Annotated in this window: 55 protein-coding genes, 1 other RNA gene and 1 riboswitch (2 of these 57 only partly in view); of the genes, 5 read left to right on the forward strand and 51 right to left on the reverse strand. The window is 46.9% G+C overall.

Annotated features, from left to right (window positions below; translation table 11 throughout):
- A protein-coding gene (locus ACKX2L_RS02685) for a prephenate dehydrogenase/arogenate dehydrogenase family protein (RefSeq protein ID WP_497550040.1) crosses the window boundary here: on the forward strand, positions 1-1,065 show its 3' portion. 60 nt of this gene lie to the left of the window's left edge; 1,065 of the gene's 1,125 nt are visible here — the last part of the coding sequence; its start codon lies beyond the left edge, outside the window; it ends in the stop codon at positions 1,063-1,065.
- 125 nt (positions 1,066-1,190) lie between these two features.
- On the forward strand, positions 1,191-2,456 hold the full coding sequence (gene aroA, locus ACKX2L_RS02690) for a 3-phosphoshikimate 1-carboxyvinyltransferase (RefSeq protein WP_497550039.1): 1,266 nt from the start codon (positions 1,191-1,193) through the stop codon (positions 2,454-2,456).
- A gap of 4 nt (positions 2,457-2,460) precedes the next feature.
- On the opposite strand, the gene ACKX2L_RS02695 is transcribed toward aroA, so the two are convergent.
- Positions 2,461-3,003, reverse strand: coding sequence for an SEC-C metal-binding domain-containing protein (locus tag ACKX2L_RS02695; RefSeq protein WP_497550038.1), 543 nt, complete (start codon positions 3,001-3,003; stop codon positions 2,461-2,463).
- Between the two features lie 93 nt (positions 3,004-3,096).
- Between ACKX2L_RS02695 and ACKX2L_RS02700 the strand changes: the two genes are divergently transcribed.
- The gene (locus tag ACKX2L_RS02700) at positions 3,097-3,291 is read left to right on the forward strand and encodes a hypothetical protein (protein WP_497550037.1); all 195 of its coding nucleotides are present in this window, start codon (positions 3,097-3,099) and stop codon (positions 3,289-3,291) included.
- An 11-nt stretch (positions 3,292-3,302) separates the two neighbouring features.
- Here the strand turns inward: ACKX2L_RS02700 and ACKX2L_RS02705 are convergent, their stop codons facing one another.
- The 36 genes from ACKX2L_RS02705 to ACKX2L_RS02880 all read right to left on the reverse strand — a co-directional run bounded on the left by ACKX2L_RS02705 (position 3,303) and on the right by ACKX2L_RS02880 (position 39,628).
- Complete coding sequence (locus ACKX2L_RS02705; RefSeq protein ID WP_497552572.1) at positions 3,303-5,468, reverse strand: Gldg family protein; 2,166 nt, start codon at positions 5,466-5,468, stop codon at positions 3,303-3,305.
- Positions 5,465-6,514, reverse strand: a complete 1,050-nt coding sequence (locus tag ACKX2L_RS02710) for an ABC transporter ATP-binding protein (protein WP_497550180.1) — start codon at positions 6,512-6,514, stop codon at positions 5,465-5,467. Before ACKX2L_RS02710 ends, ACKX2L_RS02705 begins: the two co-directional genes overlap by 4 nt.
- Positions 6,515-6,691: 177 nt before the next feature.
- Entirely contained in the window at positions 6,692-7,987 is a 1,296-nt protein-coding gene (locus ACKX2L_RS02715; protein WP_497550035.1) for an adenylosuccinate synthase, read from the reverse strand.
- A gap of 81 nt (positions 7,988-8,068) precedes the next feature.
- A complete protein-coding gene (locus ACKX2L_RS02720) occupies positions 8,069-8,944 on the reverse strand; it encodes a DegV family protein (RefSeq protein WP_497550034.1) in 876 nt (291 codons plus the stop codon).
- A 199-nt stretch (positions 8,945-9,143) separates the two neighbouring features.
- Positions 9,144-10,763, reverse strand: coding sequence for a chaperonin GroEL (gene groL / locus ACKX2L_RS02725; protein WP_497550033.1), 1,620 nt, complete (start codon positions 10,761-10,763; stop codon positions 9,144-9,146).
- A 111-nt stretch (positions 10,764-10,874) separates the two neighbouring features.
- On the reverse strand, positions 10,875-11,159 hold the full coding sequence (locus tag ACKX2L_RS02730; RefSeq protein WP_497550032.1) for a co-chaperone GroES: 285 nt from the start codon (positions 11,157-11,159) through the stop codon (positions 10,875-10,877).
- A gap of 197 nt (positions 11,160-11,356) precedes the next feature.
- Positions 11,357-12,490, reverse strand: coding sequence for an Mbeg1-like protein (locus ACKX2L_RS02735; protein WP_497550031.1), 1,134 nt, complete (start codon positions 12,488-12,490; stop codon positions 11,357-11,359).
- A 15-nt stretch (positions 12,491-12,505) separates the two neighbouring features.
- A complete protein-coding gene (locus ACKX2L_RS02740) occupies positions 12,506-13,366 on the reverse strand; it encodes a DUF308 domain-containing protein (protein WP_497550030.1) in 861 nt (286 codons plus the stop codon).
- Between the two features lie 34 nt (positions 13,367-13,400).
- Positions 13,401-14,063, reverse strand: coding sequence for a CPBP family intramembrane glutamic endopeptidase (locus ACKX2L_RS02745; RefSeq protein ID WP_497550029.1), 663 nt, complete (start codon positions 14,061-14,063; stop codon positions 13,401-13,403).
- Between the two features lie 11 nt (positions 14,064-14,074).
- Positions 14,075-16,318 (reverse strand): DNA gyrase/topoisomerase IV subunit A, encoded by a 2,244-nt coding sequence (locus ACKX2L_RS02750; protein WP_497550028.1) that lies wholly within the window; start codon positions 16,316-16,318, stop codon positions 14,075-14,077.
- Positions 16,319-16,356: 38 nt separating this feature from the next.
- Positions 16,357-18,279 (reverse strand): DNA gyrase/topoisomerase IV subunit B, encoded by a 1,923-nt coding sequence (locus tag ACKX2L_RS02755; protein WP_497550027.1) that lies wholly within the window; start codon positions 18,277-18,279, stop codon positions 16,357-16,359.
- A 225-nt stretch (positions 18,280-18,504) separates the two neighbouring features.
- On the reverse strand, positions 18,505-19,161 hold the full coding sequence (locus tag ACKX2L_RS02760; protein WP_497550026.1) for a phosphoribosyltransferase family protein: 657 nt from the start codon (positions 19,159-19,161) through the stop codon (positions 18,505-18,507).
- Positions 19,162-19,241: 80 nt separating this feature from the next.
- Positions 19,242-19,682 carry a dUTP diphosphatase gene (locus tag ACKX2L_RS02765; protein WP_497550025.1) on the reverse strand — a complete coding sequence of 147 codons (441 nt, stop codon included), beginning with the start codon at positions 19,680-19,682 and terminating at the stop codon, positions 19,242-19,244.
- Between the two features lie 46 nt (positions 19,683-19,728).
- Entirely contained in the window at positions 19,729-20,739 is a 1,011-nt protein-coding gene (locus ACKX2L_RS02770) for an NAD(P)H-dependent glycerol-3-phosphate dehydrogenase (protein ID WP_497550024.1), read from the reverse strand.
- 24 nt (positions 20,740-20,763) lie between these two features.
- Positions 20,764-21,426, reverse strand: a complete 663-nt coding sequence (gene plsY, locus ACKX2L_RS02775) for a glycerol-3-phosphate 1-O-acyltransferase PlsY (protein WP_497550023.1) — start codon at positions 21,424-21,426, stop codon at positions 20,764-20,766.
- The gene (gene der, locus ACKX2L_RS02780) at positions 21,423-22,751 is read right to left on the reverse strand and encodes a ribosome biogenesis GTPase Der (protein WP_497550022.1); all 1,329 of its coding nucleotides are present in this window, start codon (positions 22,749-22,751) and stop codon (positions 21,423-21,425) included. Before der ends, plsY begins: the two co-directional genes overlap by 4 nt.
- A gap of 67 nt (positions 22,752-22,818) precedes the next feature.
- On the reverse strand, positions 22,819-23,220 hold the full coding sequence (locus ACKX2L_RS02785) for a YraN family protein (protein ID WP_497550021.1): 402 nt from the start codon (positions 23,218-23,220) through the stop codon (positions 22,819-22,821).
- Complete coding sequence (rnhB, locus tag ACKX2L_RS02790; protein WP_497550020.1) at positions 23,217-24,005, reverse strand: ribonuclease HII; 789 nt, start codon at positions 24,003-24,005, stop codon at positions 23,217-23,219. The genes ACKX2L_RS02785 and rnhB overlap by 4 nt, the downstream gene beginning before the upstream one ends.
- On the reverse strand, positions 23,998-24,513 hold the full coding sequence (gene lepB, locus ACKX2L_RS02795) for a signal peptidase I (protein ID WP_497550179.1): 516 nt from the start codon (positions 24,511-24,513) through the stop codon (positions 23,998-24,000). The genes rnhB and lepB (ACKX2L_RS02795) overlap by 8 nt, the downstream gene beginning before the upstream one ends.
- A 157-nt stretch (positions 24,514-24,670) precedes the next feature.
- Positions 24,671-25,537, reverse strand: a complete 867-nt coding sequence (ylqF, locus tag ACKX2L_RS02800; RefSeq protein WP_497550019.1) for a ribosome biogenesis GTPase YlqF — start codon at positions 25,535-25,537, stop codon at positions 24,671-24,673.
- A 4-nt stretch (positions 25,538-25,541) separates the two neighbouring features.
- Positions 25,542-26,156 (reverse strand): signal peptidase I, encoded by a 615-nt coding sequence (gene lepB / locus ACKX2L_RS02805; protein WP_497550018.1) that lies wholly within the window; start codon positions 26,154-26,156, stop codon positions 25,542-25,544.
- Positions 26,157-26,255: 99 nt separating this feature from the next.
- Entirely contained in the window at positions 26,256-26,603 is a 348-nt protein-coding gene (gene rplS, locus ACKX2L_RS02810; RefSeq protein WP_497550017.1) for a 50S ribosomal protein L19, read from the reverse strand.
- A gap of 63 nt (positions 26,604-26,666) precedes the next feature.
- Positions 26,667-27,548: a tRNA (guanosine(37)-N1)-methyltransferase TrmD gene (gene trmD / locus ACKX2L_RS02815; RefSeq protein WP_497550016.1), complete on the reverse strand. Its 882-nt coding sequence runs from the start codon at positions 27,546-27,548 to the stop codon at positions 26,667-26,669.
- A gap of 3 nt (positions 27,549-27,551) precedes the next feature.
- Positions 27,552-28,064: a ribosome maturation factor RimM gene (gene rimM, locus ACKX2L_RS02820; RefSeq protein WP_497550015.1), complete on the reverse strand. Its 513-nt coding sequence runs from the start codon at positions 28,062-28,064 to the stop codon at positions 27,552-27,554.
- Between the two features lie 50 nt (positions 28,065-28,114).
- Positions 28,115-28,345, reverse strand: coding sequence for a KH domain-containing protein (locus ACKX2L_RS02825; RefSeq protein WP_497550178.1), 231 nt, complete (start codon positions 28,343-28,345; stop codon positions 28,115-28,117).
- A 27-nt stretch (positions 28,346-28,372) separates the two neighbouring features.
- The gene (rpsP, locus tag ACKX2L_RS02830; protein WP_497550014.1) at positions 28,373-28,618 is read right to left on the reverse strand and encodes a 30S ribosomal protein S16; all 246 of its coding nucleotides are present in this window, start codon (positions 28,616-28,618) and stop codon (positions 28,373-28,375) included.
- Positions 28,619-28,650: 32 nt separating this feature from the next.
- Complete coding sequence (gene ffh / locus ACKX2L_RS02835) at positions 28,651-30,006, reverse strand: signal recognition particle protein (protein WP_497550013.1); 1,356 nt, start codon at positions 30,004-30,006, stop codon at positions 28,651-28,653.
- Positions 30,007-30,017: 11 nt separating this feature from the next.
- The gene (gene ylxM, locus ACKX2L_RS02840; protein WP_497550012.1) at positions 30,018-30,359 is read right to left on the reverse strand and encodes a YlxM family DNA-binding protein; all 342 of its coding nucleotides are present in this window, start codon (positions 30,357-30,359) and stop codon (positions 30,018-30,020) included.
- 133 nt (positions 30,360-30,492) lie between these two features.
- A complete protein-coding gene (gene ftsY / locus ACKX2L_RS02845; protein ID WP_497550177.1) occupies positions 30,493-31,464 on the reverse strand; it encodes a signal recognition particle-docking protein FtsY in 972 nt (323 codons plus the stop codon).
- Positions 31,465-31,715: 251 nt separating this feature from the next.
- Complete coding sequence (gene smc, locus ACKX2L_RS02850; protein ID WP_497550011.1) at positions 31,716-35,276, reverse strand: chromosome segregation protein SMC; 3,561 nt, start codon at positions 35,274-35,276, stop codon at positions 31,716-31,718.
- A gap of 12 nt (positions 35,277-35,288) precedes the next feature.
- Positions 35,289-35,990, reverse strand: coding sequence for a ribonuclease III (rnc, locus tag ACKX2L_RS02855; protein WP_497550010.1), 702 nt, complete (start codon positions 35,988-35,990; stop codon positions 35,289-35,291).
- 117 nt (positions 35,991-36,107) lie between these two features.
- Positions 36,108-36,338 carry an acyl carrier protein gene (locus ACKX2L_RS02860; protein ID WP_497550009.1) on the reverse strand — a complete coding sequence of 77 codons (231 nt, stop codon included), beginning with the start codon at positions 36,336-36,338 and terminating at the stop codon, positions 36,108-36,110.
- A 78-nt stretch (positions 36,339-36,416) separates the two neighbouring features.
- Positions 36,417-37,430 carry a phosphate acyltransferase PlsX gene (gene plsX / locus ACKX2L_RS02865; protein WP_497550008.1) on the reverse strand — a complete coding sequence of 338 codons (1,014 nt, stop codon included), beginning with the start codon at positions 37,428-37,430 and terminating at the stop codon, positions 36,417-36,419.
- A gap of 203 nt (positions 37,431-37,633) precedes the next feature.
- On the reverse strand, positions 37,634-37,813 hold the full coding sequence (gene rpmF, locus ACKX2L_RS02870; protein WP_497550007.1) for a 50S ribosomal protein L32: 180 nt from the start codon (positions 37,811-37,813) through the stop codon (positions 37,634-37,636).
- A gap of 3 nt (positions 37,814-37,816) precedes the next feature.
- The gene (locus ACKX2L_RS02875; protein ID WP_497550006.1) at positions 37,817-38,341 is read right to left on the reverse strand and encodes a YceD family protein; all 525 of its coding nucleotides are present in this window, start codon (positions 38,339-38,341) and stop codon (positions 37,817-37,819) included.
- Between the two features lie 81 nt (positions 38,342-38,422).
- Positions 38,423-39,628: an acetate kinase gene (locus ACKX2L_RS02880; protein ID WP_497550005.1), complete on the reverse strand. Its 1,206-nt coding sequence runs from the start codon at positions 39,626-39,628 to the stop codon at positions 38,423-38,425.
- A gap of 345 nt (positions 39,629-39,973) precedes the next feature.
- Between ACKX2L_RS02880 and ACKX2L_RS02885 the strand changes: the two genes are divergently transcribed.
- A complete protein-coding gene (locus ACKX2L_RS02885) occupies positions 39,974-41,230 on the forward strand; it encodes a tRNA(Met) cytidine acetate ligase (protein ID WP_497550004.1) in 1,257 nt (418 codons plus the stop codon).
- A gap of 3 nt (positions 41,231-41,233) precedes the next feature.
- On the opposite strand, the gene ACKX2L_RS02890 is transcribed toward ACKX2L_RS02885, so the two are convergent.
- From ACKX2L_RS02890 to ACKX2L_RS02910, 5 genes are all read right to left on the reverse strand, one after another.
- The gene (locus ACKX2L_RS02890; RefSeq protein ID WP_497550003.1) at positions 41,234-42,415 is read right to left on the reverse strand and encodes a phosphoribosylaminoimidazolecarboxamide formyltransferase; all 1,182 of its coding nucleotides are present in this window, start codon (positions 42,413-42,415) and stop codon (positions 41,234-41,236) included.
- A 45-nt stretch (positions 42,416-42,460) separates the two neighbouring features.
- A complete protein-coding gene (locus tag ACKX2L_RS02895) occupies positions 42,461-43,171 on the reverse strand; it encodes an IMP cyclohydrolase (RefSeq protein WP_497550002.1) in 711 nt (236 codons plus the stop codon).
- 52 nt (positions 43,172-43,223) lie between these two features.
- A riboswitch (ZMP/ZTP riboswitch) is annotated at positions 43,224-43,304 on the reverse strand.
- Positions 43,305-43,352: 48 nt separating this feature from the next.
- The gene (gene ung / locus ACKX2L_RS02900) at positions 43,353-44,030 is read right to left on the reverse strand and encodes a uracil-DNA glycosylase (RefSeq protein ID WP_497550001.1); all 678 of its coding nucleotides are present in this window, start codon (positions 44,028-44,030) and stop codon (positions 43,353-43,355) included.
- A 22-nt stretch (positions 44,031-44,052) separates the two neighbouring features.
- Positions 44,053-45,567 carry a HAMP domain-containing sensor histidine kinase gene (locus ACKX2L_RS02905; RefSeq protein ID WP_497550000.1) on the reverse strand — a complete coding sequence of 505 codons (1,515 nt, stop codon included), beginning with the start codon at positions 45,565-45,567 and terminating at the stop codon, positions 44,053-44,055.
- A 37-nt stretch (positions 45,568-45,604) separates the two neighbouring features.
- Positions 45,605-46,288, reverse strand: coding sequence for a response regulator transcription factor (locus ACKX2L_RS02910; protein ID WP_497549999.1), 684 nt, complete (start codon positions 46,286-46,288; stop codon positions 45,605-45,607).
- 184 nt (positions 46,289-46,472) lie between these two features.
- Here ACKX2L_RS02910 and ssrA point away from each other — a divergent pair.
- Positions 46,473-46,816, forward strand: a transfer-messenger RNA (tmRNA) gene (ssrA, locus tag ACKX2L_RS02915).
- A 65-nt stretch (positions 46,817-46,881) separates the two neighbouring features.
- Here ssrA and smpB read toward each other — a convergent pair.
- The 9 genes from smpB to tpiA form a co-directional block, all read right to left on the reverse strand.
- Positions 46,882-47,355 (reverse strand): SsrA-binding protein SmpB, encoded by a 474-nt coding sequence (gene smpB, locus ACKX2L_RS02920; protein ID WP_497549998.1) that lies wholly within the window; start codon positions 47,353-47,355, stop codon positions 46,882-46,884.
- A gap of 83 nt (positions 47,356-47,438) precedes the next feature.
- Positions 47,439-50,030, reverse strand: a complete 2,592-nt coding sequence (gene rnr / locus ACKX2L_RS02925) for a ribonuclease R (RefSeq protein WP_497549997.1) — start codon at positions 50,028-50,030, stop codon at positions 47,439-47,441.
- 139 nt (positions 50,031-50,169) lie between these two features.
- The gene (gene secG / locus ACKX2L_RS02930; protein ID WP_497549996.1) at positions 50,170-50,406 is read right to left on the reverse strand and encodes a preprotein translocase subunit SecG; all 237 of its coding nucleotides are present in this window, start codon (positions 50,404-50,406) and stop codon (positions 50,170-50,172) included.
- Between the two features lie 160 nt (positions 50,407-50,566).
- Entirely contained in the window at positions 50,567-51,922 is a 1,356-nt protein-coding gene (gdhA, locus tag ACKX2L_RS02935) for an NADP-specific glutamate dehydrogenase (protein ID WP_497549995.1), read from the reverse strand.
- A gap of 194 nt (positions 51,923-52,116) precedes the next feature.
- Positions 52,117-53,571 (reverse strand): adenylosuccinate lyase, encoded by a 1,455-nt coding sequence (gene purB, locus ACKX2L_RS02940; protein WP_497549994.1) that lies wholly within the window; start codon positions 53,569-53,571, stop codon positions 52,117-52,119.
- Between the two features lie 62 nt (positions 53,572-53,633).
- On the reverse strand, positions 53,634-55,079 hold the full coding sequence (gene purF / locus ACKX2L_RS02945) for an amidophosphoribosyltransferase (protein ID WP_497549993.1): 1,446 nt from the start codon (positions 55,077-55,079) through the stop codon (positions 53,634-53,636).
- A gap of 3 nt (positions 55,080-55,082) precedes the next feature.
- A complete protein-coding gene (locus ACKX2L_RS02950) occupies positions 55,083-55,952 on the reverse strand; it encodes a phosphoribosylaminoimidazolesuccinocarboxamide synthase (RefSeq protein ID WP_497549992.1) in 870 nt (289 codons plus the stop codon).
- 165 nt (positions 55,953-56,117) lie between these two features.
- Positions 56,118-57,380, reverse strand: coding sequence for an SEL1-like repeat protein (locus ACKX2L_RS02955; RefSeq protein WP_497549991.1), 1,263 nt, complete (start codon positions 57,378-57,380; stop codon positions 56,118-56,120).
- Between the two features lie 170 nt (positions 57,381-57,550).
- Positions 57,551-57,671, reverse strand: the end of a protein-coding gene (tpiA, locus tag ACKX2L_RS02960; protein ID WP_497549990.1) for a triose-phosphate isomerase. The gene runs 632 nt beyond the window's last position; only the last 121 of its 753 coding nucleotides appear in the window; its start codon lies off the right edge, out of view — the gene reads right to left on this strand; its stop codon occupies positions 57,551-57,553.

Genomic DNA, 57,671 nt, shown 5'->3' on the forward strand with positions numbered 1-57,671 from the left:
TTGATCGGAGGATCAATTGCAAAGGCGATCCGACTGGAATATCCTAAGATCAAGCTCATCGGTCATGCTTCAAGACGGTCTACATTAGAGAAGGCAGAGGCCGAAGGCGTGATTTTGAACAAAGATTTTTTGCCCCTGGAGGAGTTTGCAACTTGTGATGTCCTCTTTCTCTGCAGCCCGGTCCGGGTCAATTGTGACTATCTAGATCAGTTAAAACCGCTTCTTTCCAAGAAGACCCTGATCACGGATGTCGGGTCGGTCAAGGGAGATATTCATGAGAAAATTCGGGAGCTTGGTCTTTCTGCCCAATTTATCGGCGGTCATCCTATGGCAGGTTCCGAAGCGATCGGTTTTGAAAATTCTTCCCGCCTTCTCTTACAGAATGCTTTTTATATCCTGACGCATGATCCGGAAATGAATGCAGAGGAATTAAATCTCTTCTCGGAATTTGTTCATTCCCTGGGAGCCATTCCGATTCAATTGACACCGGATCGGCATGATTTTGCGACTGCTTCGATCAGTCATCTGCCTCATATCATTTCCGCTTCTCTTGTGGATCTGGTTCGTAAGGAAGATACCAAAGATTCCATCCTGAAAACCATTGCCGCAGGAGGTTTTCGGGATATCACGCGGATCTCCTCTTCTTCTCCGGTCATGTGGCAGAATATCTGTCTGGCCAACCGGGATGAGATCTTAAAATTACTGGATCTTTATGAGGATTCTCTGGATGAGTTCCGGAAGGCCATTTTGGCCGGCGATTCCGAGAGCCTGATCCGGCTCTTTTCCAATGCAAAGGAATACCGGGATTCGCTTGCCATCACAGATCGGGGCATCCTTCCGGTTGCAAATGAGATCTATCTCTTCATCGAGGATAAGGTCGGCGGAATTGCTGCCGTATCAAAGCTTCTGGCTGATCATGATATCAATATCCAGAATATCGGCATCATCCATAACCGTGAATTTGAAGATGGAGTCCTTCGTATTGAAACCTATCGAAGTGATGACAGGGACCGGGCAGTACAACTCTTAAAAGAAGCCGGATATCAGATCAGAAAGAGAAAATAAGGGATCCTTAAATAAGGAATCCTTTTAGAAAAGGACTGAGAGTTTTTTCGGCAACTGAAAAAGGAATTGGAAACGGAGATATGATGTACCAGGCAAATAAAATATTTTCAGAAGATATCAAATCGATGCATGGCGAATTGAGAGTCCCCGGAGATAAGTCGATCTCTCACCGATCCGTCATGTTAGGATCTCTGGCAGAGGGGCAGACAGAAGTCACCGGTTTCTTAAACAGCGCAGACTGCCGTTCCACAATCTCCTGCTTTCGAAAAATGGGTATTTTGATCAAAACAGAGGAAGAGAATAACAAGGTCTACATTTCCGGCAGAGGCCTGGATGGATTAAGACCGGCGGATGGAGTCCTGGATACCGGAAATTCGGGAACGACGACCCGGATGATCAGCGGTATTCTGGCGGGACAGACCTTCACCAGCCATCTGAATGGGGATGATTCGATACAGAAGCGTCCAATGAAGCGGATCCTGGAACCTTTACAGGAAATGGGAGCCCGGATCCGCTCGGATCGCGGGAATGATTGTGCTCCTCTGACCATAGAACCATCTCCTCTTCGGGGAATCACCTATCATACCAAGGTCGCATCTGCCCAGGTCAAGTCCTGTATCCTTCTGGCCGGTCTCTACGCTGAGGGGGAAACCTGTGTCTATGAGCCTGCTCTGTCCCGTGATCATACGGAACGTATGCTTCGGGCGTTCGGGGCGAAAATGGATCTTGATCCCGAGAATAAAATGGCCCTGATCTATAGCCGGCCCAAGCTTCTGGGACAGAAAATATTCGTCCCGGCTGACATTTCCAGTGCGGCTTATTTCCTGGCCGCAGGTCTGATCCTTCCGAATTCGGAGATCACTCTGAAGGATGTCAATATCAATCCGACTCGGGCAGGGATCCTTTCTGTCATTCAAAAGATGGGTGGTCATCTAGTCATCGAAAATCAAAGACTTTTGTCCGGAGAAGAAGTCGCAGATCTTACGGTTTCTTCTTCCTCTTTACATGGCTGTACCATCGAAGGAGACCTGATCCCCCGTCTCATCGATGAGATCCCCGTGATTGCCTGTATGGCTGCCTTTGCAGACGGTGATACGGAAATCAAGGATGCATCGGAGCTTCGGGTCAAGGAATCCGATCGGATAAAGTCCATTTGTGAAAATCTTCTGGCTATGGGTGCAGATGTCGAGGAAAGGCCGGATGGCTTACGGATCCACGGAGGAAAGGAGCTGCATGGAGCTCCTGTCAAAACTTATATGGATCACAGAATTGCTATGGCTTTTACGATCGCCGGACTTGCAGTAAATGGTGCAGTCACATTAGATCACCCCTCCTGCGTGGACATCTCCTATCCGGAATTCTATGATCAGGTTCAGCTTCTGATACAGTAAAATGTCACTGCAGATATTTCGGATCTAAGGGTTCTGCTCCCTTTCTGCCATGGCAGTATTTATACTTCTTGCCGGAACCGCAAGGGCAGGGATCATTCCGTCCGATCTTCTTGGCACGATGAACGGTCTTACTCTTCTTCTGCTCCAGATAAAGCTTCTTCTGTTCTTCCTTGGAAAAAATCTTATCCCATTCCGGCAGATTGTAAAGCCAGTCAGCTTCCGCATCTACCATGTTCATATAGAGTTTTTTCTTATCAAAAGCAAGGGAAACGACCGTGTTCTCATCCATGGTCTCGATCGGATTCGGTTCTACCAGACTGTCATTGATTCCATCCAGAAAACCGACCATAATTTTAAGCTCGATCCCGAAACGATCTGCCAGTTCCCTGACACTTCCCTTTACCACATTATCCGGATCCTTCAACAGGATGGAATAGATCTCCTGCTCCTTCTTGAAGTAGTCGTCCCAAAGTTTCTTCAGCGCATTGGGATCTGCATTCCGGTCATAGGCTTCTTTTCGCCAATCTTCTAACAAACTCATGTTCATTCTCCTTTAAATATTGTATGATTGTTCCTAAAGAACGCACTTATTTTATCAGAAGCCGCCTGACTTGTACAGACGCATCAAATGGAGACCATAATGAAAAAATTACGTCAGATTCTTGCGATCCTTGGAATCGTCATTCTTGTCGGTATGTATGCCTTCACATTATTTGCAGCATTGACAGATGATCCGAGGACCATGCATATTCTTGGATTGTCCATTGTCTTGACGATCCTGATCCCGGCCATTCTCTGGATCATCGGAGTCTTTCTTAGGATCGGAAAAAAATAAGAAATAAGAAATCACTTTCTCCTTCGAACCGCCCAAATGATAATACCAATAAGGATCAATGCAATAGGGATCATCAGTCCCCACAGGAGTCCATAGAGGACGACCGCCCTGGCACTGAACTGGAGATTCTGATAACTGTAGCTCTTCGATGCGACAGAAACGGATCCTTTCGATGCATCACCGCCGAAAGCAGACAGGATATTGCTGAAGAGTCTGGTATTTTGCCCCGGTGCCATCGATTCCACATCGTCAACCAGCATATAGGAAGATGCCAGAACGATCAGATTGGCTTCCTTTCCACCGACCGTGATTTCACTCCCAAGGGTAAAGCCTGTCCCTTCCGGCTTCTTCGTATCCGTCATTTCCTTTCCTGTCTGGGGATCTACGAGACTTGCTCCCGCAGAAGTGGTCAGAAAATCATTTGTTGTATAATTTTCATTCGTTCCGCTTGTCATCGAAACGGCTTGCGGCACCAGAATGGAAGGATTGGAAGAAATGCCCTTCGTAAGATCTGTCTTTGCCACATTGGGATAGAGAAGCCAGGAATAATTGGGTGCTGTATAGGTACTGCTGTCTTCCACCAATCCATAGCGGATATTGATGCCGTATTGATTCAATAGATTGACATAATTTGGTGTCGGATCCGAATTGCCATCTGATATGGCAGAAAGCGAAAGGGTGAGAAGCGCTTTCCCTCCATTGGATAGATAGGTCGACAATTTCTGGCATTCCCCTTCAGAGAGATCGCTGGTCGGACCATTCAGGATGAGGAGAGTACAGTCGGACGGGATCTCATTGTTACGAAGATTCAAGCTGTCCTTTGTCATATTCTTTTTACTGATCAGTTCTGAAAAAGCACTTCCCAGTTCTGTTTCATTATGCCCTTCGACAATATAGACCTTGTCTGAATTGCTCTTTGTAATACTTTGAATTGCAGATGTGATCTGGCCTTCTGCATCGAATGCCGTGATCTGGTAGGAATACGTCGAATTATCGATGCCATAACTGAAGAGATCGGCTGAATTGATGACTTTGGATTTTCCTGTGGAAGCATTCACAAGGATCAGACTTCCCTGATCCATGCTCTCATCACTGTATTTCGATGCAAATTTCGGACTCTGATCCGTGTCGATGTATTTGACCTTGATATGAGGATCTCCCTCATAGAGATTCAAGGTATGGTTCACGGCTTCTCCGCTGTAGGGAAGGCTGGCATCATTTTGTTCCAGAGAAGTCATCTTCTCTTCTTCTGTACGCGTATTGAGACAGTAGATCGTGATATCCGTCTGTAAGCCGTCCAGGAACTTTTTCGTGTCACTTGTCAGAGAGAAAAACTTCGATCGCGTCATATCGATCGAACGATAACGGGAAGGAAGCTTTGTGATCCCGATATTTCCTGCAATCAAGACCAGAAGCAGGGCAAAAATGGAGACCAGACTGAAAGCCCCTGTGGTCAGTCGTTTGATACTCATGGTCCATCTGGCCTTCTGGATGACCTGACAGGTCAGAAAAAGACAGAGGATGATGATGGACAGATAATAAACCAGTGATGAGATCTCTATGATGCCGGAGCGAAAATTATCAAAAGGTGAACTCAAGTCATAACAGGACAGGATCTTCACTAAAATCGGAAACTTAGAGAAAAAGCCTGTGATACCGGACATCATGTAGCCCAGAAAGAGCACGGCGATGGATAGAATGGCAGCGATCATCTGGCTTTCTGTAAGAGCAGAGATCAGAAGACCAATGGCAATGCAGGAGAGGCCATAGAGCCAGTAGCCTAAGATTGCGGTATAACTTTCCTTTAAGGCAGCTTTTCCAAACATACGTAAGAAAAGCGGACTGATCCCGATCACAAGCGTCTGAATGGTGAAAGTAGATGCCAATGCCAGATATTTTCCCAGAATGATCTGTCCGACGGAAGACGGAGAGGTCCACAGAAGCTGATCGGTATGGTTCTTCTTTTCTTCGGAAAGAGACCGCATGGTAAGGACCGGTGCCGTAAAAAGCATGAGGAAAGTAATGCTATAAACAGTATTCACAATGGAGGGAGATCCTTGTGACAGATTATAGGCGAAGAAATATAGACCATAGACAAAGAGGTTGATTCCTAAAAAAAGCCAGCCGATGACGTTATTGAATAAAGATCTGAATTCTCTTTTCCATACTGCTATCATTCTTTGTTACCTGCCTTGTCTTTCGTTTTTTCTTTTGTTTCTTCTTTTGTTTTTTCTTTTGTTTCTTCTGCATGGGCCTGATCCATCCGAGGATTAGGCTCTTTTTTAGTAAGAGGCGTATCGCTTTTATCTGTGAGCTCTAAGAAGACTTCTTCCAGGGACTGATTGACTTCCGTCATTTCCAGGATGGCAAATTTCTGATCCATAAGGAGCTTAGAGATCTCCGGCCGGATATCCTCGTCTCCGTTATAATAGACATCAATTTGAGCTTCCTTTTCCCCGGTCTCCTGCCTGACTTCCACACGGTCTATATTTTCCAGATCCAGAAGAAGCATGCGGATGACCTGGCCGTCGCCAAGACCATGAATGGAAAGATGCCGCTCCTTGTTAAAGGACTCTGTCAGATGATCTGCACTTTCGGAAAGGATGATTTTCCCTTTGGAAAGGATAAAAATATGATCACAGAGATCACTGACCTCTGCCAGGATATGGGAGGAAAGCAGGATGATATGGTCTTCTTTCAGACGAAAAAGAAGGGAACAAAACTCACTTAGCTGCCTCGGATCCAGACCGACGGTCGGCTCATCCAGAATAATAAGCAGGGGGTCATTGGCCAGGGCAGCCGCCAGGCCGACTCTCTGCCGGTAACCTTTGGAAAGATTTCGAATCAGGCGGTCACGAACATCGCTTAGATTTGTAAGGTCAATCAGCCGCTTCTCTTCTGCTTTTTGTTTCTTCCTTTCGACTTCCTTCAATTGTATGACAAATTGAAGATATTCCCTCACTGTCATATCCGGATAAAGAGGTGGTATTTCCGGCAGATAACCGATCCGTCTCTTGGCTTTACGGGCATCCTTCAGGATGTCCAGACCATCGATGGATACACTCCCATGACCAATGGCCAGATATCCGGTCATCATGTTCATTGTGGTCGACTTTCCGGCCCCGTTCGGTCCCAGAAGGCCGTAGATATGTCCCTTTTCCATAGAAAAGGAAAGGTCAGAAACAACGGGATGCTTCCCATAGGATTTGGATAGATGCTTCACTTCTATCAAAGTAGTTCTCCTTAATCGTTCTCTTTCATCGTTCTTATTGAATTTTGCCGAGTTTGTTTTGAATTAAAGCGACAAAAAACTGCCTCATCAAACGTTTGCTGCTTTACTAAGTATACAAGTTCGATCGAGGCAGTTTGTGATAAAAGTGTTAAGAATGCTGATCCGAAATTATTTTTTCAGCGGTGATTCGCGGTAAATAATATCCTCTCTTGCAGGACCGTTAGAGATCATGGTAATCGGGAAACCGATCTCCTTCTCGATAAATTCAATATAGTTTCTGCACTTTTCCGGCAGATCCTCGTACTTTTTAATACCGCGGATATCGCATTTCCAACCCGGGAAGGTCTTATAGACCGGCTTACAATCCTTGAGCTTTGAAGTGACCGGGAATTCTTTTACGGTCTCACCATGGTATTCATAAGCGACACAGACCGGGATCTCATCCAGATAACCGAGGTCATCGACAACGGTAAAGGCAACATCGGTAGCACCCTGTACCCGGCAGCCGTATCTGGAGGCCACACAGTCATACCAGCCGACACGGCGGGGACGTCCTGTGGTAGCACCATATTCGCCACCGTCACCACCATGATTCCGAAGAAGCTCAGCCTCATGACCGAAGATCTCGGAAACGAACTCTCCTGCACCGACAGCGGAGGAATAAGCCTTGCTGACAACGACGATCTTATTGATCTCATAAGGTGCGACACCACAGGAAACTGCGCCGAAGGCAGCCAGAGGAGAGGAAGATGTGACCATGGGATAGATGCCGTGATCCGGATCCTTCATGGTACCAAGCTGTCCCTCGAAGAGGACCTTCTTACCTTCTTTCAAGGCTGTTGTCAGATAAAGGGATACATCACCGATATAGGGCTTTACCCTTTCTCTCTGGTTTTTGATCCAGTTCAGGAGGCCTTCCCGATCAATGGGGTTGGTATGATAGAGATTGGTCAGAAGAACATCCTTAATATCTGCCACGCGATTGATCTTCTCCATCAGAACATCATCATCCTGATAGAATTCATGAAGCTGCCAGCCAATCTTTGCATATTTGTCGGAATAGAAAGGAGCAATTCCGGACTTGGTAGAGCCAAAAGACTTACCGGCCAGGCGTGCTTCTTCCAAGGTATCAAAGAGAACATGGTAAGGCATCATGACCTGTGCCCGGTCCGATATCAGAAGATTCGGCATGGGGACTCCACGGCTTGTGATCGTATCGATCTCATTCATGAATTTCTCGATATCGAAGGCTACGCCGGCGCCCATGACATTCATGATATTCTGGTGAAAAGCACCGGACGGAACCGTATGTAAAGCGAACTTACCATAGTCATTTACGATGGTATGGCCTGCATTTGCACCACCCTGAAAGCGGACAACAATGTCAGCCTGATCTGCCAGAGTATCTGTGATCTTGCCCTTTCCTTCATCACCCCAGTTTGCGCCAACTACTGCTGTAATCATTTCTCACTCAACCTCCAAGAAAAATCTTTACAAAAGCCTCTGAAAAAAGAAAGCCGGACAGATAGAATCTGCCCGGTAATATTATTTTAAGATATCGTGTCTGATGCTGGTAGTAACTGCCAGAGATCCCGGGCCGATATGACAGGATACACTGAGAGACAGGGGATTGATCAGGATCTCCCGGTTGGGCCAGCGCTCCAAAAGTTCCTGACGGAACTCTTCTGCTGCCTCCTCTTCCTGGGTATGGGCAACGGAAATAATACAATTCTTTCCTTCCGGATCATGAAAACGTTCCTTCATGTCCTTATCAATGGCATCCATCATGATCTGTTTTGCCTGTTTCATGGTACGAGCCTTGGCAAAGGAATCGAGTTTCTCCCCTTGAATCGTAAGCACCGGCTTGATCCGAAGCAAAGTTCCGATCGCTGCAACTGCAGGTGTTAAGCGGCCGCCCCGTTTCAGATATTCCAGGGTTCCGACGGTAATATAGATCGAAGAATCGAACTTGGTATCCTCCAAAAACTTCTGAATCTCACTGCCGCTTTTTCCAAGATCTGCCATTTTCTTGGCCTCGACGACGGACAGTCTCTGCGTAACGGAAATTCTCTGATTGTTTACGACAAAAACCTTGCCGTCATAGTCATCTGCCAGACCGATTGCGGTTGCACAGGAGGATGACAGACCGGATGACATCGGAATATAGACTACCTCATCATAGTCCTTAAGAAGCTCATCCCACTGATCCATGAGATCGCCTACGATCGGCATGGAAGTTGTGATCTTACAATCCGGCTGACGGAGCTTGTTATAGAATTCCTCCTGAGACAGATCGATCTCTTCATAGTAGAGCTTGTCATTGATATAAAAAGGCATAGGGAGAACGAATACCCCCATCTTCTTTGCCTCTTCTATGGTGATACCGCTGTTACTGTCGGTAAGTATTGCAACTCTTGGCATGGTGGAACCTCTCATTTCTTTCGCATACCGGTAAAGTTTACCATACTCTCCCGGTCAAGTCCAGCCGGCGAAAGCAGGAATCATGAAAAAGGCCCTTCTCCCGGATCGGGAAGAAGGGCCTTTTTATCACTTTATGGTTTGTTTGATCGATTGATCGATTGATTCAATGATTCAATGATTCAATGATTCAATGACCGGATCACATCATGCCGGGCTGAGGTGCGGCAGGAGCTGCAGGTGCAGGTTCCTTAATATCAGCAACAACAGATTCTGTCGTCAGCAGTGTGGAAGCTACTGATGTGGCATTGAGAAGAGCGGTTCTTGTAACCTTGACAGGATCCAGAATTCCGGCTTCTACCATGTCTACATACTGATCCTTGGCTGCATCGTAGCCAACGCCGTCATCCGATTCACGAACCTTATTGATGATGACAGCGCCTTCCAGACCTGCATTCTGAGCAATGTAGAAAAGAGGAGCTTCCAGAGCCTTGGCTACGACCTTGGCACCGGTCTTTTCGTCGCCTTCCAAAGTGGATGCAACATCATCGACAGCCTTGATGGCGTGGATGTATGCAGAACCGCCTCCGGCGATAATACCCTCTTCTACTGCGGCACGGGTTGCATTCAGTGCATCTTCCATACGAAGCTTAGCTTCCTTCATCTCGGTCTCTGTTGCTGCACCGACACGGATGACAGCGACACCGCCGGCAAGCTTAGCCAGACGCTCCTGGAGCTTTTCTTTATCGAACTGAGAAGTGGTTTCCTCGATCTGCTTACGGATCTGAGCAACACGGTCCTTGATTGCTTCTTTATCGCCTTCACCGTCAACAATGACAGTCGTATCTTTCTTAACCTTAACGGACTTTGCACGGCCGAGCATATCGATGGTAGCATCCTTAAGCTCAATGCCGACATCAGAGGTGATAACCTGACCGCCTGTCAGAATAGCGATATCCTGAAGCATTTCCTTTCTGCGGTCGCCGTAACCCGGAGCCTTGACTGCAACGACATTGAAGGTTCCTCTCAGCTTATTGAGGATCAATGTGGTAAGAGCCTCACCCTCGACATCTTCAGCGATGATCAGAAGACGAGCGCCCTGCTGTACGATCTGCTCCAGAAGAGGAAGAATCTCCTGAATGTTAGAGATCTTCTTGTCGGTAATCAGGATGTAGGGTTCATCCAGAACAGCTTCCATCTTATCGGTATCGGTAACCATATAAGAGGAGATATATCCGCGATCGAACTGCATACCTTCTACCAGGTCCAGCTCGGTCTGCATGGTCTTGGACTCTTCGATCGTGATAACGCCATCATTGGAAACTTTCTCCATGGCGTTAGCGATCATATCACCGACTTCATCAGAAGATGCGGAGATCGATGCAACCTTAGCAATCTGATCCTTGCCCTTAACCGGAGCGGACATCTTTACGATGGCATCAACAGCTGCATCAGTAGCCTTCTTCATACCACGACGAAGAACCATAGGATTTGCACCGGCTGCCAGGTTCTTAACGCCTTCATCTACCATAGCCTGAGCAAGAATGGTTGCTGTCGTTGTACCATCACCTGCAACATCATTGGTCTTGGTTGCTACTTCCTTAACCAGCTGAGCTCCCATGTTTTCATAAGGATCCTTGAGCTCGATTTCCTTTGCAATGGAAACACCGTCATTTGTGATCAGAGGAGCGCCATAGGACTTATCCAGTACTACATTTCTTCCCTTAGGTCCGATGGTTACACGAACAGCGTCTGCAAGCTGATCCACACCACTCTGAAGAGCTGCTCTGGCTTCTGCGCCGTATTTAATCTCTTTTGCCATGATCAATTCCTTCTTTCTTATGTCTTATATCTAAATGCTTATGTTCTGTAAAAACACATTCCGGAAATCTTAAGATATGAGTGTCAAAACTACCTTTTGATACTATGATCATTATTCAACGACTGCAAGAATGTCGCTTTCTTTTACAATGATATATTCTTCGCCGTCAAGCTTTACTTCTGTTCCGGCGTACTTGGAGTAGATGACCTTCTGGCCTTCCTTGACCTGCATCTTTACTTCATGTCCGTCAACCATTCCGCCGGGGCCAACTGCAAGTACAGTTGCTTCCTGAGGCTTTTCCTGAGCTGCGGATGCCAGAATGATACCGGATTTTGTGGTCTCTTCTGCCTTGACCTGCTGTAATACGACCCTGTCACTTAATGGAACTAATTTCATGATCTAGTACCTCCTAATTTCAATCGAATTTGTTAGCACTCAATTTAATGGAGTGCTAATCAACAATTCATATAATAGTTTGATAGAGGCAGTCATGCAATTTCATTGATTTACGAAAATTAGGCCATTTTCTCTATATTTCTCACGAATACTTTCTTATTCTCTCGAATTCTTATTTATGTATTTTTTTGACACATCTATTCCTTGTCCTGACCGGTCCATTTCCGTTTCAAATTATCGATCATAATGGATCCCCAGCTCTTGGCAAGCTTGGCCAGAACACCGCCGAAAAGCCTCTGCTTTTCCGGTGGCAGAGTGCGGATCACTGCCAGCATATTGGCATAGGTTTTGGGCTTGGAAAGCTCCACTTCATCCGTGGTGGTCTTTCCTCCATAGGCCAGAGATTGAAATAAAATAGCAATAAACTCTTTTCTGGTGTCACTATTTAAGCCATCCAGCCAGCGTCGCAGGGTTTCATCGAAAATCAGAGATTGATCACTTAGTTTACGAGCCTCGGCAAATTGGTTGCCGGATACCTGCCAGGAGGTCGGATCATGCTGAAGAAGACCGGTCGCATTGCTTTTTACGATCTTATGATGGTAGGCATTTTCCATGATCATACCAACGATGGAATGCTCCGGAACAATGGAATGTACTTTTGGAAGAATGGATTTAAATTTCTGAAGGGAAGCGATCGCCTCATTAAAACCGGGACCGTCATTGGACCAGACGTCACTTATTTTTTTCTGAACCTTAGGATCCGAAAAAGCGGAGCCATAGACGGCAAAGTTTCCGCCTTTACTGTGTCCGCCGACACGGATCTTACGAAATGTAAAGCGTCCGATTCGGTTGATATAAGAGACCGCCTGTTTCTGTCCGGGCGTAGCGTCCAGATAGCTCATATTGAAATCTTCCTGCCAGCCGACCAGAGTATGGTCGGTCCCTCGGAAGGCGATGTAAATCGAATGATCCGGCAGCAAAAAGGATACGGCAGAAAACTGAATCTCTGTCTCTTCATCGATTTCATTGACATAAGCAAAGAGTTTTGTCTTCTGAAAGCGCCTGGTCTCGGATGCTTTTTTTAAAAAAAGCGGTGCATTTGCTGTTGCACCGTTTTTATCAGTAGAAAGTTCCGAAAGATCATGTCGCTCAAAGAACAGTCTGCTTGCTTCCTGAATCGAAATCTTCTTCCTGCTCTCCGGTGAAGGCACGATCCCGTCAAGATTGGAATATGCGATCTCGGACAAGATGAGATTATCGACCTCATTAAAGGGATCGACCTGCATGGTTACATCATTTCTCCAGTTCAAATAATCCATGATATTCGCCATAGCTTTACCTCAAATTCATTTTTTTATCTGTTTGAAATAGGCATCATCTGCTTCTGTCCAGGCAGAGGAACTTTCATCGGAACCTTCATTGGAACTTTCATCGGAACTTTCATCAGAACCTTCCTTGTCCTTGCCTTCGACAGGGCTGTCTGTGGAACTGTTTACAGAGCTGTCTCCTGTTTCAGATGCTTTCTCGTTTCGAATCTCTTCCTGACCGGCAGGTTCAAAGTCCTCGATCTTCTCCGCTTCTTCCCGCTTCTGTTTGCTTTCTTCCTTACGGAAGCCCTTTGCCCGAAATGCCACAAGGATCTGAGAGATCAGGCCGAATAAAGCTGCGATGACCAATAGAATATAGAAGATCTGACTATTCGGATCTAAGACTTTATCCAGATGTAAGATGGTGATCACAGAATAGGCAATCAAGAGAAGAGACATGACAAGATTTAAAAACCATGCGGCACCCTTCAATTGTTTCATCTGTACCGTATGCTGTAGGAGAACTACGCCCTCGACCAGTGTCAGGCAGCCTAAAAGCAGATGAAAATAGGAGCTGACTTTTTCGGCACGGAGTAACATGCAGGCCGAAAGGATCAGGATCAGAATACCGAAAGCCAGATCATAATTGGATATGATCCGGAATTCTTCTTTCACAAAGTATCGAACGGTGCAGGTAATGCCCCAGACCAGTAGAAAACCGATGATGATATAGGTATAGTAAAGGGGCTTCATTCCTGCGATAAAAAGCATAGAGAGCCCGACAACCAAAAGAAGAATAGAGATCATAAGATTGGCAACCAGGGCCAGATAATTGTGGTCCTTTACTGCCAATTCCGGATCTTTCTTTTCTGCTTCATTTCTCTTCTTCCCTGCCATCATAACACCTCCCAAAACACTCTCACATTTTTTGTCTTCAAAGACCGGCGATCAAAAGAACAAAAAGATTCGTCAGCCCGTGAGCCAGGATCGGAAGGATGATCTTCCCTTTCCATAGATAGAGAAGAGCCAGTCCGATGCCAAGCAATGCTGCATAAACGAATTGTACCACATTGAAATGCATTGCACCAAAAAGAAGGGAAGAAATCAAGACCGCAGGGATCCTTCCGAAAAAACGATCCATCTGTCCTGCAATGATACCGCGGTAGAGGATCTCTTCCAGGATCGGTGTCAGAACAGCCGATGTCAGGATCTTCATCCAGAAGGGCCCAGAAATTAAGGCCCGGTTGGCTTCTTGAAAGGAGGGATCCCCGAGGAGGCCGAGTCTGGTGCAGGCCCAGTTATAGAGGAGGCCGAAGGCGACGACTCCTCCGATTGCCAAGGCTTCCAATGGAAGATCCGACAGGGCATATTTCACAGGAAGCTTTCCAACTTTACTATAGGCCCAGATCATGAAAGGAAGCGTAATCAGTCCGGCCAGGAAGATGCAAAAGAGATAGCCGGGGCTTTCCCGGAAAAAAAGAAGGAAAAACTGAATGCTGAAATTATAAAGCACAAAATATAAAAGCAGAGGCAGAAGGATGGAGGAAAGCCTGCTCTTGAATTTGTTTTTATCTTCGTATTTCTCTTCGTATTTCATATTCAAATCTTTTACCGTTTCACACCCCGGCTGTCCCTACTCTGTATCCGCAGCCGGTCCAGATGGACATCCTCTTCTTTTTCCGTTTGAATGGCAAGGCTTTCCCCATCATGCAAATAATAGGCTTCTTTCAGTCTTTCATTTTTTCCGACTTTCATCCCACGGACACCGATGGCATTTTTCTTTTTCTCCGGAACCTCGGACACAAGCATACGGAGGAAATAATCCTTATCCGAACGAAGTACCAGGGTATCCTTTTCTCCATCGATAACAGAAACCATAAGTAACTTGTCAGAATCAGAAAGTTTTCCTGCCAGAGAAGCCTTTCTGGTCACATCGAAAAGAGCCCCATCCACCTGCTTTATCATACCGGATTCTGTGACAAAGAGAAGTTTCCTGGTCCGGATATGCTCCATGGTCGTCAGGAGACAGATATTCTCCCTGGTAGAATCAAAATTAGAAAGATTGTCCAGAGGCTGGCCCTTATCTCGGAATTTTCCCATCGGAAGATCCAGAACCTTGATCGAATACAGTTGTCCCCTGTCGGTAAAGAGTAAGAGTTTATCGGTATTTTTACAGAAGAGGACCTGCTTGGACTCTTCGTCAGCTGCTGCCTTATTCCTCTCATAGGTCGGCATATCGATTACTCTGCCATAGGCAAAACGATCGATTAAGATAGCGACATCGATTTCTTCGAGAGGTTTCTCTTCTACGACAGCCTCTTCTACATTATCGATCACAGTTCTTCGGTCGCGGCCGAATTCCCTGGCTGTGGTCTTCAGATCCTTGATGATGACTTCAGCCATTTTAGACTTATTGTCCAAAATGCCTCGATAGGTCTTAATATGGGCCAGGGTCTCATCATATTCCCTTTTCAACTGGTCCAGTTCCAGACCAATCAGGCGGTAGAGACGCATCTGTAAGATGGCATCGGCCTGTTTTTCCGTAAAATGAAGACCGGCGGCATCTTTTTCGGACTGGTCGGACTTAAAGCGGATGCCCTCGGTCTTGCCCTCGACCAGACAGGCTTTGGCCATTTTCATATCCTTGGATCCACGAAGGATCTCAATGATCAGATCAATGACATCCACAGCCTTGATCAAACCTTCCTGGATCTCCTTTTTCTCCAGTTCCTTATTCAGAAGATAGTTATATTTCCGGGTGCATACCTCGTACTGGAAATCCACATGGTGACGGATCAAGGGAACAATGCCCATGGTCTCCGGCTTACCATCGACAACGGCCAGCATATTGACGCCAAAGGTATCTTCCAGTCGGGTCTTCTTATAGAGAAGGTTTAAGATGTTATTGGCATCCGCCCCCTTCTTCAATTCGATCACGATCCGGATGCCCTCTTTGGACGACTGGTTAGAAATATCGGTGATGTCATTCGTGACATGGTTTTCTACCAGTGCGTAGACTTCATTTAAGAATTTTCCGATATTGGCACCGATCATGGGATAAGGGATCTCTGTGATGATAATATTTTCCTTTCCCCCTTTGGCAGATTCGATATGGGCCTTGCCGCGGATCTTGATCTTACCCTCACCGGTCGAGTAGATTTGTAAGAGATCATCTTTATTGGTCACGATACCGCCGGTCGGAAAGTCCGGCCCCTGGATGATCGACATCATTTCAGCGGTATTCATGGTCGGCTTTTTCATATAGGCAATAACGCCTTCTACGACCTCCCTTAAATTATGAGGCGGGATGGATGTTGCCATGCCGACAGCAATCCCCTCCGCTCCATTGATCAAAAGGTTAGGGATCCGAACCGGAAGGACCTCCGGCTCTTTTTCGGTCTCGTCAAAATTCGGGATGAAATTAACGACATCCTTATCAAGATCAGAAAGATAACAGTCCTGACTGACCTTCGAAAGCCGGGCCTCAGTATAACGCATGGCTGCGGCACCGTCACCTTCGATGGAACCGAAATTTCCATGTCCGTCAACCAAAGGAAGCTCCTTCTTAAAGCCCTGGGCCATCACAACCAGGGCTTCATAAATCGAAGAATCTCCATGCGGATGATACTTACCCATGGTATCTCCAACGATACGGGCCGATTTTCGATAGGGCTTGTCATAGCGAATGCCAAGCTCATACATATCATAGAGCGTTCTTCTCTGCACCGGTTTCAAGCCGTCCCGGACATCCGGAAGGGCACGCGAGATAATAACACTCATCGCATAATCAATATAAGATTTCTGCATGATCTCCGAATATTCTGTGGAGATCAGGCGCTCAGGTCTTGCCATATAGTACTCTCCTTGCCTTTAGAAATGTAGATCAATCTTCAGACGTCCAGTTCCGCATCACTGGCATGATCGTGAATGAAGGCCCTCCGGGGAGGAACATCATTTCCCATCAGCATTTCCGTGACATCACTTGCCATCCGTCCGTCTTCGATCAAAACCTTTTTCAGATATCGCCTTTCCGGGTCCAGAGTGGTCTCCCAGAGCTGCTCCGGATCCATCTCTCCCAGACCTTTATAACGCTGGAGGGTGAATTTCCCGGTGTGTTTCTTCCGATAGGCTGTCAATGCCGCGTCATCATAGAGATACTCTTCTTTTCCTTTGGCAGGCATGGCCTTATAGAGAGGCGGCATAGCGATATAGACATGACCCTGAAGGATCAGCTCCGGCATAAAGCGATAAAAGAGGGTCAAAAGCAGGGTCGAAATATGAGCACCATCGACATCGGCATCCGCCATGATGATGATCTTGTCATAGCGGAGTTTTGTGATATCAAAGTCATTTCCGAATCCCTCGGAAAAGCCACAGCCGAAGGCGTTGATCATGGTCTTGATCTCAGCATTCTTTAAAACCTTATCGATCGAAGCTTTTTCTACATTCAAAATCTTACCGCGAATCGGCATGATCGCCTGATACATCCGGTTTCTGGCCATCTTGGCGGAACCGCCGGCGGAATCTCCCTCGACAATGAAGATCTCGCACTTGGACGCATCCCTGCTCTCACAGTTTGCCAGCTTTCCGTTCTGATCGAAGGAAAACTTCTGCTTGGTCAGGAGATTGGTCTTGGCCCGCTCCTCCGTTTTTCGGATCTTGGCGGCTTTCTCGGCACAGGAAATGACAGCCTTTAAGACTTCAAGATTACGATCGAAATAAAGCTGGATCTCGGTTCCCGTAATGGAGGAAACCACCTTGGCAGCATCCTGATTGTCCAGTTTGGTCTTCGTTTGTCCCTCAAAACGGGGATCCGGATGCTTGATGGAAATGACCGCTGTCATGCCGTTTCTCACATCGGTGCCGGTGAAGTTCGGGTCCTTATCCTTTAAGATGCCGAGCTCTCTGGCATAGGAATTGATGACCGTTGTAAAAATAGTCTTAAAACCGGTGATATGGGTGCCTCCCTCAGTATTGTAGATATTGTTACAGAAACCGAGGATATTCTCGTGGAATTCATTGACATACTGAAAAGCCACAGAAACCTGGACACCGTCCTGCTCTCCGCTGAAGGAAATCACAGGCGTCAGAGCCTCGTTATTGGCATCCAGCTCACGGACAAAGCCGCTGATTCCATCCGGTTCATGGAAGGTCTCCTCGTCCGGCTCCTCTTTTCGCATATCACAGAAATGAATGGTCAGATTCGGATTGAGATAAGCCGTCTGCTGGAGGCGGTTTTTCACTTCCTCCTCGTTGAAATTGGTCTTCTCGAAGATCTGGGGATCCGGCAGGAAGTTGATCTTGGTTCCGGTTTCCTTTGTGCTTTTTAGGATGGGTAAGGTCTTATCCTTTAAGAGGGGAAGTGTCGCTTTGCCCCGCTCGAAATGATCGTGAAATGTAGCCCCGTCTCTTGAGATCTCCACATCCATATAAACGGAAAGCGCATTTACAACCGAAGAGCCGACGCCATGCAGGCCGCCGGAAGTCTTATAAGCATTATTGTCGAACTTACCGCCAGCATGAAGGGTGGTGAAAACAACACGCTCTGCCGGGATGCCGAATTTGTGGTTGGCAACCGGTATGCCCCGGCCATTATCCTTCACGGTACAGGAGCCGTCCTTCTCCAAGGTGACATCGATGGTATCGCAGAATCCTGCCAGATGCTCATCGACGGAATTGTCTACGATCTCATAGATCAGATGATTCAAACCCTTCCTGGAGGTAGAACCGATATACATACCGGGGCGCTTCCGGACTGCTTCTAATCCCTCAAGGACAGTTATATTACTATCATCGTAATTATCTTTTGCCATAAAAAATCATTTCTGCTGCAAATAAGTTTAAAATCAGGCAGCATTCTCCTTTATTTAAATTTGATCCGCCGGACTGATTTCAGTGCCTCGTATACTTTTCAGCTACGGGAACCAATCAACCAATCAACCAATCACACAATCGATCACTAATTATAGCGAATCTAAAAGCAGGATGCAAACATAGGTTTGCATCCTGCTTTGAAAGGCTTCTGATCTGAAAGATGATCAAAGCTTGGCATAGCCATAGCCGTTCACGATCGCATCTACCGGGATCTTCTTTTTACACATAGGGCAATCCTGTGCCGGATAGGTCTGGTAGCCGGGGATATCATCCGGTGTAAAGAGGCTGTAACATTCCTTTTGATCCACCTTGTTCATCGTAGAGAAAATGGCAGCAATACCGACATTCAGGCCACCGTAGTAACGAATACATTCCATAGCCCGTCTTTCTGTTCCTCCGGTCGAGATATTATCAACCAAAAGAAGAACATATTTTCCCTCAATGGCCAGACGGTTGTTTTGTCGGAACATAAACTGATGAAGAGAATTTTCCTCCGGAGTAACGACATACATCGTCTCATGCTTATTGGTCATCTGGAAATTCGACCGCTCCAGCTCATCGGCAAGGAAACCTCCCAAAAGCTCGGTTCCATCCAGGCAGACAATGGTATCTACCGTATAAACATGATTCTGAAGATGCTGCCTTAAGGCCTTTGCCGCTTCCTGGGCTTCTCTGACTCTGACTTTGATTCGCGTGATATCAATATAGAAATTTGTGTGAGAAGCGCCTGCTGCAAAGTGTCCCGGTGCTGCATTGATCGTAATCTGGGGATCATGCTTTGCATAGAATTTGGTGATTCTGCTTTCCATATCATTTGCCATAAAATTACCCCCTTTACCATTTTAAGCAAAGATTTCAGTCATCGATCAACCGATTCCTATTTCTGTCGGAAAATCTGTTTTTATTTTACACCAGTTGAGCCAAAGCCGCCACGAGATTTATTGTTCAAATGCTCGGTTTCTTCAAAAGTGATCTTCGGCTGATGCTCGAGGATTCGAAACTGTCCGATCCTGTCATTGACATGAAGCTCACAGTCTCTGGTCGCATAAACCGGCATACGAATAATATCATCATCCCCACAATAGGATTCATCGACAATGCCCATGGCATTGGTCTGGATCAGACCGAAATTTTTAAAGGTAGAGCTTCTTGCTACGATCAGCATTTCATAGCCCTTGGGAAGTTCTACGGAAATTCCCATATCTACAAGATGGAAATCTCCCTTTTTCAGCTTGATATTCTCAGCAACTCGAAGGTCGATCCAGTCGGACTTCCCGTCGATGTAAGTCAATTTCTCGATCTCTTTATTGTGATACTTGATCCGGATCGTCTTTTCCTGCATGTCCTATCCCTTTCATTTTTTCATAGTGAATCTTAGTGAAATGAAGTCAAACAAAACGAAGCCTTTCATCCTCTTTTTTCTTGTCTCTGGTCATCAGAGAAAGCACGGCTTCCCGGGCATCCTTGCCGTCAAAAAGAACATGATTGACTTCCGTAATGATCGGAAGCTCCACATCATACTTTTCTCCCAATTTGGCAGCAGCTCTTGCCGAATAAACACCCTCGACAACCATGGCAACACGCTTCATGGCATCTCCTGTCTTCATTCCCTGTCCGATATAGAATCCGGCAAGACGGTTTCTGCTATGATGGCTCTGACAGGTTACGATCAGGTCACCGATCCCGGTCAGCCCGGCAAGAGTCTCCGGCTGTCCGCCACATGCCACAGCCAGGGCTGTGATCTCCTTGATCCCCCGCGTGATCAAAGCAGCCTTGGTATTATCGCCGAAACCAAGGCCATCCGACATTCCGGCCGCAAGAGCAATCACATTTTTCAGAGAGCCGCCGATCTCAATACCAATGACATCCGGGCTGGTATAGACACGAAAGGTTTCATTCATGAAGAATTCCTGTGTCATGACAGCAAGGTCTCGGTCTTTGGAACCGGCAACAACAGCCGTCGGCATACCGACGGCAACCTCTTCCGCATGACTGGGACCGCTTAAAATGCCGACATTTGCTTCCGGCAGGACCTCTTCGATGATTTCTACCTGGCTGAGAAGGGTCGCTTCTTCGATTCCCTTGGTAACCGTAATGATTCTTTGCCCGGATGAAATATAGGGCTTGATCTTCTCTGCTGTCTCTCTGGTCGCTGTAGATGGAACAGCCATGACGAGTAGATCCTTGTCCCATACGGCCCGCTCCAGATCTGCGGTAAAGATCAGTCTGTCCGGCAGGATGACCCCGGGCAGTTTGCTCTCGTTCTTATGACTTTTCTTCAACTCTTCCACCTGGTCGCTTCGGTGAGACCAGAGGGTGACCTGGTGCCCGTTCTGGGATAGAAGAATTGCCAGGGCCGTTCCCCAGGAACCTGCGCCCAATATGGATATTTCAGCCATGTTAACCTCCTGATCGAATTCTTTTCAGATTCCTGTTTTAGGATGGAAGGTGAATTTGTTCTCATTTCCCTTAATCAGGCGTCCGATATTACTTCGATGTTTGATGATTGCCATAATTCCGACAATAGAAGTCAGGACTGCAGCCTCGATATTGCCTCTGCTTCCATAATGAAACCAGCCCATGGCATAGAAAATCAGGGCCTGAACCGGGAGGGACAAGGCTGCAATAATCGATCCGAGGCTGATGAAACGACTGATTGCCACCAGTAAAATGAAAACCCCGCCGGCAACAATAAGCATTCTTGGCTCGACGACGATCAGAAAGCCAAGGCCGGTTGCGATTCCCTTCCCGCCTTTAAAATGGAAATAGCATGGATACATATGGCCAAGAACCGCTCCGAAAGCTGCATAGAGGCGAAGAATCCTAAGATCTGTTCCTGATACCCAGGAAAAATGGGAGAAGATCAGGCTTACCAGGATGGCAGCCAGAACCGCTTTCATGCAGTCTACGATCAGAGTCAGGACCCCGGCGCGAAGCCCCATCACTCTTAAAGTATTGGTCGTTCCGACATTACCGCTGCCCTTGGTCCGGATATCAATGTGATGAAGCCTTCCGGTCAGATAGCCCCAGAGAATCAGTCCGCAGACATATCCGATCAGAAGACTGATCAGTCTGGCACAGATCATTCGTCGCCCTCCTTCCTTTCTCTCGTGATGAAATGTAAGGCAGTTCCTTCAAAACCAAAGGACTCCCGGATCCGGTTCTCCAGATAGCGGACATAGGAGAAATGCATGAGATCCTTGTAATTGACAAAGAATACAAAAGTCGGTGGTTTCACGGACACCTGAGTCGCATAATAGATCCGGAGTCTTCTACCCTTATCCATAGGCGGCTGCTGCATGGCAACGGCTTCCGCTACGATCTCATTCAAGACACCGGTCTGCACCCGGAGGGTGGAATTACTGATTACCGTATCTATGGCTTCATAGATCTTATTGACCCGAAGGCCCGTCTTTGCGGAAACAAAAAGGATCAGGGCATACTGCATGAAGGATAAAGTCGAACGGATCTTCTCGGTCTGTCGATAGATCGTCTTATCATCCTTTTCTACCGCATCCCATTTATTGACAAGCACAATGATTCCCTTGCCCTGTTCGTGGGCAATTCCTGCAATTTTGGCATCCTGCTCAGTGACACCTTCTGTCCCGTCGATCATAATCAGAACGACATCCGCCTTTTCGACCGCCGAAACGGCCCGGATCACAGAATAGCGTTCCAGGTCTTCCTTGACCTTTGATTTCCGGCGAAGTCCCGCTGTATCGATGAAAATATAGTCCTTGCCATGGAAACGGACACGGGTATCAATGGCATCTCTCGTGGTTCCTGCGATGTCCGAAACGATCGACCGGTCCGAACCGGACAGACGGTTGACAAGAGAAGACTTTCCGACATTGGGTTTTCCGATGATGGCGATCTTCGGCGTGTCGTCGTCTTCTTCCTCTTTGGACTTGTCCGGGAAATAGGAAATGACCTTGTCCAAGAGATCACCAAAGCCCAGCTGATTGATGGAAGAAATGGGCATGGGATCACCGATTCCAAGATTATAAAATTCGTAGATATCCGCTTCGTATTTTTTGAAGTCATCCACCTTATTGACAACCAGGATCACCGGTTTTCTGGAACGACGCAGCATGTCGCAGACCCGCATATCCGAGTCCTGCAGACCCTGCTGTACATCTGTGATAAAGAGGATCACATCTGCCGTATCGATAGCGATCTGTGCCTGATCTCTCATCTGACTCAGGATCACATCATCTGAATCCGGCTCAATTCCACCGGTATCGATCATGGTAAATTCCCGATCCAGCCAGTTGCAGTCAGCATAGATCCGGTCCCGGGTCACGCCGGGCGTATCCTTGACAATGGAGATTCTTTCCCCGGCAAGGGCATTGAAAAGTGTTGATTTGCCGACGTTTGGACGGCCGACAATGGCTACAACAGGTTTACTCATATTCTATTCCTTCCAATCTGATTTGTTTGGTCTATATTCTGTCTGCTATGATCCGTTGAAAAAAACATCAATATCCCTTGAATAAAAATGCATTCCGGATATGCCGGATCTTTCCCTCACGATCGATCCCGATCACATCAAAACGGATCGGTGTATCTTCAGAATAGCCGTTTTCTTTCAGAAAATACAGAGCCGTTTTGGAGATTTGCCGCATTTTTCGAGAATCGACGGATTCCGTCGGATCGCCGGAGATCTCTCCGGAGCGAAACTTTACTTCGATAAAGACGAGGTAGGAGGTCCTGACTTTATGGATTCCAAGGACCTCTTCCTCTTCTTCTCTTCCAATCAGGTCAATCTCTCCCATTCGGTTTCGGTAATTCCTGACAAGGATTTCCATTCCCTGTTTTTCCAGATAGAGAGCGGCAAGACCCTCGTATAAACTCCCGACGGAACGCTTGTTTTCTTTCAATCCATAACTCCGAGATCAACAAAATGACCGATAAAACTCTTCCTGTGAATGGGACAGGGGCCATACTTCTTCAAGGCTTCAATGTGGTCTCTGGTCCCGTATCCCTTATTTTCCCGGAAATGATATTCCGGATAGAGGACATCCATTTCTTCCATATAGTGATCCCGGGTCACCTTGGCTAAAATACTTGCGGCAGCAATGGAAATGGACTTGGCATCACCCTTGATAATACTGACCTCAGGGATCTCTACCTCAGGGATATGAACCGCATCAATGAGAAGAAGATCCGGCTGAGGCAAAAGCTTCTGAATGGCAAAGCGCATGGCTTCATAGGTTGCTTGCAGAATATTGATCTCATCGATCCGCTCCGGAGAGTTGACGCCGATCGCGTAAGAAACTGCTTCTTCCTTCAGAATGGGAAAGAGTTCCTCCCTCTGCTTTTCTGACAATTTCTTGGAATCGTTGATGCCGTGGATCCGGCAACCTTTCGGCAGGATCACAGCACATGTCATGACAGGACCTGCCAGAGGCCCGCGGCCGACTTCATCAATTCCGGCAATATAGGAATAGTCCTTGTATTTTCTTTCAAAAAAGGAGATCTGATCGATCCGGTCTTCTTCCTTCTGCCAGGCAATCAGGGATCTTTTTGCTCTCTCTGCCATCTTTCGGACGCTGCTTCTTCCATCCTCTTCGTATTGAGAAAGGAAAGCCTTCAGATCCTCAGGATCATTCAAAGCCAGAGCATCCCTTAATTTCTTTTGAATCTCCTGCACTTTCTCACTCATTTTTCGGCAACAGTCCTTTCATTTTATTGAAGGGATAGATCCGGCAGAGAGCTCTTCCGATCAATCGGTTTCGATGAATAGGTCCGACCTGTGGGAAACGGCTGTCTAAGCTGTTATTTCGATTATCTCCCATAACAAAGTATTCATCCTTTCCCAAGGTAATGGGAGTAAGGGCATCACCCGGATTCTGGATCACCTCTCTGCCATAGTTTTCCTTCAAAACCTTCCCGTTGATCAGGATCTGTCCGGAAGGATCGATCTGGACGGTTTCTCCGGGGAGTCCGATGATTCGTTTGATAAAGTATGTTTTCGGATCTTCCGGGTCCGGGAAAACAACGATTTCAAAACGTTTGGGCTCCCGGAAATGATAGGTCAGTTTATCAATGATCAAATTATCCCGGTTCGAAAGGGTTGATTCCATAGAGGATCCGCTGACAATGGTTCTCTGACCGACAAAATTCACGATGATCAGAGCAATGATCGCAATAATCACGATATAGATCAACATGCAAAGGATCCTTCGGGTCCTTTGCTCCTTGTCATCCTCTTCCTCCATATATTGCATTTCATCCATTGTATTCTTTTCTTCTGTCATATTATTTCCGGTCGTACTTTCTTCTCTGCTAATATAATTTTCGGTCATCCCAAAAGATGTCCATCCTGCTTCAGCTTTCTTCCCCGGGAACTTCCAGACTGATCCGACCGAGCTTACCGGTGCGAAACTCCATCATAAGAATTTCCGCCATCCGCTCCGTATTCAGTTCTCCGCCGGGAAGCAGGATCTTCCTTTGTCCGGCAAGATCCGAAAGGACTTCTTGTGCCGGCTTTCCTGTTGTAATCTCATGATCTTCTGAAAAAAACCTTTTTTCCAAAGACATGGGATAGTCTTCTCTTAAGAAATCGATCATCCGGCAGGCCAATTCCTCCATGGGAATTCTCTCATCCGAGATGGCACCACACATAGCTAAATGCAGACCAACCTCTTCCGATTCGAATTTCGGCCATAAGATGCCCGGTGTATCAAGAAGGTCAATCTGCTGGCTGGTGTGGATCCACTGCTTGCCCCGGGTCACACCCGGCTTATTTCCGGTTTTGGCCTGAGATCTCTTCGTCACGAGATTAATAAAAGTGGATTTTCCAACATTGGGGATTCCGACCACCATGGCCCGGATCGGCCGGTTTCTCAGTCCTCTTTTCTGATCTCTCTCCCTCTTTGGCTTGGCAGCAGTTTCAAAGGCCTGAAGGATCCGGTTTCGATCCTTCATGAGCTTGGAATCTGTTTCCAATACACTTGTATTTTCTCCCCTTAATTTTTCGATCCACAGGGAGGTCTTTACCGGATCCGCCAGATCAGCCTTATTCAGGATGATCAGACGAAGCTTCTGATTCCCCATACGGATCAGATCCGGATTGGCACTGCTCAAAGGGATCCTGGCATCGCGAATCTCGACGATCAGATCCACGAGCTTCAAGTCTTCTTCCATCTGCCGTCTGGCCTTGGTCATATGGCCCGGATACCATTCAATATTCATCATCTTACTCCATCAAGCCAAAATTCGAAAAGGTCACATTGAGCCAGACCTTACCGATCAGTTCCTTTCTTGTAACCTTGCCAATCGATTCATATCTGCTGTCTTCGCTGTTATTCCGATTATCACCCAGGAGAAAATATTCGCCCTTGCCAAGTTTCAGTTCATTCTCTGCCAGTCCGGCATGATTGATCGTTTCATTCGAAATATCACTGTTATAGACTTTATTATTGATATAAAGGGCTCCGTTTTTGATCTGTATTTTTTCTCCGGGAAGGCCGATCACCCGTTTTATGCTGATCTCTGCTTCACGATCTCCATTCGGAAGAAAGGCTACAATATCGCCACGGTGAGGACCGGATATCTTATAGCGGATACGGTCCACCAGAACGGAATCCCCACTATGGACGGTCGTCTCCATGGAGGGACCGAGGACCTTGACGCGATAGAAGAAGGCCAGGACAAGAATGAGCGCAAGAAAAATGACCAAAAGGTAACTAAGAGCGTTTTTTGCCACTGCCTTGACCCTGGCCAATTCGACATGCCGTTTTCTTCTTCGGAAATTCAGACTGTCATGTCTTCTTTTTTTCCATTTTTCGATGTTTGTTTTAATTTTTTCCATAACTCTTACTATACACGAAAATAAAAATCAGGACAACACAGAAGAAAGAAAAAGGGACAACCACATCGTGGTTGTCCCTCCCGGAAGTAAGATCCGAAATTACTTTTCGCGAACCTTTGCAGCCTTGCCGACTCTGTCGCGGAGATAGTAAAGCTTGTTACGACGTACCTTACCACGACGAACGACTTCGATCTTCTCAATGTTCGGGGTGTGCAGAGGCCAGGTCTTCTCAACGCCGATACCGGAAGAGATCTTACGAACGGTAAAGGTCTCACGGTTGGAACCACCCTGCTTCTTCAGAACAGTACCCTCGAAAATCTGAATTCTCTCGTTGTTACCCTCGCGGATCTTGTTGTAGACACGTACAGTATCACCAACACGGAAATCAGCGATGTCAGACTTCAGTTCAGCCTGCTCAATGTTCTTAATTACTTCACTTGCGTTCATTTTGTTCTCCTTTTCACTGACGTTCATAATGCCTGACTGGCAAAAGCGGACCGTCCGATTTTTTTACAACGTTGATATTTTATCAGAATCCATATGTTCCTGCAAGAGTTTCTTTAGGATCTTTCTCTCTTTTTCGGACATTTCCACTCGTTTCAGAAGCTTTAGATCGGCCTTCTTAAAATGCAGGTTCGACAGAAGGTCCGGCCGTCTCTCATAAGTTCTTAAGATTGCCTGCACTCTCCTCCACTCATCAACTTTCTTATGGTCTCCGGAAAGCAAAACTTTTGGAACCGCTTCTTCCTCCCAGACTTCCGGTCTGGAATACTGCGGATACTCCAGAATACCGGATTCAAAGGACTCCGTCTCAGCCGACGTATCATTATGCAGAACACCCGGGACAAGACGCGATACCGCATCGACCAGGATCATAGCCGGCAGTTCTCCTCCGGTCAGGACATAGTCTCCGATGGAAATATAGTCCGTACAGATCCGATTCAGGACCCGGTCATCGATGCCCTCGTAGTGACCGCAGAGCAGGATCAGATCCTCCTCTTGGGCAAAATCATGGGCATCCTTTTGGGTGAAGGTTCTCCCCTGAGGCGTGAGATAGATCGTCCGGATCTTCTTTTCTTTGATCATAGAATCGGATCCATATCCCGAACCAGCCTCTTTCGAATCTTCATCTTCCTGTTTCGACTGTCTCTCCATTTCGATCTCATCCCGAACCGACTTCCAGCAGTCATAGACCGGTTGGGCCTGCATCAGCATACCGGCGCCCCCGCCATAAGGATAATCGTCGACCTTTTTATGAGGATCCAGGGTATAATCCCGGATATTTCTGGTCTCTATCGTAATCAGTCCTTTTTCCCTGGCCCGACCGATAATACTGTTGTCCAGTCCTCTTTCCACCATATCCGGAAAAAGAGTCAGAATATGAAAATGCATTTCTTACAGATCCTCCAGTCCGGGCAGAAGGTGAACCGTCATGCTGCCGGCATCCGGATCAACCGATCGAATACATTCTTTCGTTGCGGGGATCAGAAGATCCTTACGATTTGCTTTCTCGATCACGAAGACATCATTGGCACCGGTTTCATAGACTTCCTTTAATCTCCCAAGATCCCGGCCGTCATCTGAAAAAACCGAAAGTCCGATCAGATCATCGATAAAATACTCATCATCCTGCAGTTCTTCGGCATCCTTCCGATCGATCAGGATATCCGACTGACGGAATTTCTCGACATCGTTGATATTGTCATATTCTTTAAATTTCAGGATCACCTGATTTTTAAACCTTCTTGCCTTCTCCACATGAAGGATCTCTTCCGGCAGCCTGCCGGAAATATAGACCCGGTCTAACTTTTTAAATCGATCCGGGTTGTCTGTTGTCGGAAAGACCTTCACTTCCCCGCGGATCCCGTGTGTACTTGTGATAATGCCAACGCGCAGACGATCTGACATGTAGCTTCCTTTCTGATAAAAAACGGGCTGCATCTGCAGCCCGTCTGAATTCAGTCGACAATATCGACGATTACTTTTTCATCCATCTTGGAAGCCGCTGCCTTTACAACAGAGCGGATTGCCTTGGCAATTCTTCCCTGCTTTCCGATGACTTTACCCATATCGGATGGAGCAACGTGAAGTTCCAGGATGAGTGTCCTGCCGGATTCTTTTTCCGTGACGGTAACTTCATCCGGAGAATCGACAAGTGACTTTGCTATTACTTCTACAAGTTCCTTCAACACTCGTCCCACTCCCTTCCCGGATGATTATTTTACGATACCGGCATTCTTCATCAGACGAAGAACGGTCTCGGTCGGCTGTGCGCCGTTTGCCAGCCACTTCTGGGCTGCTTCAGCATCGATCTTAACTGCTGCAGGTTCCTGGGAAGGATCATAAGTACCGATCTCATCGATGAATCTGCCGTTTCTCGGGCTCTTGGAATCAGCGACGATCACACGATAGAAAGGTGCCTTCTTCTGTCCCATTCTTCTTAAACGAATCTTTACTGCCATTGTTTTTTCCTCCTAGAAAATAAAATATATATTTAGAATGGAAACCGATTAAAATTTCCAAATCTACGACCTTTATTTTTCATCATCCCGGGCATTTTCTTCATCATCTTCCGGGCTTCTTTGAATTGTTTGATCAAGCGATTGACTTCTGCGATATCGACGCCGGCGCCCTTGGCGATCCGGTGTTTTCTGTGGATATCAATGAGATCCGGATTTTCTCTCTCCGCAGCTGTCATCGAATAGATCATAGCTGTGATATGCGACATTTTCTTCTCATCGATGGCCGCATTGATCTGATCCATCTGTGATTTATTCATTCCAGGCATCATACCGAGGATCGAGGTCAGACCTCCCATCTTCTTCATCTGCTCCATGGAAGTCAGATAATCATTGAAATCAAAGCCTTTTTTCTTGCGAACCTTTTCGGAAAGCTTCCGGGCCTCTTCCTCATCGATGGAATTCTGTGCCTTCTCGATCAGAGAAAGGACATCTCCCATGCCAAGGATCCGGTTTGCCATACGATCCGGATGAAATTGCTCCAGATCGGAAAGTTTCTCACCCATGCCGGCATAGAGAATGGGTTTTCCGGTGACAGCACGGATGGAAAGCGCCGCACCGCCTCTGGTATCACCATCCAGCTTGGTCAGGATCACACCGTCAATTCCGACCTTCTCATCGAAGGTGGAAGCAACATTGACAGCATCCTGTCCGGTCATGGAGTCGACCACCAGAATGGTATCGGCGACATCCAGGCGGGACTTGATCTCCTGAAGCTCTTCCATCATGCCTTCATCAATATGAAGACGTCCGGCGGTGTCTAAGAATACGACCTTGTTTCCATTCTTTATGGCATGTTCGACAGCAGCTGCTGCAATATCCGCAGGCTTCTTGCTGTCTCCCATGGAGAAGAAATCGACACCGACCTTTTCGGCATTGATCCTAAGCTGTTCAATAGCGGCCGGACGATAGACATCACAGGCAGCTAGAAGAGGTTTCTTATTCTTTTCCTTAAGCTTTCCGGCAAGCTTGGCTGTCGTAGTGGTTTTACCGGCACCCTGAAGGCCCACCATCATGATGACAGTAACGGTCTGTCCCGGGCGGAAAGTAAGCTCGGCACCCTCTGATCCCATCATATTGACGAGCTCATCATGAACGATCTTGATCACGGACTGGGCCGGATTCAAACCATTCAGGACATCGCTGCCGATGGCCTGTTCCTCTACTCTCTTCGTAAAGTCTTTGACGACCTTGAAGTTTACATCTGCCTCGAGAAGAGCCATCTTGACTTCCTTCAAAGCCTTCTTAACATCTTCCTCGGAAAGTCGGCCCTTACCACGAAGTCCTTTGAATACGTTTTGAAGTTTTTCGGATAAGCTGTCGAATGCCAATATCCTTCTCCTTATATTTCTTCCAGAATTTCTTCCAGATGCCGTTTCATTAAGTCTTTCACTGACTGTGGCACATTGCTTTCTTTCTTCAGGAGATCTTTGATATCCTGAATATTTCGGCTGATCAGATGAAATTTCCGGATGAGCTGCATTTTGCACTCGTAGTCTTCCATCTGTTTGGTACAGCGGCGAATCAAATCATAGACGCCCTGGCGGGATACTCCCTTATTCTCTGCAATCTCACCCAGAGATAAATCATTCAGGACGTAATCCTCGTAAACTTCTCTCTGATGATCATTTAAGAGGACCCCATAGAAATCATAGAGATCTCCCTGGCGGATCTTATCATCCATCACTGCAACCTCCTACCTGACCTACTATAAAGGAGAATTCCTTTACAGTCAAGTGTTTTCCCTTTACAGTAACTCCTGTAGACTGTATTTAATTTAATGCAAAAATAATTTGATGCAAAAAGAAAGGCAAAGTTTACTGATCTTCTTCCTGGCGAAACAAGGCTTCCACAAAATCATCGGGATCAAAACGTTCGAGATCTTCGGCTGTTTCTCCGACACCGATGTATTTGACCGGTTTCTTCAACTCTGCCTGAACCCCAACGGCAATACCGCCTTTGGCAGTTCCATCCATTTTTGTAAGAATAATGCCAGTGACATCTGTCACTTCATCAAACTCTCTGGCTTGCTGAAGAGCATTCTGACCGGTCGTGGCATCCAAAACCACAAAGGTCTCTCTGTGGGCTTCCGGAAACTCCCGGTCAATGACCCGGTTCATCTTAGAGAGCTCCTGCATAAGATTCTTCTTATTGTGAAGACGGCCGGCCGTGTCGATCAAAACAATATCCGTTCCCCTGGACTTGGCCGCCTGGATGGAATCGTAGACGACGGAAGCCGGATCAGCGCCATCCTGGCCGCCAATCATAGCTACTCCGGCACGGTCCGCCCAGGTTTTGAGCTGGTCTCCTGCCGCAGCACGGAAAGTATCGGCAGCAGAGATCAGGACACTCTTACCGGAATCCTTTAATTTCCTTGCCAGCTTTCCAATGGTTGTGGTCTTTCCGACACCATTGACACCGACAACCATAATAACAGACTTCTGGTTCAGAAAATCATAGGCATCTTCCGGGACAAACATCCGGTCTCGGATCAGCTTGATCAGAATATCCCGGCAGTCCTTCGGATCCTTGATTTTTTGAGCCTTCACTTCTTCTTTTAACTCAGTCAGGATCTCATCGGTTGTCCGGACGCCGATATCTCCCATAATGAGAATTTCTTCGAGTTCCTCATAGAAATCGTCATCAATATTGGTAAATCCACGGAAGACATAATCCATACTCTTGACGAAATTCGCTCTTGTCTTGGCAAGGCCATTGACCAGGCGGCGGAAGAAGCCTTCCTTTTTCTTGGGTTCTTCCGGAGTTACTTCGTCCGATTTGGCCTCCACAGGCTCCTCCCCTTCCAGGCTCAGCGATTCGTCCTCCAAAGATTCTTCCCTTTCCAGGCTCAGTGATTCGTCCTCCGAAGACTCCTTTTCTTCTTTGCTTTCGGCTTTGTCGTCACCGTTTTCTTCTTCACGAACAGACGCATCCTCCTGATCCGGGATCCTCCAGACTTCTTCCTCTACAGGTTCTTCTGCTTCTTTCTTCTTTCGATTCCAAAAGGCCACGGCACACTCCTTTCTTCCTTTTTCTTCTTTCAATTTGCCAGATCCTGGTCGATCAGGCTGACAGAAACCAGAGTGGATACACCCTTCTCCTGCATGGTAATTCCATAGAGACGATCGGCTGAATTCATGGTTCCCCGTCGATGGGTGATCACGATAAACTGCGTGTTCTTCGTTAATTTGTGCAGATAAGCTGCAAATCGGTCTACATTGGAATCATCCAGGGCGGCTTCGATCTCGTCCAAAAGGCAGAAGGGCGAGGGCTTCAGATTCTGAATGGCGAAAAGCAAAGCGATTGCCGTCAAAGATTTCTCACCACCGGACATCTGCATCATGTTCTGCAGCTTCTTTCCGGGCGGTTGGGCAATGATCCGGATGCCGGTTTCGAGGAGGTCTTCCCCCTCTACCAGTTCCAGGCTACCCTTACCACCTCCGAAGAGGGCCTTGAATGCCTTGTCAAATTCCACCTGAATATCATGGAAACCTTCCTTAAACTGCTTTCGCATACCTTCATCGAGCTCCTGAATGATGGTAAGGAGAGATTCCTCCGCCTTGACCAGGTCGTCATGCTGACCCTTGAGGAAAGTGTAACGTTCATAGACTTCCTTGTATTCTTCGATGGCATTGACGTTAACAGAACCCATCTTTCGGATCTCATCCCGAATCGAGGACAACTGCTTCTTCATCGTATTTCGATCGCAAAAATCCGGATCCTGCAATTCCATAGCCGCATGTCTCGTGAGTTCGTACTCACTCCACATATAATTGTTCTGGTATTCCAGTTCTTCTTCCAGCTTGTTTCTCTTGCCGTTCAGACGATAAAGTTCCTTATCCAGATGGTTGAGCCGGTTACTGACGCTTTCTCTCTGATCAAAGAAGCCCTTGTAATCCTGGTTCATGGCTTCTTTTTTCTTCAGATTTTCCTTTCTTTCCAAGGCAAGTTTTTCCAGAGCCTCTTTCTGACTTACGATGGCAGCCCGAAGCTTTTCGATTTCCTGCTTCTTTGCTTCTACGCCTTCTTGGGCCTTCTGGCTTTCCTGATCCAGGAAATTGTACTCTTCCCTGTTCTTCTGAAGCTCTGTCCGGATCCGGGAGAGGTTCTCTTCCATGAAGCTGACCTTCTGTGAGAGATTTGCCTTCTTGAGCTGGAAATCTGACATGGACTTCTGCGCCTGGTTTTCTTCGGAGAGCTTTCCTTCGAGGAAGGCTTGTGTCTTTTGAATCAATGCCTGGAGTTCTGCTTCCCGGTCTGTATTTTCCCCGGACTGCTTCCGAATCGCCTCTTCGTCTGCATCGATCTTCTTGAGCTCCTCCTCGATGGCTTTGCCTTCCTGATTCAAGTTCTTTCCTGTTTGATCGGCTTCGTTTTTCGCCTGCTTGGCATGGGAAAGCTCAAGCATTGCAGTATTCTTATTCAGAGCCAGATCCTGGAGAGCCTTCTCCCCTTCGGAGAAATCAGAACGGGCTTTCTCTAAGGTATGCGCCTTCTCCTCCAGATCTTCATTGAGTTTCTTCGCCTTCGCCTCTGTCTTTTCGATCCGCTCTTCCAGCTCCTCTAATTCCCTCCGTCTTCCCAGGAGATTATTGTTATTTTTGAAGGATCCGCCGGTCAGAGATCCACCCGGTCTTAAATACTCACCCTCCAGCGTTACAATATGATTCTGATACTGGGTCTTACGGGCAAAGGCAAGAGCCAGGTCCAGATTTTCCATCACGATGACCCGGCCCAGGAGATAACGCATGACATCCCGGTAAGGCTTGTCCGTCTCCACGAGATCACTTGCAAGACCGAGAACGCCCTTCTCATGAAGCAGATGATCCGGGACTTGCTTTTCCTTGGGATGCACACTGGTCAAGGGGAGAAATGTAGCCCGTCCGCCATGGTTTTTCTTCAGATATGAGATCATATCCTTGGCAGTGGATTCATCCTCGGTAACAATATTCTGGATATTACCGCCGAGTGCAGTCTCGATGGCAGTCTCAAACTTTGCATCCACATGGATGAGATCGGAGACAAGGCCAATCAGGCCGGGGTTAGATCTCTTCTGTTCCATGACCTTCCGGACCGCCGTACCATAGCCTTCGTAACGCTCTGCGATATTCTTTAAGGTCTCCAGTCTGGATTTTTCGACCTTGATATTATTCTCAGCCTGCTGTCTTAGATCACGGAGATTCTTCTCTTCGCCTTCCAGAGTCTGAAGAAGGTTTTTCTTCTTCAAAAGTTCTTCCTGGGCACGTTTTTCTTCTTCGTCCAGAGAAAGATAAGCCTCCTGAGCCTCTTTCAGATGCTCCTCTACGGACGCATTCTCTGTCTTTTGGGTCAGGATCCTTCGAACCAGAGCAGCCTTTCGGATCTGGACCTGCTCCCGGGTGGTTTTAAATTTCTGAAGCTCCGACTGGATATCTGCTCTGGCATTCAGGAGGTTTACGATCTCTTCATGACTGTTTTCAATCGTCTGATTGGCCTCATGGATCAATTTCTCCAGTTTCTTATAGGAATCGTCTGCGCTGCCGAGCTTGGACTGCAATTCCATAAGATGAGACTTTTCGTTTATCAGATCGCTCTCCAGCTTTTCCTTCTGACCAGTCTTTTCCTTCTCTTCCGCTTCCAGTTTTGCCCGGCGGTCCTTCAGGCTGTCTTCCGAAGTCTGAGCGGACCGGATCTGCTCTTCCAAAAGGCTGATCCGGTTTTCCAAACGATTCTTTGCTTCGTTATTCTCTGTTTCTTCTTCGTGGATGCTTTCTGTCCGCTCATCCAGAAGGGCAATTTTCTCCTCAAGAAGGGAAGAATTCTTCCGGATAGATTCGAGTTCGGCCTTTCCATCTTCCATATCCTTCTGAACAATAGAAGCATTATCGGAAGTTTCTTTGGATTCCTTTTCAATGCGATCCATCTCGATGAGATAGAGATTGACATCCAGTTTCTTCTGGTCTTCTCGGAGCGCAAGATACCGTTTTGCCGTCTTGGACTGCTCTTCCAAAGGGCCGACCCGGTCTTCCAGTTCGGAAAGGATATCATTGACGCGGACCAGATTTTCTCTCTCATTTTCCAGACGTTTTTCCGAAGCTGCCTTTCTCTTCTTGAATTTTACAATACCGACCGCTTCGTCAAAGAGTTCTCTCCGATCCTCCGGTTTTCCGGACAGGATCCGTTCGATCTGTCCCTGACCGATGATCGAATATCCCTCTTTTCCGATACCGGTATCATAGAAAAGTTCGTTTACATCTTTTAGACGGCAGGGACTGCCGTTCAGGAGATATTCACTTTCACCGGACCGGTAAACACGCCGGGCGACCGTAACCTCTGCATATTCAATGGGAAGGACGTGGTCGGAATTATCCAGTGTGATAGCGACATAGGCATAGCTTAAGGGATGACGATTTTCCGTTCCGGCGAAAATCACATCCTGCATATTTTCCGAACGGAGCTGCTTGGCACTCTGTTCTCCGAGAACCCAGCGCACCGCATCCGAGACATTGGATTTACCGGATCCGTTCGGACCTACAATAGCAGTAATACCCGGATGAAAATCCAGAACGATCTTATTTGCAAAGGACTTAAAGCCCTGCATTTCAATACTTTTTAGATACATGAAACCCCCGTGTTACTGTTTATTCTTCTTTGCATAAAGGATCCCCTGATAGGCGGCTTCCTGCTCTGCCTTCTTCTTCGAAGGACCGGAGCCGATTCCGATCACGATATCCCCGACCTTGGCCTGAACGGTAAAGGTCTTATTGTGGTCCGGACCCTCTTCCTTGATCAGTTCATAGGTCAAAGGAGCCGTATGTTTTGCCTGTACGATCTCCTGCAAAGCTGTTTTCGTATCATGAAAGAGTTTCTTGTGTTCGATATCCGTAAGAATGAAGCGATGAATAAAAGCTCTGGCCGGCTCCATTCCTCCATCGAGATACATGGCACCGATCACGGCCTCCAAGGCATCCGACCGGATGGATTTTCTGGATCTTCCGCCGGTCTTCTCTTCTCCAAAGCTTAAACGGATGTACTTCTCCAGATCCATCTCTTCCGTACAATAAGAAAGCGTCGGTTCGCATACCAGACTTGCCCGGATTTTCGAAAGTTGTCCTTCGTGATCATTGGGGTAATTCTGGTATAGGAACTCACTTGAAACCAGTTCCAGGACGGCATCACCCAGGAATTCCAGTCTTTCATTGTCGGATAAGGCCTTCATCCTGTTCTCATTGGCATAGGATGAATGGGTCAGAGCCTGGAGAAGGAGATTTTCATTGGTAAAATGATAACCGATCCTCTCTTCGAGCTCCTCCAAATTTGGATTTTTACTTGTCATATTCATTCCTTTCCTATAAAAATTTATATAAAAATTTTCTTCTCGCAAAGAAGCCCCTTCGAACCGGCAAAAGCCGGATAGAGAAAGGGCTTCTAAAATTCGTTATCTATGCATAACTTAGTTTTTGGAATCTTCGATCATCTCGAGTGCCTGACCTACCGTAGTAATATCCTGCACCTTGTCTTCATCGATTTCTACACCCAGACGATCCTGGACTTCCAGAAGGATCTGATAGAGATCCAGAGAATCTGCACCGAGATCATCTGTAAATGTGGTATCCTCGCTGATTTCGTCCGGATCTACACCTAAAACCTCAGCAATGATCTGCTTTAAAGTATCGAATTCCATTGTTTTCTCCTCTCTCACTTAAAAAACTGATTGGCCCGAAAGGCCCGCCCTCATATCTCAATTCATCATCTAAAAAAACTACTTTTTTTGCAAGGCTTCTTCTATATGCTCACCGATTTTTTGATCGTGAAATGTAAGGCATTGCAGTAATGTGTTGGAAAACTCCACTGCTTTCGCACTTCCGTGGGTTTTCACCACAAGTCCCTTTAATCCCAGCATAGGAGCTCCGCCATACTTTTTTACATCGTAATCGGAAAGCCTGGACTTTAAAGCCGGCATCACCAGAAAGGCTCCGATCTTCGATCTCAGATTGGACAGGAAAGCCTCTTTCATCAGCGATAAAAATGTCTTTCCGACCCCTTCAAAGAACTTTAAGATCACATTTCCGACAAAGGCATCACATACGATCACATCTGCATATCCGCTCGGAATATCACGGGCTTCTACACTGCCGATAAAGTTAATGTCCTTGCATTCTTTCAGAAGGGGAAAGGTCTCTTGAACCAGCTGATTTCCCTTCTCTTCCTCGGCTCCGATATTCACAAGGCCGACCCTGGGGTTTTTGATTCCAATGACTCCTTCCATATAGATAGAACCCATCTTAGCATATTGGACGAGGTATTCCGGTTTGGCATCGACACTGGCACCGCTGTCCAGTAAGAGCTTTGGTCCCTTTTCCGTTGGAATCAGAGGGGCAAAAGGCGCTCTCTTGACGCCACGGATACGACCGATCACAGTCTGTCCGCCAACCAGGACAGCACCGGAATTTCCGGCGGAAACAAAAGCGTCTGCTCTTTTTTCCTTCACAGCTTTCATGGCAAGGACCATGGAAGAATTCTTTTTATGTGTAATGGCCTGCACCGGATGCTCCGCTGTCTCAATGACTTCGCTGGAGGGAATAATTTCATAACGATCCTTGACAAGAGCTGCTCCCTCCGTCTCATCCAAGACCTTTTTAATCTGCGCCTCATCACCTACCAGAAGAACATAGAGTCGTTTTTCCTTCTTCAAAGCATCGATTGCACCTTTCACAGGCTCGACAGGCGCATAATCTCCGCCCATGACATCCAAGGCAACTCGAACAGGTTCCATTCTAGATATCTCCTTTGTAATCTTTCACCTTATTCAAGAAATTTTACTATAATCGATCCCTCGAATCAATAGCCGTCAAAAGTCCGAATCCAATTCCCCGGTCAATCTGCCTGCTCGGTAAAAAAATGACCGGGAGAAATCAATTTCGATTTCAGCCGGTCATTATTTTACAGAGAATCTGTCTGTATCACATCAACAGTAGATTAGTCCTGAGATACGATCTCACGCTTGTTGTATGTGCCACAGTTCTTGCATACTCTGTGAGGCATCATTAAAGCGCCGCACTTGCTGCAACGAACCAGAGTCGGAGCGCTCATTTTCCAGTTTGCTCTTCTTCTGTCTCTTCTTCCCTTGGAAGATTTGTTCTTTGGACAAATAGACATCGATCACACCTCCTTAAACTGATTGAAGACGTCCAGGGCTTTAGCCATTCGCGGGTCTAAGACCTTACGATCACAGCCGCAGTCCTTTTCATTAAGATTCTGACCACATACGGGACAAAGTCCCTTGCAGTCCTCCTTACAGAGAACTTTTGCTGGCCAGTTAAGAAGAATTTCGTCCAGGATCATTTGATCAACATCCAGACTTTTGCCTTCTACGAAATTAACTGCCTCGCCGTCTGTCAGATGATCGGGCTTCCCGTCTTCGAGTGAAAGCTCTACATTTATTACAGCAGAAATTCTTACAGGAACATCCGTCAGGCATCGATCACAAGGAATGATGGTCCCGATTTCTGTCTCTGCTTGAATCATCAGCTTCTTTCCATCTGCAGCGGAAAGAGACAGATCAAATGGCTTCTTCTCTGCAATTGGATAAGAGATCCCTTGAACCTTGATCTGATCATGATCCAGATGAGCCGAAACAGTAACGTTTTGCTTTTCATGAATAATATCTGAGAGATCCAGTTGCATGTTTTCTCCAATCCACACTTTTTTGATTATAGCCATGCAAATGCATGAAGTCAACAGAAAAAATCGAATAATTAGAAAAATTTAGGCCATGCCGTTTTCTTTCAGGACTTCTACTGTCTGACGGGCGATGGAAAGCTCTTCATTGGTCGGGATCATCCAAACCGGAACGGTCGAATCATCGGTAGAAAGAAGCTTCTCACAACGGATGGCTTCACTTCTCTCAGGATCCATCTTGATTCCCATATAATCGAAGTAGCTGATCGCCATACGACGGATGTACTTATTGTTCTCACCGACACCTGCAGTGAAGACGATACAGTCAACACCATGCATAGCTGCAATATAAGCTCCGATGTACTTAGCTACACGATAGGAATAAGCTTCCAGGGTATCCTTGGCATGCTGATCGCCGGCTTCCATCTTTGCAGTGATATCACGGAAATCGGAAGAAATGCCGGACAGACCGAGAACACCGGACTTCTTATTCAGGATCTCCATCACTCCATCGATATCGGTATTTTCCTTCTTGGCAATGAACTGAACCAGAGAAGGATCAATATCTCCGGACCGGGTACCCATCATCAGACCTTCCAAAGGAGTCAGACCCATGGAAGTATCAATGGACTTACCATTTAATACAGCGCTGATGGATGCACCATTTCCAAGATGGCAGACAATGATCTTGGAGTTATTGTAAGGTTTGCCGATCAGTTCCGCTGCACGCTTGGAAACGAACTGGTGAGAGGTTCCATGGAAGCCGTAACGACGAACCTTGTAATCTGTGTAGTATTTGTAAGGAATACCGTAGAGATAAGCCTTAGCCGGCATGGTCTGATGGAATGCGGTATCAAATACGCCAACCATAGGAACATTCGGAAGGACCTTCTGGCAGGAACGGATACCGATGATATTCGCAGGATTATGAAGAGGAGCAAGATCGTTGCAGTCCTCTACTGCCTTGATCATTACCTCAGTTACCAGGGCAGCTTCCGAGAAAGCCTCTCCGCCATGTACGACACGATGGCCAACGGCCTCGATCTCATCCAGGCTCTTTAATACACCCGTCTTCTCGTTGGTCAGAGCCTTCAGAACTGCCGCAACAGCCTCGGTGTGAGTCGGAAGATTCATCTCAGTGATCTCCTTCTCTCCTCCCTTTGGTGTATACTCCAGGACACCGCCGATGCCGATACGCTCGCAGATACCCTTGGCAAGGACTTCTTCGGTTTCAGTCTCAATGACCTGATATTTCAAGGAAGAACTGCCACAGTTGATAACTAAGATCTTCATTTCTCTGTTTTCCTTTCTCAACAATGATTTGAACGAAAATGGGCAGAATTTGTAGTATAATGCAACGAAGTACATGAGATAGAAAGTAGAAGCTCAGCTTTTGCAGTATCATGTCAGGAAGCATTAGGAATACTGATCTACCGCCACATTTTGTCATACAAAACTATTATAGGACGAATGTTGCTTCCGAACAAGTTCGAAATATCATAAATAATCGAAATGGAATATTACAATCATAAAAATTACGATCATAAAAATTACGATCATAAAAATTACGATCATAGACCAGGAGCTTAGGCCCCCAAAAAAGCTATCCTTTCGAATGTAAAAGAAAGCAGGAATCATATGAAAACAGCCGGAATTATATGTGAATACAATCCTTTTCATAATGGTCATAAAAAACAATTGGACTATGCCCGGGAAGTCTTAGGCTGCGATGCTGTGATCCTCGCTATGTCAGGAGACTTCGTTCAGAGAGGTGAGCCGGCGATCCTTGACAAGTACAGCAGGGCGGGCGCTGCCCTGCGAAATGGAGCGGATCTCGTTCTCGAGCTTCCGGTCTCCTCCGTCCTCTCCAGCGCGGAGGGCTTTGCCAATGCCGGAGTCAGGCTTTTGGATGCGGCAGGCGCAGATGTCCTGCTCTTCGGTGCCTCTTATCCGGATCCCGCACTTTATCAAAAAGTCGCAGACATTCTTGAAAAAGAGCCGCCCTCCTATCAAGCTTCCCTTAAAAAGCATCTGAAAGAAGGCTTCTCCTACCCACAATCCAGAGCACTTTCCCTTCAGGAAGAGTTTGCCGGAAAGATAGACCATCTTAATGATTTCCTTCTCTCGCCGAATGACGTCCTTGGCATTGAGTATCGGAAGGCTTTGGACAAGATCCACTCCTCTATGGAATTTTGTCCCATGAAGCGGATCGGAGCAGACTATCTGGATCAGGAGATCCTGGGAGATACAACTTCTGCATCTTACATTAGAAAAATGATTTCTAAGAGCTTTTATGAAAGAGGCCCTTTTTCTATCACATCTTTTCAGAACAAGCTTTCAAAAGTCCTCCCGGAGGACAGCCTCCGGTCTCTCCTCGATGGGCAAAGAAAGAAAACGCTTCTCTTTGCAGATGATCTGTCATCACTTCTGAATTACCGTCTTCTGATGGCAGATTCCTTAAAAAAAGCCATAGAAAATGCAGGCGATTTTCAAAACCGCCTGCAAAAAGAAATCTTACAATATGGGACTTTTAACGAGAGGGCCGATGCTTTAAAGAGTAAGAACATCACAAGAAGCCACATCTGCCGTCTCTTCTGCAGGATGATCCTGGATCTTGGCCCGGAAGATCATGATGCTTCGATCGCTTATTTTCATGTACTGGGGTTTACGGAAAAAGGCAGAGAGCTTCTGTCGAACCTCCATTCACATACAAAAGGGCTTCCCATCATCGTTAATCCGGGTTCCGACCAGAAGAAATTGACCGAAAGCCAAAGGAAAGTCCTAAAGGAAGACTTACGAGCCGGTGAAATCTGCCGAATGATCCGGGAAGAAAAGTCCGGTCTGCATTTCCCATCGGAAATGAGACGGAAGTTTCTTCCGATACCCAAGCCGTAAGAATTAATGATGGAAAAGCCGGATCCCGGTGAAGGCCATGACCATGTGGTACTTATTGCAGGTCTTAATCACATGATCGTCACGGATGGAGCCGCCGGGCTGTGCGACATAGAGGACACCGCTTCTTCTGGCACGCTCGATATTGTCACCAAAGGGGAAGAAGGCATCGGAGCCGAGGCTTACGCCGCTATTCTTTTCGATCCAGGCTTTTCTTGCTTCGCGGGTGAAGACTTTGGGCTGCTCAGTGAAGAAATTCTGCCAGTTTCCGTCAGCCACGACATCCTGATAATCCTCACCGGTATAGAGATCGATCGCATTGTCTCGGTCAGCACGGCGAATCTCCGGTTTAAAGGGCAGATTCAAAACCTCAGGCGCCTGACGAAGCCACCACTTGTCAGCCTTATCACCGGCCAGACGGGTGCAGTGGATCCGGGACTGCTGGCCTGCTCCGATACCGATCGCCTGGCCGCCTTTGACATAGCAGACGGAATTGGACTGGGTATACTTCAAAGTGATCATGGAGATGGTCAGATCGATCTTAGCGCTTTCCGGCAGATCCTTGTTCTCTGTCACAATGTTGTCGAAGAAATCCGGACCGATATGAAGCTCATTTCTGCCCTGCTCGAAGGTGACGCCGAAGACCTGCTTCTTCTCGATCGGAGCCGGGACATAAGTCGGGTCGATCTCAATCACATTGTAATTCCCCTTCTTCTTTGACTTTAAGATCGAAAGAGCCTCAGGCTCATAACCCGGCGCTATAACGCCGTCACTGGTCTCCCGCTTGATGATCTTAGCTGTTGCAATATCACAGACATCGGAAAGCGAAATAAAGTCACCGAAAGAAGACATCCGGTCAGCGCCTCTTGCACGGGCATAGGCATTTGCCAGAGGAGTAAATTCCATATCCATATCGTCCACCCAGTAGATATGTTTCTCGATATCGGTCAAAGGAAGACCAACCGCAGCGCCTGCCGGAGAAACATGCTTGAAAGATGCGGCAGCAGGTAATCCGGTTGCCTTCTTCAGTTCGGAAACCAGCTGCCAGCCATTCAAGGCATCCAGGAAGTTGATATATCCGGGCTTTCCGTTTAAGACCTTGACCGGAAGATCCGATCCGTCTTCCATGAAGATCCGGGAAGGCTTCTGATTGGGGTTACAACCATATTTTAAAGCAAGTTCGTTCATCTTTTTTCCTTCTTTCTATGCTTTTCTATGCTTTTCTATGCTTTCTTACTGATTCTTGTTGCAGATCCGGGTCTCATACTTTCCATTCGAAAGATCCACAAAACGGACAAAGAGAGAGACCTTATTGTCCGGGTTTAAGTTTTCCCAGAGTTCTTTCGTAAAGCTGTCAAGATCGCCATGGATCTTTAATCGCTCCGGCTCGCCTTCGAAAGAAGGAAGCGGATTCCCGTCGCTTACATAAGTATGAATAAAACGGCCCTCGCCCTGAATGGGGTGATCATAGGAAAATGTATATCGGGCGTTACATTCCGGATCTCCATCGTAGGACTTTAAGATCGACATCTCAAAGGAGAATTCCGGCGCAAAGTGTAAAACAGCAGAGATCCGAGGCGTATAATTCGGGCCATCCGGTTCAAACTGACGGCAGCGAAGGGATTCTTCGAAAGTCTGGCCTTTCTGAAGATTCTCATAGATCGTGTCAGTCTGGTCTCCATTTGTCACAATGAGATCAGAACCGAGGAGGCGAACCGGCGCATAGATGATCAGGCTCGGATCCTCAAGTTTTGCGGGATCAAAGGCCTCTGTCCGGATGCCCTCGCCTTCTTCTACGAAAATGCGGTTTCGGCTGTTTTCCGACCGGCCCATGATGAAGTAGGCCGTTACTGCATATTTTCCGTCCTCGGACTTTCCGACCAAAATGCCACGTCCCGGATAAGGGTTGTGACCGACTGCTTCTGAAACGCTCAGTAATTTCATGAACTCCTCCTTTGCATAAAAAAACCGCCTGAGAAAACAACAGGTAAATCCTGCTATTTGCCCAGGCGGTCGACAATTCTGACATCCATACTCCCTGTGGTTCTTCCACTTTCCGCCAGTCGCATGGGTCCTTAATTTAATTTAAGATTAGCTTATTCGTTCACGCTTTGCAAGATGAATTTCAGATATCCTCGATCTGCCAGTCGATCGCTTTCTCGCCATGTGCTTCCAAAAAGGCATTGCATTTACTGAAGTGCCTGCAGCCGAAAAAGCCCCGATAGGCAGATAAAGGGCTGGGATGGGGAGCTTTCAAAACCAGATGAAGGGGATTTTTTGTCAAAAGTTTTTCCTTCTCCTGGGCCGGTCTGCCCCAGAGCATGAAGACGATGGGACGATCCTCCCTGTCAATGGCGCGGATCGCTGCATCGGTAAATTCCTCCCAGCCTATGCCCCGGTGAGAAAAGGCCTGATGGGCACGGACCGTAAGCACCGTGTTCAAGAGGAATACGCCCTCTTTTGCCCATTTTTCCAGATGCCCGTTATTGGGGATCCTTAAACCCAGGTCATCATGCAGTTCCTTATAAATATTGACAAGGCTCGGAGGAATCTCGACACCGGGCTGTACGGAAAAGCTCATTCCTTCCGCCTGCCCCGGTTCGTGATAGGGATCCTGTCCTAAGATGACAACTTTCACTTGATGAAGAGGCGTCATATGAAAGGCTTTGAAGAGATCTTGAGCCGGCGGAAAGATCTGCCTGGTCCGGTATTCCTGATTCACCGTCTCATAGAGTTTCCTGTAATAAGGTTTCTTAAATTCTTCTGATAAAGGCTCCAGCCAATCATTATCTATTGCTGACATTTTTACTCCTTAGGCATTATCATTAGGCATTATCAAATTCGATCCAGAAAACGACGCCGTCCGGCCGATTGTAGACACCGCATTTCCGGTCCAGATTGTCCGCAACGGCCTTGACGAGAGACAAGCCTATCCCACTGCCGCCATATTCTCTGGTTCTGGCCCTGTCCACCTTGTAGAATTTTTCCCAAAGATGGGAAAGACTCTCTTCCGGGATGGGATCTCCGCTATTAAATACATTCAGGCGGATGCCTGGCTTTTCTTCGGCCTTATCGGTCCAGATCCGGATGATCTTCTCATTTTTTGCATAATGAATCGCATTGGTCAAAAAATTATTGATGGCCTGCTCCGCAAAGAATTCATCTGCCCAGATTGGACAGGGCTTCGCGTCATAATCTACCGTGATCCCGTTCTGTTCGATCACAATACGAAGGTTGGAAAGAAGCGCTTTAATAACCGGAACGAGATCAAAACGCTCCATGGAGACATTTTCCGATCCGTATTCCAACTGGTTTAAGGCAAGAAGCTCTTGAACCATGCGATTCATCTTCTTGGCTTCGTCCACAATAACATCACAATAGAACTTTCGATCTTCCGGACTGTCCGAGATGCCCTCTTCCAGCCCTTCGGCATAGCCTTGGATCAGTGAGATCGGTGTCTTCAATTCATGAGAAACATTGGAAAGGAAGTCTTTTCTCATCTGCTCTGACTGATTTCGGATCTCCAGATCGTGCTGGAGGTCTGCATTCGCCTGCTTCAGCTCACCGATTGCCTTCTCAAGGCTCTGTGAGAGCTGGTTTATATTTGACCCCAGCTCATCGATCTCATTGGGATGTTTTCTTGTTTTGTAACGGGCATCGAAGTCCAGATGGATCATTTTCCTGGAGATCCTGGAGAGCTCCCGGATAGGCTTTGTCAGGTGATTGGCCAGAACACTGGCAAGGAAACCTGCAATCAGAACAGAAAGAAGAGCCGCGATCATAAGGAATCGATTGGAAACTTCTACGCTCTGGCGGATGCTTTCCAGGGCGGTCCGGATCAGAATGGTGTTGCCGTCCGGCAGACTTCCATAGAGAACCAGAAAGTCACCATTGACACGGGTATCAAAATGACGAACGATCTTATAATCGCTATTTTCACGGATCAGCTTATTATCCGCCTTGGACAGATCCAGGATCATTCCGATCAGCTGATTCTGCATACCGTAACTGATCTTCTCCTCCTCGGAGGAAAGTCGGATACTATTATCCGGCTCCGTCACAATGATGGAGAGGCTGTTGTCCGAGCAGATATTTTCAAATGTAACCCGATAGGAATTTTTGTATAAGACATGCTGATCTGAGGCTTCCCGTAAGGTGTTATAGGAAGAGATCATGTTCCGGATCTTATCCTGCTGATAGGAGATCCCGAGGAAAAAAGTATTCATCAAAACACAGAGACCGACCGTCAGTGCAATGATCAGAATAATGCTGAGGAAGATCTGCCAGAAAATCTTTCTGGTCCCCTGGATCTTCTTTTCTTCATGCTTTTCACTTCTCATGTTTTTGTTCAGCTTGCCTCGTTTCTTTTTTGGATGCTCAGGCTTCAAATTTGTATCCCATACCCCAGATGGTCTTGATCAGATCACCCTTGTCTCCGAGTTTGGCGCGAAGCTTCTTGACATGCGTATCAATGGTACGTGCATCTCCGAAGTAGTCATAATTCCAGACATTATTCAGGATGGTATCTCTGGACAAGGCGATCCCCTTGTTTTGGATAAAGTAAGTCAGAAGCTCGAATTCCTTGACCGAAAGCACGATCTCTTTTCCATCGACACTTGCCGTATGAGCTCCGATATCAACGCGGATGCCGCCGGCTTCCAGGACCTCGCCGTTTCCTCCGGCATTATCCGTCTGGCCTCTTCGAATGACAGCATTCACCCGGGCAACCAGGATCTTCGGGCTGAAGGGCTTTCCAATGTATTCATCAACGCCCAGGTTAAAGCCCTGGAGTTCATCCTCTTCCGAAGTCTTGGCTGTCAGCATGATAATCGGAATCTTAGAAGTCTCACGGATCTTCTTTAAGACCTCATAGCCGTTCATCTTTGGCATCATGACATCCAAAATGATAAGATTCAAATCATGCTGCGTATTGAAAACATGCAGGGCCTCTGCCCCGTCTCCTGCTTCTAAAACTTCATATCCCTCGCGAGTCAGAAAGTCTCTTACCAGCTTTCTGATCCTTGGTTCATCATCAACAATTAAGATCTTACCCTCTTCCATAACATACTCCTGTAGAACGACCAGATGAAAAGTCTTTGGATCTTGCTTTTGATCCAGTCCTCATTATAGCAGTTGCGGAAAGATTTTACCAAATTGCTTTTCGTAATATGAAGGAGTTCAACATAATCCGATCGCAGATTTCCCTCTTGACGGAAAGGAAATCGGCGTATAGAATATATGGAACGGGCTAGTAAAGGTTTCGACAGGGATCCTGAAGCTGGTGAAGCGAGCCGCAGGGTGATGCGTAAATCCCAAATTAAATTTAAACGCTGAAGATAATAATTTAGCATACGCTGCCTAAGTGCAGCGAGTCTGCCTGACTGCACCTGCACGGACAGATACAGGCTTCAAACATGCAGGAAACGGCCTTCCCTAAGAGTTGCGGGTTGGTACGTATCATGACTCTACTGAAACCGTAAGAGTGATCATTCTCGTACGGCAGAGGGAATGTAAAAGAATCGATCTACGCTCGTAGAAGAACAGGGGATGGGTTTTTGGACACGAGTTCGACTCTCGTCTAGTCCACTAAAAACCGGGCTCATTGAGCCCGGTTTTTTCATATCTTATCTTATGACTTTTTGTCCCTGTCTACTCTATTTCAGATTTCTTACCTTGAAATCCCTCTCTGCTTCTCTCTTCTGATCCTTGGCTGCGATGTCCCGCCGCTTATCATAGAGTTTCTTGCCTCGTGCCAGGGCAATTTCCACTTTCACTCGGCTGCCCTTGAAATAGATCTCGACCGGCACCAGGGTATAGCCCTTTTCCTTGATTTTCTGTGTCAATTTTAAGATCTCACTCTTATGCAGAAGCAGTTTCCGCGGCCGAAGCGGGTCACGGTTAAAGATATTCCCCTTCTCATAAGGAGAGATATGCATTTGATAAATATAGACCTCTCCATTCTGAATCCTGACCCAGGCCTCCTTGATGGAACATTTTCTGGCTCGTAAGGACTTGACCTCCGTTCCAACCAGTTCGATCCCGCATTCAATATACTCGTCAAGGAAGTAGTCATGGCGGGCCTTTGGATTATTCGCGATTAAATTCTGTGCTTTTTTCTTGTCTGCCATGTTATCTTTTAACTCCAACTAAATCGCTATATTACACATTCAAGTCTTGCTATGGCAAGCTTTTTTTCTACATGAAAACTGTCTCAGTCCACTAAAGTGAAGTCAATCAGCCTCGACTCCGTATCTGCAGCTGCAACCTGGATCTGAACCGGCTGGCTCATGCGGAAAACACGGCGATAGCGTTCCCCAACCAGGCAATAGTTCTTTTCATCAAAGTGATAGAAATCATCCATCATGGTAGAAACATGGACCAAGCCCTCAATGGAATTTGGCAACTGCACATAGATGCCCCAGGCGGTGATCCCGGAGATAATACCATCATAGACATCGCCAAGATGGTCCTGCATATATTCTGCTTTTTTTAGTTTCATGACTTCCCGCTCTGCTTCGTCTGCCCGACGTTCCAGGCTGCTGCTTTCCTCAGCGACCGAAGTCAGGATCTTACGGTAATGACGGATCCTCTTCTCATCCAGTTTGTGATGCAGATTCTCCTTGATGATCCTGTGAATCTGAAGGTCCGGATAACGACGGATCGGCGATGTAAAATGGCAATAATATTTGGCTGCCAGGCCGAAATGGCCACTGCATTCCGGGGAATATTTGGCTTGCTGCATGGCCCGCAAAGTAAGCATGCGGATCAGCTCGCCTTCCGGCTTTTCTTCCGATTTTTCGATCAGCTGCTGGATATCCTTGGGCCGGATCCCATCATTCGATCTATGAAGTGTCAGACCGAAATTCTCTACAAACAGGGACAGATCCTTGATCTGATCCCTATCCGGCTCACCATGGATCCGATAGAGGAAGGGGAGCTCTGCCCGACAGTACTCTTCTGCCACAGTTTCGTTGGCAAGCACCATGAATTCTTCGATCAGTTCATTTGCCTCAGAATGTTCCTCGGGGACAAAATCAAGGGGTCTTCCTTTTTCATCGAGAACGGCCTCATATTCCGGAAAATTGAAATCGATGCTTCCATCTTTATGGCGTCTCTTTCGAAGAATCCGAGAAAGTTTCAACATCTCATCCAGCATGGGGGTTATTTCCTGATATTGGCTTCGAGCTTTTGGATCCTGATCGACTGTAATAAGCTTCACATTATGGTAGGTCATCCGATAGTTGATATTGACAACCGTTTCCGTGATCAGATGGTCAACGACCCGGCCTTCCGTATCGATCGTCATCAGGCAGGAAAGAGCCAGACGATCTTCGTCATGATTCAGAGAACAGATTCCGTTCGATAAGGTGTGCGGCAGCATGGGAATCACACGATCTGCGAGATAAATGCTGGTGCCACGCTTCAAGGCTTCCTTGTCCAGCTCGCTTCCTTCCCTGACGTATTGAGATACATCTGCAATATGGACTCCCAGGAGATAATGATCTCCATCCTTCTGTAGAGAAACAGCATCATCCAGATCTTTGGAATCATCTCCGTCGATCGTCACCATCAGCGTGTTCCTCAGATCCATACGGCCGACGGTATCCTCGGCACTAACCGGATCAGAAACGCGGTCTGCATTTCGAAGGACTTCTTCCGGAAATTCTTCATCGATGCCCATAGCGCGGACAATGGAGAGAACGTCGGTCCCGGGATCCGAACGATGGCCCAGGATCTCTGTCACAATTCCTTCCGGCTTCTTGCCCCGGCTGCCAAAAGATGTCAGGGTGCAGACCACCTTATGACCGGTCACAGCATGTAAGGTCCGACCCTCGGGAATGAAAATATCCTCATCAAAATGCTTATCGTCCGGAATGACAAAGCCGAAATGCTTAGACTGTTCGAAAGTACCAACCAGGCGTTCGATTCCATGGGATCGAACGGACAGAATTCTCGCCTCCTGACGACGGCCTTCTGCCGGTAAGGGGAGGATCATTGCTTCTACAATGTCCTTATGCATGGCTCCAAACCGATTTTCCCGGGAGACATAGAGGTCCTCCGGAAAGCCTTCGATGGTCAGAAAGCCAAAACCCTTGGGATGAACGGTGAAAGTACCGGTAACCGTCTGACCGACCAGGGATTTCGGATCCGTACCCTCAGGAAAAACCGACAGCTTGACATCGTCCGAATCAGATGTCCGATCGTCCGAATCAGATATCCGGGCTTCCTTCGCCTTCAATTGATCAGAAAAGCGATACTTCCCCTTCTTTGAAACGTTCGCACTGCCGGAAGCTACAAGACTATCGAGGATCTCCTGAAGCATAGATCTCTGTGCCTTTGGAATCCCAAGAAGGATGGCAATTTCTTTGGTTTTCATGGGGCGATAATTGGGATCCATCAGAAGAGCCAGAATTTTCGATTTCTTTTCATCCGAAATAGGAAAAGTTTCCCGATTCTTCAACTTCTGATCAGAATTCTGATCAAATTTCTTATCAGACTTCTTCCCATTTCTCCGACCTGAAATCTTTTTTTCAGAAGACTTTTTATTTAAAGTCTTCTGATCTGAACCCTTTTTATCCGAACCCTTCTTTTCCGAATTCCTCTTATTCGAGTCCTGCTTTTCCGGATTCCTCTTGTCCGAGCCCTTCTTGCCTGACCCCTTTTTATCTGAGCCCTTCTTATCTGAACCCTTCTTATCCGAACTCTTTTTATCCGAACCCTTTTTATCTGAGTCCTTCTTCCCTTTTGATTTCTTACGCTTAGGAATAAAATCATCATCCAAACGATATTCTTTCCAGCTCATAGACTTCCTTTCCAGAACATTTTTATCTATTTCCACTCATTTATGATCGATCACACGTGGTTTCTCATTGCAATGACCGTTATGAAGTATAAAAAAGAGGGCCACTGTTTACCAGCGACCCCCAACATGATTATTTCTCTTAGAAGCTTCCGATATTCAGAACCGCTGCAAAGAAGAAAAACAAAACAACAAGGACAGCGGTGAGCCGGCCCAGGATACCCTCCTTAGAACGACCCTTGTGCTTAGCCCAGTAGGTATCCGATACCTGACCGCTTAAGGAACCAAGACCTGCGTCTTTTCCCTGCTGCATGAGAATGATCACTGTAATAATGACACTGACAATAATAAATAAAATGGTAACCACATTCTTAAGCATTTTAAACTCTTCCTCCGAATCTGTTATGTCAGATACACAACATTGAAATTATAGCAAAAGGAGAATAATTACGCAAGTGCTGAGATAAAAAGTGCTGAAATAAAAAGCCGGTCATGGGATCATGCCCACAACCGGCTTTTCAGAAATTCTTAAAACCAGATTAATATGCAATACCCTGAGCAAGCATAGCTTCTGCTACCTTCTCAAATCCGGCAATGTTAGCACCGATCTGCAGATCACCATCAAAGCCATACTTATTTGCTGCATCGATGGAATTATGAACGATGTTGATCATGATCTGATGAAGCTTTGCATCCACTTCTTCGAAGGTCCAGCTGAGACGCTCGGAATTCTGGCTCATCTCCAATGCGCTGGTTGCTACACCACCGGCATTGGCAGCCTTAGCAGGTCCATAGAGGATACCGGCCTTCTTATAAACTGCAATTGCCTCCGGAGTAGAAGGCATATTCGCACCCTCACATACAGCGATCGCACCGTTAGCTACGATCTTCTCGGCAGATGCTTCATCGATCTCATTCTGGGTTGCACAAGGCAGATAGATGTCGCCCTTTACAGACCAGACACCGGAGCATCCTTCATGATATTCTGCACCATCATTGGCACGAGCGACATATTCCTTGATCCGTCCGCGCTCAACTTCCTTGATCTGCTTTACCAGATCCAGCTTGATTCCGTTCGGATCATAGACATAGCCGTTGGAATCGGACATGGTAACGACCTTACCGCCAAGCTCTGTAGCCTTCTGGCAAGCATAGATTGCAACATTTCCGGCACCGGAAATAACAACGGTCTTCCCCTTAAAGGAATCATTCTTCAGTGTCTTCAATGCTTCTTCCGTATAATAGCAGAGACCATAACCGGTTGCTTCGGTACGAGCCAGGGATCCGCCATAAGTCAGTCCCTTACCGGTAAGGACACCGGTAAACTCATTTCTCAATCTCTTGTACTGGCCATAAAGATAACCGATCTCACGTCCGCCGACTCCGATATCACCGGCAGGAACATCGGTATCTGCTCCGATATGCTTGGAAAGTTCTGTCATAAAGCTCTGGCAGAATTTCATGACTTCACGATCACTCTTGCCCTTAGGATCGAAATCAGAACCACCCTTGCCGCCTCCGATCGGAAGTCCGGTCAGGCTGTTCTTGAAGATCTGCTCAAATCCCAGGAACTTTAAGATGGAGAGGTTTACAGACGGATGGAAACGTAAACCACCCTTGTAGGGTCCGATAGCAGAGTTGAACTGTACTCTGTAGCCGCGGTTTACCTGAACATTTCCCTTGTCATCTACCCATGGAACACGGAAAAGGATCACACGCTCCGGCTCTACCAGACGCTCGATGACACCTTCTTCCTCGAGCTTTGGATTCTTTTCTACCACCGGCTCAAGAGATTCCAATACTTCTCCGACAGCCTCCAGAAACTCTTTCTGTTCCGGATTTCTTGCTTCCAGTCCATCATAAACCTTCTGCAGATAAGCACTTTTGAATTTCATCTTTTTCCTCATTCCTTTCTCATATACTGCTTGTTTGCCTGAATACAATGTTTTTTAATTCATTGTATTTATAATAAATATACGCTTGCTGAAATTCCCTTGCAATAGAAAGAACTGCAACTTTTACAAAAATCAGCCGGAAATTTTATAAAATTTCCAAGCCCTGAAAAAGCTGCAGTTCTATAAAAAACGAATCAGACATTGATCTCTGCTTTGACGCCCAAAAGATCTTTATTCTTCTCTAAAACAGGATTCACCACATCTCTCAGATAAACCGTCACCTGACGAGGGGCACGGCCGACATAACGGGAAGGATCCATCGTCTTCTCCAGATCCTCTCTGGAAAGGCCGAATGCCGGATCTTCTGCGATCAGATCCAGAAGATCATTGTCTTTGCCCTCGGCTTTGACATGATTTCCTGCCTGCATGGAAAGCTCACGGATCTTTTCATGCATGACCTGACGGTCTTTTCCGGCCTTGACAGCATCCATCATGATATTTTCTGTTGCCATGAAAGGAAGCTCCGCCATAAGATGCTTACGGATCACCTTCGGATAAACAACCAGACCGTCGACGACATTCAGGCAGAGATCCAGAACGCCATCTGTTGCAAGGAAGCCCTCGGCAACGGAAAGACGTTTATTTGCCGAGTCATCCAGAGTCCGTTCAAACCACTGGGTCGCAGAAGTGATCGCCGGATTGAGTGCATCTACGATGATATAACGAGAAAGGGATGCAATCCGTTCCGAACGCATGGGGTTACGTTTATAAGCCATAGCGGAAGAACCGATCTGTGTCTTTTCGAAAGGCTCCTCGACTTCCTTCATATGCTGGAGCATACGGATGTCATTGGTCATCTTGGTAGCAGATGCTGCAATACCGGCCAGGACATTTAAGACACGGGTATCATTTTTCCGGGAATAGGTCTGACCGCTGACCGGGACACAGGCAGTAAAGCCCATCTTCTTAGCAATCATGGGATCGATCTTGTCTACCGTCTCCTGGTCTCCCTGGAAGAGTTCGAGGAAAGATGCCTGAGTACCGGTCGTTCCTTTGGAGCCTAAGAGTTTCAGAGTGGACAGGACATATTCCAGATCTTCGAGATCCAGCATGAATTCGTTGATCCAGAGGGTTGCCCGCTTACCGACGGTCGTCGGCTGAGCCGGCTGGAAGTGAGTAAAAGCCAGGGTCGGAAGATCCTTATACTTATCTGCGAACTTGGCCAGTTCATTTATGACATTGATCAGTTTCTTTCGGACCAGCTCCAGGGCTTCCTTCATGATGACCATATCGGTATTGTCGCCGACATAGCAGGAAGTTGCACCCAGATGAATGATTCCGGCAGCCTTTTTGCACTGCTGACCGTAAGCATAGACATGACTCATGACATCGTGGCGGACGACCTTCTCTCTGGCTCTGGCGACATCATAATTGATATCATCCTGATGGGCCTTCATTTCATCGATCATCTCCTGTGTGATCCTGGGACTGCCATCAGAAGCCTTTAAACCAAGCTCCATCTCTGTCTCTGCAAGAACGATCCAGAGTTTCCGCCAGGTCTTGAATTTCTTATCTTCTGAAAAAATGTACTGCATTTCCTTCGAAGCATAGCGCTCTGAAAGCGGGCTGATATACTGATCTGTATTCATTCCTTTTCCTTTCTCTTCCGTAGTTTGACACGAAAATCTTACTGATTGATGTCAGAGTCAAATCATTCCTCAAACTCACCCCGTATGTCTTCTGTGGGAGGCTCCATGGGATATTTTCCGGTAAAACAGCCATTGCAGATCGGCAGGCCTTTCACCATTTCCGGCAGGCGATTGACCGCCAGATAGCCCAGGCTGTCTGCACCGATCAGCTTGCAGATCTCATCGACCGAATGGTGATAGGCGATGAGCTGCTTTCTGGCCGGAACATCGATCCCGAAATAACAGGGCCAGAGGAAAGGCGGAGAAGAAATACGAACATGTACTTCCGTCGCGCCGGCATCCCGGAGCATTTTTACGATCCGGCCGGATGTCGTACCACGGACAATGGAATCATCGATCATAATGATCCGTTTTCCCCGAACCACATCACTGATCGCATTTAATTTGACCTGAACCGAAGATTCCCGGCTGGACTGACCCGGTTTAATGAAGGTCCGGCCCACATAGGAATTCTTCTGGAAGGCGATCCCGTAAGGAATTCCGGATTCTCTGGAATATCCCATGGCAGCCGCATTTCCGGATTCCGGAACACCAACGACGAGGTCCGCATCCACCGGATGATCCTTTGCCAGACAAGAGCCGGCATAGAGTCTTGCAGCATTGACGGAAATACCGTCGATCACACTGTCCAGGCGGGCAAAATAGATATATTCAAAGATGCAGTGGGCCTGTTTCTCCCTTGGGATCTGGTTGGATCGATCGGAAATCATACCCTCTTTGGTAATGGTGACGATCTCACCGGGTTCCACATCCCGGATATATTCCGCACCAAGCGTATCCAGGGCACAGGTCTCTGAGGCGAAAATATAGGCATTGTCCCGCTTTCCGATGACTAGAGGCTTGAATCCGTAAGGATCCCTCATACCGATCAGTTTTCTGGGACTCATGATCACAAGAGAATATGCGCCGCGGATCTTACGAGATGCCAGGCTTACCGCCTCTTCTACACTATGTGTCTTTAAACGTTCTCTTGCAATCAGATAAGCGATGGACTCGGAATCGATCGTGGTCTGGAAAATGGCTCCGGTCTGTGACAGTTCATTTCTCAGTTCATTGGCATTGACCAGATTGCCGTTATGAGCCATAGCAAGTGTTCCCTTGGCATAATTTAAAACCAGGGGCTGAATATTCTCCGGCGTGGATGCACCTGCCGTCGAATAGCGGGTATGGCCGACGCCGATATTTCCATGAAGCCTTTCCAAATCTTCCCTGGAAAAGACCTCATTGACAAGACCCATACCCTTTCTGGAAGAGACTTTGGCTTCTTCCGCTTCGGTATTAGAGACTGCGATACCTGCACTCTCCTGTCCCCGGTGCTGAAGTGCGAAGAGACCATAGTAGATGGTCGATGCGACATCATTCCCATCGAAATCATAGATACCGAAAACGCCGCACTCTTCGTCCAGCCCACTATCACTTACGAAGTCTCTCTTATCAACTTCTCTCATAAATCAGAAATCCTTCCCAGTCAGAAGTTTATAAGCCTCTTTATACTTGGCAATTGTTTTATCAATGACATCATCCGGAAGATGATAATCACTGTTCGGATTCGCCTTCAGCCAGTCACGGACAAACTGCTTATCGAAAGAAGGCTGGCCATGGCCCGGCTCATATCCTTCTTTTGGCCAGAAACGGGAGCTGTCCGGAGTCAGCATCTCATCACCGAGAACCATCTGTCCCTTCTCATCCAGACCGAATTCAAACTTGGTATCAGCAATAATAATTCCACGGCTCCAGGCATAATCTGCACATTTCTTATAAAGAGCTATGGTATTGTCACGAAGTTCCTCAGCAAGTTTTTCTCCCTGTCCCGGGAAATATTTCTCCAGATGAAGAATGCTCTGTTCAAAAGAAATATTCTCATCATGCTCACCAAGTTCCGCCTTGGTTGAAGGAGTATAAATGGGTTCCGGCAGTTTATCGGATTCCTTTAAGCCTTCCGGAAGTTTGATGCCGCAAACAGTTCCATTTTCCTGATAGCTCTTCCAGCCGGATCCTGTGATATAACCGCGCACGATACACTCGATCGGCAGCATATTCAATTTCCGGACCTTCATGCTGCGTCTCTCGAATTCCGGCTTCCGGAAGAATTCCGGCATATCCTTGGTATCGCAGCTGATCATATGGTTGGGAATGATATCCTTGGTAAAATCAAACCAGAAACGAGACATCTGAGTCAGGATCGCTCCCTTGTCAGTCACCATATTCTTCAGAATGACGTCAAAAGCAGAGATTCGGTCTGTTGCGACCATGATCAATGCATCATTAATGTCATAAACCTCACGTACCTTGCCTTCTTTGATGGGACGAAATTCTTCCATGGTTCACTGCTCCTTTTCCTAAAAGAATGTTACAAAAACAAGTAACAGCCATACAGGGCAAAACCCTGTCAGGTTTCAAATGAATACATATTTATCATAGTACTTCTAAATAGCAGCTGTCTATTAAGTTGTTCTTATTAATCCTATAAATACAGAAAGGAAAAATCAAGAATTGGAAGCCAGTTTCTGGTCGATTCGGGCTACTGCTTCTTTGGCCCCCTGATAATTCTTATTTGCTGCCATCTGATAATATTCTCTGGCAACATTCAGATTCTTATCGACTCCGAGTCCGTTTTCATAGAGATAACCCAGATTGATCTGAGCCGGAGGATAACCCTGGGCAGCTGCCAGTTTCTGATAATAAGCAGATTTCAGATAATCGACATCCACACCAAGTCCATTGAAATAGAGGTATCCCAGCCGATTCTGAGCCGGCGCATAATCCTGGTCCGAAGCCTTGGTAAAATAGGTAATTGCATTGCTGTAACTGATCCCGGTTCCGATGCCCTTTTCATAGACCAATCCCAGATAATACTGGGCAGGCGCATATTTGGTTTCCGCCACCTTACGGAGAAGAGACAGAGCCTTCTTGGCTTCCGTCGAATTGGCTTTACTTTCATTCTTATTGTCATCGGAGGACTTGGAGGAATCCGAATCCTTCTCTGCAGATGCCGAAGCCGTATTCGTGCCTTCCGTGCCCTCAAGTGAATCCTTGGAATTCTTTAAAATATCCTGGAGATAAAGGATCGCCCTCCTTACATATGCTTCCTGATAAGGGAAACGACGAACCTTATTCACATCGGACGGATCCGTGTCTAAAAGCTCCTCATAGAGACTGGCCGCCTGATCCTGATTCTGTTCGACACCGATGCCCTTCTCATAGAGATAGCCCAGGAGATAGATACCCATCGGATTTTTCGCATCCGCGGCTTTTTCAATATTGGAAAGTGCAAGAGAAACGGCATTTTCCTCTTCCGGATGCAGGATATAATAACGGCCCAGGGCAGCGCTGCCGTCCATATTACCGGCATTGGAAGCCGCAGTAAAAAGCTGCTTGGCCCGGTCTGAATTCTGATCCGTTCCAAGCCCGAAGAGATAGAGATAGCCAAGATGCACCATGGCATTGGAATTGCCCTGGTCTGAGGATCTCTGGTACCAGTTCAGAGCTGACTGATAGTTCTGATTTTCTCCCTGAATCCCATAGTCAAAACGCAGACCAAGCGTTAACGAAGCCCTGCTGTCCCCGTCGTAGGACATGACTTCGAGGTCTTTGGACTCTGCTTTCGAATAATTTACCGTAGTATCGGGAAGTTTTGTGGTGCTTGCCTTATTGGCCGTCTGTTTCAATTTATCTACCGTTTGGCAGGATGTAAGAAGCATCCCTACGGATAGAATGGATAAAAGAATTGCTAATAACTTCTTTTTCATGGTCTTCATTTCTCCAATTCAAAGTACGCCGTCATTATACCATGATTGAATGGACAAAAAAAGAAGGCATCTGTTTCTTCTTAAGAGGTTCTTCTTAAGAGGAAACAGATGCCAGAGGACACAGATGCCCGCCAGATCTCCTGCCGGATCAGTCCGCGAAAGATCTGAAATTATTTATTGTAGTTTACGATCTGTCCGAAGTCAGCTTTCAGAGATGCACCACCGATCAGACCGCCATCGATGTCCGGCTTAGCAAGAAGTTCCTTGCAGTTTCCTGCATTCATGGAACCG

Origin of the sequence: Porcibacter vitabionis (assembly GCF_046263795.1) — a bacterium.
In the GTDB taxonomy this organism is placed as follows: Bacteria; Bacillota; Clostridia; order Lachnospirales; family Lachnospiraceae; genus Lachnocurva.

What these genes read in the sequence shown, in the direction of transcription:
- ACKX2L_RS02700 (WP_497550037.1), top strand. Translation starts at nt 3,097, where the DNA reads ATGAAAAAATTACGTCAGATTCTTGCGATCCTTGGAATCGTCATTCTT.
- ACKX2L_RS02745 (WP_497550029.1), bottom strand. Translation starts at nt 14,063, where the DNA reads ATGAAATACGAAGAGAAATACGAAGATAAAAACAAATTCAAGAGCAGG.
- smc (WP_497550011.1), bottom strand. Translation starts at nt 35,276, where the DNA reads ATGTATCTAAAAAGTATTGAAATGCAGGGCTTTAAGTCCTTTGCAAAT.
- ACKX2L_RS02740 (WP_497550030.1), bottom strand. Translation starts at nt 13,366, where the DNA reads ATGATGGCAGGGAAGAAGAGAAATGAAGCAGAAAAGAAAGATCCGGAA.
- ACKX2L_RS02890 (WP_497550003.1), bottom strand. Translation starts at nt 42,415, where the DNA reads ATGAACGAACTTGCTTTAAAATATGGTTGTAACCCCAATCAGAAGCCT.
- secG (WP_497549996.1), bottom strand. Translation starts at nt 50,406, where the DNA reads ATGCTTAAGAATGTGGTTACCATTTTATTTATTATTGTCAGTGTCATT.
- rnr (WP_497549997.1), bottom strand. Translation starts at nt 50,030, where the DNA reads ATGAGCTGGAAAGAATATCGTTTGGATGATGATTTTATTCCTAAGCGT.
- purF (WP_497549993.1), bottom strand. Translation starts at nt 55,079, where the DNA reads ATGAGAGAAGTTGATAAGAGAGACTTCGTAAGTGATAGTGGGCTGGAC.
- ACKX2L_RS02910 (WP_497549999.1), bottom strand. Translation starts at nt 46,288, where the DNA reads ATGGAAGAGGGTAAGATCTTAATTGTTGATGATGAACCAAGGATCAGA.
- purB (WP_497549994.1), bottom strand. Translation starts at nt 53,571, where the DNA reads ATGAATACAGATCAGTATATCAGCCCGCTTTCAGAGCGCTATGCTTCG.
- ACKX2L_RS02895 (WP_497550002.1), bottom strand. Translation starts at nt 43,171, where the DNA reads ATGAAATTACTGAGCGTTTCAGAAGCAGTCGGTCACAACCCTTATCCG.
- ACKX2L_RS02875 (WP_497550006.1), bottom strand. Translation starts at nt 38,341, where the DNA reads ATGCAACTGGATCTCTCAGATATTATTCATGAAAAGCAAAACGTTACT.
- ACKX2L_RS02765 (WP_497550025.1), bottom strand. Translation starts at nt 19,682, where the DNA reads ATGCAGGAAAAGACGATCCGGATCAAGTATCACAATAAAGAGATCGAG.
- aroA (WP_497550039.1), top strand. Translation starts at nt 1,191, where the DNA reads ATGCATGGCGAATTGAGAGTCCCCGGAGATAAGTCGATCTCTCACCGA.
- trmD (WP_497550016.1), bottom strand. Translation starts at nt 27,548, where the DNA reads ATGCATTTTCATATTCTGACTCTTTTTCCGGATATGGTGGAAAGAGGA.
- ylqF (WP_497550019.1), bottom strand. Translation starts at nt 25,537, where the DNA reads ATGAATATTGAATGGTATCCGGGCCATATGACCAAGGCCAGACGGCAG.
- ACKX2L_RS02695 (WP_497550038.1), bottom strand. Translation starts at nt 3,003, where the DNA reads ATGAACATGAGTTTGTTAGAAGATTGGCGAAAAGAAGCCTATGACCGG.
- rplS (WP_497550017.1), bottom strand. Translation starts at nt 26,603, where the DNA reads ATGAACGCAAGTGAAGTAATTAAGAACATTGAGCAGGCTGAACTGAAG.
- ACKX2L_RS02880 (WP_497550005.1), bottom strand. Translation starts at nt 39,628, where the DNA reads ATGAAGATCTTAGTTATCAACTGTGGCAGTTCTTCCTTGAAATATCAG.
- plsX (WP_497550008.1), bottom strand. Translation starts at nt 37,430, where the DNA reads ATGGAACCTGTTCGAGTTGCCTTGGATGTCATGGGCGGAGATTATGCG.
- rimM (WP_497550015.1), bottom strand. Translation starts at nt 28,064, where the DNA reads ATGTCAGATCGTCTGCGCGTTGGCATTATCACAAGTACACACGGGATC.
- ACKX2L_RS02860 (WP_497550009.1), bottom strand. Translation starts at nt 36,338, where the DNA reads ATGGAATTCGATACTTTAAAGCAGATCATTGCTGAGGTTTTAGGTGTA.
- ACKX2L_RS02730 (WP_497550032.1), bottom strand. Translation starts at nt 11,159, where the DNA reads ATGAAATTAGTTCCATTAAGTGACAGGGTCGTATTACAGCAGGTCAAG.
- rpmF (WP_497550007.1), bottom strand. Translation starts at nt 37,813, where the DNA reads ATGTCTATTTGTCCAAAGAACAAATCTTCCAAGGGAAGAAGAGACAGA.
- rnhB (WP_497550020.1), bottom strand. Translation starts at nt 24,005, where the DNA reads ATGAGTGAGAAAGTGCAGGAGATTCAAAAGAAATTAAGGGATGCTCTG.
- ylxM (WP_497550012.1), bottom strand. Translation starts at nt 30,359, where the DNA reads ATGGATGATAAGATCCGCCAGGGAGATCTCTATGATTTCTATGGGGTC.
- gdhA (WP_497549995.1), bottom strand. Translation starts at nt 51,922, where the DNA reads ATGAAATTCAAAAGTGCTTATCTGCAGAAGGTTTATGATGGACTGGAA.
- ACKX2L_RS02720 (WP_497550034.1), bottom strand. Translation starts at nt 8,944, where the DNA reads ATGCCAAGAGTTGCAATACTTACCGACAGTAACAGCGGTATCACCATA.
- ACKX2L_RS02750 (WP_497550028.1), bottom strand. Translation starts at nt 16,318, where the DNA reads ATGGCAAGACCTGAGCGCCTGATCTCCACAGAATATTCGGAGATCATG.
- plsY (WP_497550023.1), bottom strand. Translation starts at nt 21,426, where the DNA reads ATGATCTGTGCCAGACTGATCAGTCTTCTGATCGGATATGTCTGCGGA.
- smpB (WP_497549998.1), bottom strand. Translation starts at nt 47,355, where the DNA reads ATGGCAGACAAGAAAAAAGCACAGAATTTAATCGCGAATAATCCAAAG.
- lepB (WP_497550179.1), bottom strand. Translation starts at nt 24,513, where the DNA reads ATGTTGATCTATATCGTGATTATTGCGATCATTGCTCTGATCATCGTG.
- ACKX2L_RS02735 (WP_497550031.1), bottom strand. Translation starts at nt 12,490, where the DNA reads ATGGCGAATATCATGGATTATTTGAACTGGAGAAATGATGTAACCATG.
- rpsP (WP_497550014.1), bottom strand. Translation starts at nt 28,618, where the DNA reads ATGGCAGTAAAGATTCGTTTAAGAAGAATGGGACAGAAGAAGGCACCT.
- ACKX2L_RS02770 (WP_497550024.1), bottom strand. Translation starts at nt 20,739, where the DNA reads ATGGCTGAAATATCCATATTGGGCGCAGGTTCCTGGGGAACGGCCCTG.
- der (WP_497550022.1), bottom strand. Translation starts at nt 22,751, where the DNA reads ATGAGTAAACCTGTTGTAGCCATTGTCGGCCGTCCAAACGTCGGCAAA.
- ung (WP_497550001.1), bottom strand. Translation starts at nt 44,030, where the DNA reads ATGTCAGCAATAGATAATGATTGGCTGGAGCCTTTATCAGAAGAATTT.
- ACKX2L_RS02715 (WP_497550035.1), bottom strand. Translation starts at nt 7,987, where the DNA reads ATGATTACAGCAGTAGTTGGCGCAAACTGGGGTGATGAAGGAAAGGGC.
- rnc (WP_497550010.1), bottom strand. Translation starts at nt 35,990, where the DNA reads ATGACAAGTAAAAATCCAAATTTGGAGGAGCTCGAAGAGAGGATCGGT.
- ACKX2L_RS02955 (WP_497549991.1), bottom strand. Translation starts at nt 57,380, where the DNA reads ATGAAAAAGAAGTTATTAGCAATTCTTTTATCCATTCTATCCGTAGGG.
- groL (WP_497550033.1), bottom strand. Translation starts at nt 10,763, where the DNA reads ATGGCAAAAGAGATTAAATACGGCGCAGAAGCCAGAGCAGCTCTTCAG.
- ACKX2L_RS02905 (WP_497550000.1), bottom strand. Translation starts at nt 45,567, where the DNA reads ATGAGAAGTGAAAAGCATGAAGAAAAGAAGATCCAGGGGACCAGAAAG.
- ACKX2L_RS02755 (WP_497550027.1), bottom strand. Translation starts at nt 18,279, where the DNA reads ATGGCAAAAGATAATTACGATGATAGTAATATAACTGTCCTTGAGGGA.
- lepB (WP_497550018.1), bottom strand. Translation starts at nt 26,156, where the DNA reads ATGGAAAAAATTAAAACAAACATCGAAAAATGGAAAAAAAGAAGACAT.
- ACKX2L_RS02760 (WP_497550026.1), bottom strand. Translation starts at nt 19,161, where the DNA reads ATGGCAAATGATATGGAAAGCAGAATCACCAAATTCTATGCAAAGCAT.
- ACKX2L_RS02705 (WP_497552572.1), bottom strand. Translation starts at nt 5,468, where the DNA reads ATGATAGCAGTATGGAAAAGAGAATTCAGATCTTTATTCAATAACGTC.
- ACKX2L_RS02885 (WP_497550004.1), top strand. Translation starts at nt 39,974, where the DNA reads ATGAAAACAGCCGGAATTATATGTGAATACAATCCTTTTCATAATGGT.
- ACKX2L_RS02950 (WP_497549992.1), bottom strand. Translation starts at nt 55,952, where the DNA reads ATGGAAGAATTTCGTCCCATCAAAGAAGGCAAGGTACGTGAGGTTTAT.